Origin of the sequence: Affinundibacterium fentianense (genome assembly GCF_018139545.1) — a bacterium.
Lineage (GTDB): Bacteria > Pseudomonadota > Gammaproteobacteria > Burkholderiales > Burkholderiaceae_D > Undibacterium > Undibacterium fentianense.
Window position 1 is genome coordinate 230,686 of the sequence record NZ_JAGSPJ010000002.1, and the last position, 57,671, is coordinate 288,356.

The following is a 57,671-nucleotide window of genomic DNA, read 5'->3' on the forward strand; positions in this document are numbered from 1 at the left end:
CTTTACGGGCAAAGGTGGCGTCGGTAAAACATCGCTGGCTTGCGCGACAGCGATGCATTTTGCTGATCTTGGTAAACGAGTGCTATTAGTTAGTACCGATCCTGCATCGAATGTCGGACAAGTATTCGGTATCACGATAGGTAATCACATTACCGCCGTGAGTGCGGTGGCGAACTTATCCGCCTTAGAAATTGATCCGCAAGCGGCAGCACAAATCTACCGCGATAAAATCGTCAGTCCGGTACGTGGTGTATTGCCCGATGCGGTAGTCAATAGCATAGAAGAACAATTATCCGGCGCCTGCACCACCGAGATCGCCGCGTTTGATGAATTCACTGGCCTACTCACTAATCAAGCTGTGATCAGCCAATTTGATCACATCATTTTTGATACCGCGCCGACAGGTCATACCATACGCATGTTGCAATTGCCCGGTGCGTGGTCTGACTTTTTAGAAGAAGGCAAAGGCGATGCGTCGTGCTTAGGTCCCTTGGCTGGTTTAGAAAAACAACGCGAGCAATATCATGCTGCGGTGGAAGCCTTGGCTGATCCACAACGCACGCGCATGGTCTTAGTCGCTCGTGCGCAAACAGCTGCCTTGCGCGAAGCCGCCCGAACTCACGAAGAACTGGCTGCGATTGGCTTCCAACGTCAATATTTAGTCATCAACGGTGTGATGCCTGAAGCCGAAGCGGTACATGACAAATTAGCTGCCGCGATTGTGCAACGCGAGCAAAGCAGTTTGAATACTATGCCTGCTGTGTTGAAGGAGGCACCGTGTGATCAACTTCCTTTGCTTGGTTTTAATTTAGTTGGTTTGTCGGCCTTGCGTGCCTTGCTCAATCCATCGTCTGCAGTGTCGTCTTCCAAGCCGATTAGGGAAGCACCAACCTGTCCTGATTTGTCGAGCCTGATTGATGATTTAGCTGCACACGGACATGGCTTAATTATGACCATGGGCAAAGGTGGCGTTGGTAAAACCACGGTGGCGGCGGCACTCGCAGTCGAATTAGCGCGGCGCGGTCATGCAGTGCATTTAACCACCTCTGACCCCGCTGCCCATGTGTTAGCAGCGCTAGGTGGTGAGGTTGAAAACATGAGCGTCAGCCGCATTGATCCACATGCAGCAACAGAGGCATATCGTGCGCAAGTGATGGCGAGCAAAGGCAAACATTTGGATGACGCTGGGCGCGCTTTGCTGGAAGAAGATTTACGCTCACCGTGTACCGAAGAGATCGCCGTGTTCCAAGCGTTCTCGCGCGTAATCCGCGAAGCAGGTAAGAAGTTTGTCGTAATGGATACCGCGCCGACTGGACATACCCTGCTCCTACTTGACGCGACGGGTGCCTATCACCGCGAAATCGCGCGACAAATGGAAAGCACAGGCGTACGCTTCAATACCCCGATGATGCAGCTACAAGATCCACAGCAAACCAAAGTGATCATCGTGACACTGGCAGAAACGACCCCGGTATTGGAGGCGGCTGGCTTACAAAAAGATTTACAACGCGCAGGGATAGAACCATGGGCCTGGGTCATTAACAATAGCTTGGCACTAGCGCATCCAACTTCTGCTTTATTGCAAGAACGTGCGCAGAATGAATTAGCGCAAATTCAAACAGTGGCGGAACAACATGCCAAGCGTTGGGCGGTGATCGCTTTGCAAGAGCAAGAGCCAGTTGGGGTTGCGCGTTTGCAGGAGTTGTTGAGGAATGAAGGAGCTCGGTAGTAAGGCTTTTCTTCAAAATGTAGATTCCCTTCCCCCTGCAAAGCATAGATATCTACACAAATTCGGATTTGGTTAAAAGACACCTTCTCCCGCAAGCGGGAGAAGGCTGGGATGAGGGTGGTTCAAGTTAGCGAAATGCTTTTTTAAATGTCGCGTTCGGTATTTAGAACACATGTAGTCGTTATATTTTCTCGCTTGTCAGCCGCCCTCACCCCAACCCTCTCCCGCTTGCGGGAGAGGGAGCATTAGTCATCGTACAACTAGTACTCTTTGGCCTCGGTTTTCTCTTTTTCCATTACAAAAACCCATTTCAACAGTAAGGACTTATCGGTTATCATACGAGAAACAACTCAGCTATACGTGATCGCTCTGTAAACCATTAGATCACCTTCGACAAAGAATCGACACCGTTATGAATGCCACAACCATCAATCCTATACCCCTCCGCAGCAAGCCACGCAATCTTGCCAGCGCGGTGGTCGATCATTTGACGACGCGTATCAAGAGCGATGATTTAAAAGTGGGTGAAAAGCTGCCGACCGAATCCGAGATCATGCAAGTTTATAGCGTCAGTCGCACTGTTGTACGTGAAGCGATTTCGCAATTAAAGGCAGCGGGATTGGTCGAAACACGACACGGCATAGGCACCTTTGTACTCGCGCCTTCGCATCATCTAGGCTTACAGAATTCCTCCATTGTGACGGTACGCGACGTGCTCGCGGTTTTGGAAATTCGTATCAGCCTAGAGACCGAAGCAGCTTGGCATGCTGCATCACGTCGCACTGACGCACAAGTTGAAGAGATGCGAGCTGTGTTACAGCAGATGCGCACCACGGTGGAGTCCGGCGCGCATTCGGTTGATGCCGATGTGCGCTTTCATTTGTTGATTGCACAAGCGACTGGCAATCCTTACTTTGTCGAATTGCTAGGCCATTTAGGACATACCTTAATCCCGCGCGCACGTTTGAATACGGCGCAAATCAACCAAGACGATCCATCCGCTTATCTGGTACGTGTGCACCATGAGCATGAGGATATTTTTAATGCGATTTTGCGGAAAGATCCTGAAGCGGCGCGGGCGGCTATGCGGACGCATTTGAGTAATAGTCGGGAGCGGTTGAGGTTGGCGCAGGAGGTGATTGAGGGAGCTGTTTGAGAAGTTTTTCTTGCCTCGACGTTTGAAGTCTCATTCATTATGACTGTGACTCTATCAAGCGAGATCAGTTCTCAATGTGCATTGGCTAGGTGTGGCCCGACAGTCAATTCCCTTTTTGCTTCGAAAAAAAGCGATCTTAGCTTCACGCTATCGAATTTCATTTCTCCGCCTACTGAAGTGAGATTCGCCTTCATCCTTTCTCATCGTTTACAGGTCGGGGGTAGCCCGACAGCTACTTACTTTTCTTTGATTCGCCAAAGAAAAAGTAAGCAAAAGAAAGGCGACCGTAGACTCGCCCTTCGGGTGCTTACGCTACGCTCCAGCATAATTTGTGCATCACAAAAAATGGGAAAGTGTTGGAACTCGCCTTCGGCTCAAACAACAACACTTTCTTATCCATTTTCTGTGACGCACAAATTACATCGTCTTAAACGGGCGTAAGTCAAATTCAAAAACAACAGCAACACCAAAACAATCAATCTCAACGAGCGCATATTTTTCTACTGACGGCTCGGTGTCGTTGCTTTTGATTTTGACCTTCATCCACTTCTGACACTGCCAATTGTGCGAGACAGAAAATGGATAAAGAAAGCCTTGTTGTTTGAGCCGCAGGCGAGTTTCAAGGCTTTCCCATTTTTTGTCTTGCACAATTGGGAAGCCGAAGGCCAGTGGCAGCGTGGTCGCCTTTCTTTGCTTACTTTCTTTGGCGAAGCAAAGAAAGTGAGTGGCTGTCGGGCCAATCCCGACCTACTAAACGACGATCAACAAAGAGACTCAAATCAAAACACAAAAAGACATACCGATGCAGGTTTCACTCACCCAACATGCAAAAACCCATCCCCATCCCAGCCTTCCCCTTGAAGGGGAAGGAGTAACACCAATCACGCCACACATTCAAAGCACCCGCCGACAAATTCCCGCCCAATAAAGTATTTCACCAAAAGCAACTAAACCCCAAACAACACTAAAAAACCAAAAACCCTTTGCAAATTCCAATTTTAAGTTGTACGATGACGTATCACTTAAACGCAATCCCATGATTTTCTCTAATTCCACCCAATTTCCTGCCTTTATCACTGGAGACGCTATGCACCCACAAGACCTCAAAAAAATCCTCTCATCTGGACTCTTATCCTTCCCTATCACCGACTTCGACGAAAACGGTGATTTCCGTGCTGATACTTATGCTGAGCGTCTTGAATGGCTCGCGCCGTATGGCGCAAGTGCTTTGTTTGCGGCAGGTGGCACGGGGGAATTCTTCTCTTTGACACCGGGTGAATACAGCGATGTGATTCGTACTGCGGTCGAGACTTGCCGTGGCAAAGTACCGATTTTGGCAGGCGTTGGTGGCCCTACTCGCACTGCGATTGCCTTAGCGCAGGATGCGCAGCGTTTGGGCGCGCAAGGTTTGCTGTTGTTGCCGCATTATCTGACCGAAGCTAGCCAAGACGGTTTGATCGCGCATGTTGCCGAAGTGTGCCGTTCTGTGAGCATTGGTGTGGTGGTGTACAACCGTGCGAACTGCCGCTTGACGCCTGATTCACTCGAAAAATTGGCGGCGATGTGCCCGAACTTAATTGGTTTTAAAGACGGTGTTGGCGATATCGAACTCATGGTATCAATCTGGCGTCGCATGGGTGACCGCTTTAGTTATCTCGGTGGTTTGCCAACTGCGGAAATTTTTGCTGGTGCTTACAAAGCGATCGGCACGCCGGTGTACTCCTCTGCGGTGTTCAATTTCGTACCTAAATTGGCGATGGATTTTTATCACGCAACAGCTGCGGATGACTTTGCAACAACCAATCGTTTGATCGATGAATTCTTCTTACCTTACCTCGATATTCGCAACCGCAAAGCAGGTTATGCGGTCAGTATCGTCAAAGCGGGTGCGCGCCTAGTTGGTCATAGCGGTGGACCAGTACGTGCGCCATTAACTGACTTGACGGCAGAAGAAGATGACATGTTGTTAAAGTTGATTCGCGCTCAAGGTCCACAGTAAGCATAAAAGCAAGGGTAAAAATAGGCGCAAATGATGACGATTTCCATCAAGACCGGGCGTGCGCGCCCAGTTAAAATGAAATGTTCGCCTAATTAACATTTTATCTGAGTAGGACTTACGCAAAATTGCGCTGGCTAGACGTGGAGCCGAAGACAGTACCAGCTGTACGGCGAGGCGAACACAACGACGCCAGCGTCTGTTTTACGTAAGTCCTGATTAAGAATTAAGGAGTAATGCATGAAAATCACTGGAAGCATGGTCATAGGCCAGCAAACCATTTTCGGTAGCGCGGGGACGATCAAGGCGATCAACCCTGCCACCAATAGCGAATTCGAACCCGCATTTGGTTTGGCAACCAAGGATGATGTCGATCAAGCTTGTCAATTGGCAGCAGCCACATTCGACAGCTATCGTGAAACCACGCCAGAAAAACGAGCCAGCTTTTTAGAAAAAATCGCTGACAACATACTGGCATTAGGCAATACCCTGATCGAACGTGCACACCAAGAAACCGGTTTGCCTATAGCGCGTCTTGAAGGTGAACGTGGTCGCACCATGAATCAATTGCGTCTATTTGCGAAAGTAGTACGTGATGGCGCGTATCTATCTGCTACCCTTGATTCTGCGCTACCAGAACGCGTACCACCACGCCCTGACTTGCGTATGCGCAAAATCGGTTTAGGTCCAGTGGCAGTGTTCGGTGCAAGTAATTTCCCCTTAGCGTTTTCTGTAGCGGGTGGTGATACTGCATCAGCTTTAGCAGCGGGTTGCCCAGTTGTGGTCAAAGCCCATAGCGCACATCTTGGTACGTCTGAATTAGTCGGTAAAGCAATACAACAAGCGGCGAATGAATGCGGCTTGGCAGGTGTGTTCTCGATGTTGATTGGTGATGGTCGTCAAATTGGCCAAAGCTTGGTTGCGCACCCTGCGATTAAAGCCGTTGGTTTTACGGGTTCACGTCAAGGCGGTATGGCCTTGGTGCGTACCGCTGCGGCACGTGCAGAACCTATTCCTGTGTATGCAGAAATGAGCAGTATCAATCCGGTGTTCTTATTGCCAGATGCATTGAAAACCAAAGGCGCAGCGATCGCCCAAGGCTTTGCTGATTCCTTGACTATGGGTGCAGGACAATTCTGTACCAACCCTGGCATGCTGATCGCACTCGAAAGCCCAGAACTACAAAGCTTTATCGAAGCTGCGACTGCGGCCTTACAAGTCAAACCTGCAGCAACGATGCTGACTCCAGGCATACATCAAGCCTATAGTTCTGGCGTAGAACGCTTGAATCAAGTGGATGGCGTCGAGGTAGTGGCACAAGGTCTAGCAGCAAGCACACCTTGCGCAGCACAAGCAAATCTCGCAGTCTGCCTAGCCAAAGATTTCTTGAGTAATAGCGCTTTGCACGACGAAGTATTTGGCCCATCTTCGCTCTTGATTCGCTGCAAAGATTTGGCAGAGATGCAGGCAATCGCAGAACACATCGAAGGTCAATTGACAGCGACCGTCCACGCTACATCTACCGATTACGCGATCGCAAAATCCTTGTTGCCAAGCTTGGAACGCAAAGCCGGTCGTATCTTGTTTAACGGCTTTCCAACTGGTGTCGAAGTTTGTCACGCAATGGTGCATGGTGGTCCTTTCCCATCGACATCGGATAGCCGCTCAACATCGGTCGGTGCTACCGCGATTGATCGCTTTTTGCGTCCCGTCTGCTATCAAGAGTTCCCTGCGGATCTGTTGCCAACCAGTTTGCAAGACGCGAACCCATTTGCCATTCCACGTGTGATCAATGGTGAATTGACTGTGCCAGCGAAGTAAATCTTGATGGACAACGCTCTTCTCTCAATCGTGAGAGAAGAGCGATGAAAAATGTAAGGCGGGTGCAACCCGCGCCGCCGGTCGCTAAATTGTAGCCAAATCAAGCCAAAACAACGTTTTGGCGGCGCGGATTGCACTCGCCTCAGTATGCAAAATACACATTAACTGCAGTACCAAAAAAAAATAAAACCGGAGACAAATATGTCAACACATGCACCAGTCCATGCTACAGGCATAGGCAAATATCGATGGACCATCTGCGCCCTATTGTTCTTTGCCACTACCATCAATTATCTTGATCGTCAGGTATTGAGTTTACTGGCACCGGATTTGAGTAAAGAATTTGGCTGGACTAATAGTGATTACGCGAATATCACCGCAGCTTTCCAATTTGTGTATGCGATCTCAATGTTATTTGCAGGTCGATTTATCGATAAGATTGGTACTAAAAAAGCGTTTATCTTGGCGATTACCGTATGGTCGCTCGGTGCCATCATGCATGCGTATGCGATCTTCTTTGGCGAGGCAATCAACAGCATCGCCACCGCTTTAGGCTTGGCAGCAGTACCAGTCTCGATTGCAGGCTTTATGATTTCTCGTGCTGTATTAGCCATAGGTGAAGCTGGCAATTTTCCTGCAGCGATTAAAGCGACCGCTGAATACTTCCCTAAAAAAGAACGCTCTTTTGCGACTGGCATTTTTAACTCTGGCGCAAATATAGGCGCGGTGTTAGCACCGATCGCCGTACCGCTGATCGCTGCCGCATGGGGTTGGCAAGCAACCTTTATTATTGTCGGTGCGGTTGGTTTTATCTGGCTCGGTGCATGGATGGTTTTTTATGACAAACCAGAACAACAAAAGCGCTTGTCTGCAGAAGAACTGGCGTATATCAATCATGACCAAATTACAGATGGCGTCGTTGAACAAAGCGACAATGGCAAAAAATTCTCTTGGTTTCAATTACTCGCCTATCGTCAAACTTGGGCCTTCGCTTTTGGTAAATTTATGACCGATGGCGTTTGGTGGTTCTTCTTATTTTGGTTACCAAAATACTTAGCAGCGCAATACGGTATGAAGACCACCGAGTTCGTTGTTCCTTTGGCGGTGTTGTACAGTATGACCATGGTTGGCAGTATTGGCGGTGGATGGTTACCAACTTATTTTATTCATCGCGGTGATGCGCCCTATGATGGTCGGATGAAGGCAATGTTGATGATTGCGGTTTTACCTTTGGTGGTTTTGCTAGCACAACCTTTGGGCTACTTGAGTTTCTGGGTTCCGGTGATTTTAATAGGTATCGGCGCATCGGCACATCAAGCTTGGTCGGCGAATATCTTTACGACGGTTTCTGATATGTTCCCGAAAAAAGCAGTCGCATCGGTGGTCGGTATTGGTGGTATGGCGGGTGGTTTGGGTGGCGTCTTGATTACCAAACTCGGCGGCTGGTTATTTGACTACTATGGCAATCAAGGTCAATTACAGACTGGCTATACCGTGATGTTTGCGATCTGCGCACTCGCCTACTTAGTCGCTTGGAGTGTGATGAAAACCTTGGTTCCAAAATACAAAGTGATTAGCGATCTCTAATATGGTAAGCACACAAACCCCAGATATCATCCGCGTTACAGCACCACAAACGACGATTCGTTGTGGTGTGGGTGAGAGCCCGATCTGGGTCGCCAAAGAAGGGGCTTGGTATTGGGTTGACATCACTGCCAAAACTATTTGGCGCTTAGACGGCTCTAGCGGTGCGGTATCACGCTGGCAAACCGCAGAAATGATAGGCTGTCTGGCACCTCACAGCGATGCTGGTTTTATTGCAGGGATGGAGAGTGGCATCTTCCATCTCCACCTAAAGAGCGATGGCAACATCCAAGCCAAAAGATTAGCTGCACCCATCGCATCGGATGTTGGCATGCGCTTCAATGATGGGCGTTGCGACCGTCAAGGCCGTTTTTGGAGCGGCACCATGTTAATTGACATGTCAGAACCACGCGCCGCTGGTCATCTATATCGCTATAGCAAAGAACATGGCATCTCAGCACCGATCATCTCCAATCTCTTTGTGCAAAATGGACTAGCTTGGTCACCCGATGGTCGCACCATGTACTTATCGGATTCGCATCCGAATAGCCAACTGATTTGGACCTTCGATTACGACACCGATCACGGTGTGCCCCACAATCAACGCGTGTTTGTCGACATGAAGACGATGGCTGGTCGGCCTGATGGCGCAGCGATGGATGTCGATGGATGCTATTGGATTTGCGCGAATGATGCGGGCTTGATTTTACGCTTCACACCCGAAGGAAAACTGGATCGGCAAATCATCGTACCAATGAAAAAGCCAACCATGTGCTGCTTTGGTGGTGACAAACTCGATACCTTGATGGTCGCTTCGATCGCCGCAGGACAAGCACCCGAAGATCCATGGGCGGGTGCCACGATCCTACTTCAGCCTGGTGTGCAAGGTTATGCGGAAACTGCGTTTGCTGGATAGACCTTAGCTACATTAGCACGACCAGCGACATCATTCACCGCACCAAAGAACTCTACAAAGGAAAGTCATGAACTGCTTTGATAAAGCACTCTACTGCTTATTGTCGTCCGTCTTCTTGCTTGTCCAGCCAGTACATGCACAACATCACCAGCAAGCAGATTCCAAGCCGGTGTGGGAGCCAGATCTAGGGAATGGTCGCTACCGCAATCCAATTATCCACGCAGATTATTCTGACCCCGACGTAATACGTGTTGGCAAGCACTACTACATGACAGCCTCTAGCTTCAATAGCGCACCTGGACTACCACTATTGCAATCCGAGGATATGATCCATTGGCGCATCGTCGGCCATGCCCTACCAAATCTGATGCCCGCAGAGAACTTCCGCACACCACAACACGGCAAAGGAGTATGGGCACCTAGCTTGCGTTTTCATGATGGCAAATTTTGGATTTTTTATCCAGATCCTGATTTTGGTATTTATGTCATGACCGCCAAAGAATTTGCTGGGCCATGGAGTACACCGCATCTCTTAGTTGCAGGCAAAGGCTTAATCGATCCAACGCCGCTATGGGATGAAGATGGAAAGGCGTGGCTATTACACGCTTGGGCGAAGAGTCGTGCTGGTTTTAATAATCAACTGACTCTACGTGCAATGGCTCCGGATGCCAGCAAACTCTTAGACGACGAAGGCACACTCGTGGTCGATGGCAATCAACTACCTGGCTACAAAACCTTAGAAGGCCCGAAATTATACAAACGCAATGCTTGGTACTACATTTTTGCACCTGCCGGCGGCGTCGAATTTGGCTGGCAATCGGTGTTTCGTGCCAAGAATATCCTTGGCCCTTATGAAGAAAAAATCGTGTTAGCACAAGGTGATAGCAAAACAAATGGACCGCATCAAGGTGCATGGGTCACGGCAGAAGATGGCCGCGATTGGTTTTATCATTTTCAAGATAAACGTGCGTATGGTCGCATTGTGCATTTGCAACCGATGCAATGGAAAGATGATTGGCCAGTGATGGGAAAGATGCATCCAACAACTGGCATCGGCGAACCTGTCGATACCTGGGAAAAGCCGGTATTGGAATCACATTTAACTAACTTAGCAAATCCACCCAGCTCGGATGATTTTTCGAGTCCGACGCTAGGTTTGCAATGGCAATGGAATGCCAATTGGAACAGCGATTGGTATTCACTCACGGCAAATAGAAATCATCTACGTTTATACCCACAAGCACTGACCGCATCGGCATTGGCGTCTTCGCCCTTAATCGATTATCCAGCCATCCTTTTACAAAAACTCCCCGCACCAGCATTCAACGCTAGCGTCAAACTCAAACTCAATACCCACATCAATGGCGATCGTGCTGGATTAGTCTTGTACGGTTTGCACTATGCTTGGATAGGAGTAGAAAAACATCAAGACCATTATTTGCTGCAATACCGTACCTGCACTAGTGCAAACTTAAATCTACGCTGTCAGGAAAAAATTGTGCATTCAAAAATCATAAAGCGAGCCGAAATCCATTTAAAAATTGCGCTCAATTCAGCTGGCATGGCGCAGTTTTATTACAGCGAACAAGGCGAGCATTTTACCGCTTTCGATACCGAATTTAACGCTGCACCAGGACGTTGGGTAGGAGCGAAAGTTGGCTTATTCCATATGAGCACTAGCGATGTAGCAAGCTCCACGCTAGTTGACAACACGAACAGCAACCAAGCAAAGTCGACAAACAGATTTGCCGACTTTGCTGATTTTCGAATGCGCCCCAAAACAAATGATTGAGTGGCTCAATCCGATACTTGAAATGTGGTGCCCCCACTTTTTGGTCAGAAAAGCAAAGTATCTCGGCACTACGTTCACGTGCTAAGAGAGCCAAAGCTCTTTAATTGCCACCTAACTATCAATCGTTTGATCAAGCACCTTGCCGTTAATCCTTACATTCTTTAACTGTAAGCCTTTGACATTGTAAAGAAACATCGCTTGAGTCTGATTCACAGTTTGGCCAAAGTCACAGTTTTCTATCTGCACATTCGATACCGGCAACACCGCTGGCATCGGTTTTGCACCATTGTAGTCTGATGCCACTGGCCCCAAGATAACGATCGCTTGATAACATGAATATGATCCGGACTTTGCTGAGACATTGCCAACCTTGACGTTGGATAGATGAATATTTCGCACTTCTGGTGGACGGATCCTTACATTGTCGGCGACTGGCGCGTAATCACAATCGAATACGACGACAGCTCCGGCTGCACTCGCTACGGTTTTTGCCGCGAAGGGTGAGTTGGGTAAAAAGGCATAGTAGGATGGACTCAGTTGTACGCCATTTGGGATCGTCACATTGCGCACGTAAAAATGGCGTAAGAAACCACCACGATTCATATTCGTCTTTAAACGAATCGCAATATTCAAAGGATTTGTCGCCCAGTTTTTGTTTTCAAATAGAAGATTTTGCGCGTAGATATGCTGAATCCCCCCCGCCATCTCACTCCCTAAGGTAATCGCACCATGTCCACTTTGCATCGTGCAATTTTGAATCACGATATGCTGTGATGGACCGTACTGCGTGTCACGATTTTTACCCGCCTTGATCGCAATACAATCGTCGCCTGAATCAAAGGTGCACGATTCAACCAAGACATATTCACAGGCTTCGGGATCAAAGCCATCACTGTTCGGACCATGGCTATTCGCCAGCACTTTTTCTAATTTTAAATCGCGGCAATTGACAGGGTGATGTACCCAAAATGGCGAGTCCTTAGCTTGGTAGCCTCGCAGCAAGACCTTGTCACAACCGATCAATTGAATTAAAGGCGGGCGGAGAAAATGTCCTTGACCAAACACACGTTTAGGTAAGGGAATACCGGCCTCTGACAATGCAGGCAAATACGCTGCGTCCGCGCGCCAGCGCTCACCTTCTCCTTGAATTAATTTGGCTTGCGATTCTGAAATTGGAATCAATTCCGATAAGGCTCTCGCATTCAAACTATTCACCGCATTTTCAGACATCTTTCCCGCTTTCGCATTGGGAATCGTACCTTGTCCTATCGAATTGATCGTCCTTTGTTTCCCTTTCCAAGTCCACCAACAATCGCCATCATCATTAAAAGCAACACCGCCCTGACCATCTAGTACACTGGTCCAATCTTCCCCCGTCAAGGCAATATTGGTTTGACCAAAGGCGTACACCATAGGAGAGTAATTCAAGCAATCATTACTTTGCCAACGTGAAATAACTAAACGACCGCGCTCACCACAATCGACGTTGCCATATTTAGCGTAATCAGCCGGTTGATGGCTAAAATAAATATGCGCGCCAGCTTGTAAATGCACATGTACATTCGACAATAATACTATCGGCCCAGCACAATACCAATTACCTTTGGGAACCACCACACGACCGCCACCAGCCTGGTGACAAGCTTGAATCGCGGCAGCAATCGCCTGGTAGCAATCATCCGCATCAGCAACTGGGCTAGCAAGTTCGCCCTGCTCCTCAAAGGACTTCCAAGCTAGGACTTGGCGCAATGCACAAGTCTTCGCACCGAACTGCGTGATCAAAAAATCTTCATCACGAAACATAAGTTTGTTTTGAAAACGATCAACGATCGCCTGTGCTGCTTGCCAAGGCGCTTTCATCCATCCCTCTTGGGTCGTCGGTGACGCCAATGCCTGTTGGGAGGATGTTCCAGCCAAGACAGTCCTACTGAGTGCCGCACCACTGACTGCCATTCCCGTCCGAGAGACCTGACGCAAGAATTGACGACGACCTGCATGGGATTGACTATCATTTTTTAGCATGTCTACCATGACAGACTTCTTTTTATTGTGCATTATTTTCTCACTTCGCCATTGGGCTCTAAATGGATATTATTAAACTCACCCAAGAAAGTCGCTGCAGCACCAGGCGCCAAACTATCCAAATTCTGATAGCCCAAATCTTGAATTGGCTGTATGCCTGCTTCTAGAAGGTTCGTCCAATAATCGAACACCGAAAATTGCGCAGGCCGAAACGCCAAGCTGCCTTTTTTATTCCAATCTGCCCATGGATGTTGCGGATGAATATGCTGGCCGATTTGCGAATTTAGAATGACAGTCTTGCCGACGGTTTCCAGTACCTTTTTTGAGATACTACCCACCGGTGCTTGATAGGCATCGACATCGGCCAATGTGCAACGATACGATGCAAGATTAATCGTCGCGTAGGGAGTACATTTTTGTGTATGAAACCACTGGCGCCCTAGGTAGAATTTGCCTGCCAAAGCATTTGCGCTACCGTCATGCGTAAAATTGACTTCATTAAACACAAAGCCATAAGGCGTGCGCACATTGGTATTCGGCGCAGTGACATACGAAGTTGAACGATCGCCTAACGACTTGATTTCAGAACGATAAAAATAAGCGGTCGTATCGCCGAAAATAAAATCGACATTACCTTCAACATAAGATCGATGAAAAAAGCTACGCGCCGTGTGGGCAATCGCGCTCGATCTTAAAAACAATGTATCTTGGAATCCCAAGACACGGACGTTTTCGAATTGCACTTTATCGGCGCCCTCGACCATCAGCGCAACCGCTTGATGCTGCACTACCACCACAGGTGCGGTGCCAGCGGTCGCACCACAAATGGTGTTCGGACATTCCGCGCTGGCATCGACTTGATCTTTGTTGTACGTATTTTGAAAAGTGATGTTTTTTGCTTGGAATCCATGACCACGTATCCACGCAATGGCTGAACCACTAGTACCAATCACAGGGCGGTCTTTAAGCGATGCATACATCTCTTGAATACTAGGATCGACTTGTGCAAACTGCGCACCAAAACGATGGATGTATGCAGTCCCTAGCAACGCAGCATGCGCGCTCGCTGCAATCTTGGTTTTTTGCGCATCACTCTCATTCGAATACAAGGTAATTGGCACTGCGGTCGCCGGCACGTACATCAATTCACGATAAGTACCTGGTTTCACCAAAATATATAAACGCGCCTTTGTCGATTGCGCTGCAAGCAATTGCCGCCCATCTAATACCGCTTGATTGATCGCTGCTTGTACTGTGTTAAATTGCGTCTTGCCATCAGCAAGCGCGTTCGCATCCACTACATAATCAACCGGTAACTTCGCTCCCGTCACCAGCGCATCTGACAAAGGATTCCACGGATCGATAAGGGGCTTATGGGCTGGCCCAGTGCTACGTAAGACATTCTCAATCGAATACGCTTGCGCCTGCTGGCTACTTAATTGTGGGCGAAAATTGAATGGCGTATGCACAGGAAAATCCGCAAAGCGATTAGCGCACGCAGAACTCGATGGAGTGTCCCAAACCAGATTTTCCGCTTGCTCTCCAACCGTGATGTTCTCTTGCGCTATCTGTAGATGAGCAAACTGAATCAACTGTGGTGAATTGGCTGCGGCGCTGCTTTGCGCAAAAGCGACCGACATCGGATGGGTTCGATCATAGGCACGCAAAACAATACGACCGGGCGTCAAACTATGTACGCGCTCAAACACAATATCCTTATATGTCGGAATCTTGTCGCCGACTGCAGCTTGATCATAACGCGTATCTAAATCAATCGGGCGCTTGCTATTACGTATGCAAATATCTTCATAGCGTACTTGTTCGACCACGCCACCGCGCGACGCATCACTCTTGATACGTAAGCCCGATGTGGTGCCATCTAGACTCAAATTTCTCACCAAAATACGTCGTACACCGCTATTGGTTTCGCTACCGATCGACATGCCATGACCACTGTAGAAGTGACTATTCAAGATAGAGACATGTTCGGTCGCACCACTATTCCCGCCTTTAATCGCGATATTGTCGTCACCAGTACGAATATAACTATGCGCAATCGTGATATTGCGTGAAGAGATAGGATCAATACCATCCGTATTGCGTGCATCTGCTGGCGTATCAATCTTGATGCCCCACGCGGTGAAGCCATCGGATTGGCTTACTGTCACGTGAAAATTGGGGGAATTACGCAAGCGTATGCGATAAAACGTAATGTCTTGCGATTTCTTAATTTCAATCAGGCGCGGAATATTGTGCTCATTTTTTTCCCGTTGTGCACGACGCGCCATTTGCCACCAAGTTTCGCTCTTGCCTTGCACTAATTGGCCACCTTGTCCGTCGATGACGCCATCGCCATAGATACCGCTCCCTTTAGCATTCTCTATGGTGATAAATGGATTACAAGTACGTCCTTTCTCTGCGTTGACGCCACATGTCTTTCCTCCTTTATCGTACAAATTTGCATCGGTGCTCGCATATAAAGTCGCGTCCCGATCAATGATTAAGCCGACGCCACTGGGAATCTGTAAGGGTCCCGATTGAAAACTGTCTTTCTCATTATTTGCGGCAAGCTGTACTGCTTGGCCGACTGGACAGGCATCTAATGCCGCTTGAATTCTTAGGGAATCTAATTGGCGCAATCCCTCAGCATAGGTTTGGGTTGCTGTCAGCACGGTGCAAACCTTAGGGAAATGTGGCTCGCGTACTTGTCGAGTATCTTGGGCATTGGTGATGGGTATAGACAATATACTCGCCATTCCCAACATCAGAGCTAGAGACATTTTGATTCGCTCTATTTGTATCGTTTTTTGTTTTATGGATTGCATCATTTTGTGGATTCTCCAGCTGGCTTCAAGAATGCGCGGATACTTGGAACATGCTCTCGCAATAGACGCTCTACCATCGTTGCAAAGTAAGCTGCACCTTTCACGCCAACATGGGTGCGATCGAAAGCAGACTTGGCTGCGCCTTGGGGCTCTAATTTATTCGGATCGATCACAGTGCTATTGTCCACTTTCGGCGGTGGTGGCGCGACGGCTAAGGTATCGGCCTCTGCCTCACCCATAGCTTGGACTGCGGCATGGCTCTCTGCATTCAGCGGTAATAGTGGTGTTTGCGTCTGCACTGCAATTTTTTCGACGGCATCCGCCCAGGGTTTCAAATTATTTTCCAAAACACCGTCGCGAAAACTACGCCGTGTCAATGGTGTGACTAAAACAGGCACGCCACCCGCTTGTTTTACCTCCTCCACATAACGCGTCATATTGACGGGAAATTCGCTGACGAGATCAGTCGAACGTCCTGGTTTTCCGGGTTGATCGTTATGACCAAATTGAATCAAGATATAGACAGGCATTCCCTCTTGCGAAGATTGGGCCAACAAATCTTGCACGCGATTCCACAGACCTTCTGCACGAAAGCTCGCTGAGCTGCGTCCTCCACGTGCCAAATTAATACAATCCACATTAGGATTAAATCGCCCGCACAAGGCGTCGCCGTAGCCACTTTTTGTCGCCATCGTTGAGTCACCCACGAGTATCACGCGCAACGCTGGATGCGTGACAGGTGTCACTGATTGCGCAGCGGCCAAATTGCTCGCCACCAATAGAATGGCGTATAGATTCCTTTTAAAAATAGTCCTGAAATTGTAGGTGAGATAGCGTGGTGTCATTTTTATTTCATCTTCACGATTGACGATAATGAATTCAAAAGGCGTGTTCACAACGCATGATACGTTGTCGACTTCGAACAAAAAGAAAAGCCCAGTATCAGCATGATCAACTTGATCAATTCGAATACTGGGCTGCACAGGTCCAAACTTAAAGTTGCGACGAGTTTAGAACGTATAGGTCACGCGCGTGTTGAAAGCACGACCTAATGGGCTCGCTGCACTGCTCAAATACCCGTTATAGCCACTGTGATTGGTGACGGGTGGATTCACATCGAACAAATTGTTCACACCGACCACAATGCTAAAGTTTTTAAAGCCCTTGTAACTCATCGTGAAGTTATACATCGTGTACGCTTCGATATCGCGGTAGTATTGGGCTGCAACGAGATTTTGATCGTGATAGCCTGTGTTGTAGTTTTGTGTTAATTGCGCGGTCCAATCTCCCTTTGCCCATGACAAAGCAAGATTATGTTTCCAACGGAAAGTAATAATCGGCAAACTACTTGTTGTGCCATTGCTCGCCAGACCAAAACGTCCGATATTCGAAACAAATTCGCCACCCTTTTCCAACTGATTATCGAATTGGGTCAAATAGGTTCCATTCAATTGCAATTTGAATGTTCCTAAGTCAGATTTGGGGAAGGTATAGTTTGTCGCTACGTCAACGCCTGCCGCCTTTTGCCCACCCAGATTCATCGTTGTATTCTTAATGTATAACAATTTTCCTGTCGCATCACGTACGAAGAAGTCCGCATAACGAGTCGGATTTAAGAAGTAAGCTTGCTCCGGCAAATTCGCCAACATATCGTCCATGTTCACACGCCAGTAGTCGAATGACATGGTCAAATTTTTCATTGGCTCCAACACCACACCTAAGGTGCCACCAACCGACGTTTCTGGAACCAGCTCTGCATTGCTACCTGTTTGTTTTGGCAATTTCACGTTACATACCGTCGCTGCCACCAAGCCCGGCAATGGCTTACCTGTGTTGGCGATGGCTGGCGTCGCACTTGGACATTGCAAAGGATCATCCCATGCGGATGCTGTCGTGGTTGTTGCGCCCGGTAAGCGATAACCATAACGATCAAACAAGGTCGGTGCACGGAAGCCGGTGTTCGCCGAGCCGCGGAACATAATGGTTGAATTCGGTTGATAGCGGAAACTTGCTTTCGGATTAATCGTATTGCCAAAATCACTGAAATGATCGTCGCGCACTGCAAGATTCACATTCAATTGTTTGGTCACTGGAATATCCAATTCAGCAAATAGAGCGGCGACATTCCTCGCTCCTTGACCTCGTGATGGTGTCGAAGCTGCATACGTCGCTGCAAGTCCGACATCTGTCTTCACGTCTTCCGTGGTATCGCGATGAAAGTCAGCGCCCAAAGCTAAACCCATCGATCCTGCAGACAGCTGCATAATCGGCTTGTTCAGCGTCAGTTCTAAGCCTGTATATGTACTCTGCGAGACACGCAATTTTTGGCCATTCAGAGAAATGCTGTCGAGATAGGCTTTCCCTGTTGCATCTTGTAATCCGAACGGATTCAAAGCGCCGCTCGTGATACCTGCCAATAACTTAGGACCATCCAACGCACCTGAATTCAAGTAACCTACGCGGTCACTTATGCCGATCACCAAACCCGCTTTATAGTCCCACCCACCAATCACACCCTCATCAGTGAAATTCAATCGTTGATTAGTTTGTACATCACGCGTTTCATAGATGCCCGCATCCGCCACACTCCATGTAACTAGTAAAGGTGCGCCCGTTACGCCTGTAACGGCTGGCACACCGCCTGTTCCACCGGGATACCATTTGCTAGTTGCGGGCAACAAAGCCGTCACACCATTTGCCGCCAAGCTCGTCGTTGGAATTTTGGTTCCATAGATACTGGCTTCACCCCTTGAGTAATCAACCGAAAACAAATGATCATCACTGATTTTCTTCGTCGCCTTGGCGAAGAAGGTCAATTGCTCACGACCATAAATCGCTGTGTTGTATTCCGCATTATTGATAACACAGGTATTCTTTCCACCTTGTATTGAATAGGGCGCCAAACATCCGCTTGCATAGTAAGGATTCGCTGCAGCGAAACTTTTATTGCTGGGTATCGTGAAATTCGCGGGGCTAGCAAAACCACCACTTGCCAGTGATGGAGCGCGCCCGATACTGGTCAACAGCTCAGTGGAAGTCAGTTCAGCCCGATCCGATGCGGCTAAACGGCTACGACGCAAACCATCTAGGGTCGCATAGACGTTCCAACCATCCTTTTGCAAATCACCGGCACCGATGGTCATACTAAGGCGTTTTTCGTCACCACCGCCGTCACGTTGCGGATCAAGTATTTGTCCCGTGATCGAAGCACCGCGATATTCACGCTTGGTAATGAAGTTGACGACGCCACCAATCGCATCCGAACCATAAATTGATGAGGCGCCATCGTTCAAAATTTCCACACGCGCAATCGCACTCATCGGTATCACGTCCAAATTGGCATAACCATCCGCAATCGCCTCGTTCGCGAGACGGCGGCCATTCAAGAGCACCAAGGTGCGATTGACGCCCAAACCACGCAAATTAATATTGGTTCCAGATCCCGCATTGGATGGTGCCAGAGAATTGGATTGTGGCAAGGCCATCATCAGGTCCGCTAAGGTGGTCATGCCACGCTTTTCAAAGTCTTCACCAGAAACGCTGGTGATCGGCAAGGACGCCTCGCTCGCTAACCGTTTAATTGAAGATCCGGTAACCTCCACGCGCAATGGCTCCTGCGCCGACGCTTGCTGCATCAATCCCATCACAGCGATGGTGATAGCGGACAAGGCCAAGTGTTTAACGGGGGATTTTTTTATCATTTTATGACTAACTTGCATCATTTTGTCTCCTACTATTTTTAAAATGGAAGCCCAATGTCAATGCTGACGCCTAGACATTGAGACCGTAGCCGGAATACCTCGCGTATCCCTTGCCGTCGCGACGAAAGGCAGCCAATTGGCGCACTAGGGTCTGACCGGTCAGATTGATTCAAACTCTTTTTCTCATTGTTCCGTGCATTGACTTTCCCGTCCTTCTGCATCGCACGCAACATGCGTATCGCTATCCTCTTGAAAATGTTCGGGTCACTCGCTCTAAATGCGCACGCATCGCACGCCGCGCCTCTGCTGGATCGTGCGCCACGATCGCAGCTAAAATTTGTCGATGGTCGCCCAATGTTTGCTGCCTCAATTCTTCGGTTTGAAAGTGTTCCTTAAGCCGATGCCACAAACTGCCACGCTGATTCCACAAATACTCCAAAGTACCGACCAAGGCACTATTCCCTGTGGCTCGTGCTATCGCTAAATGAAACTCACGATCCGCATGCTCATTGCTGGCTGGATTGTGATGGTGCTTCTCCATCTCCAACACCGCCGTCAAAATCGCATCAATCGCACTATCAGTTGCCACTCTGGCAGCAATCGCAGCGATTTCAGTTTCAATCAAACGACGTGCCGATAGAACTTCAAATGGCCCTGGCCCAACTTCTGGAATACTCTCCCCTGGTCGTTCTGCACACAAATAAACGCCAGAGCCACCACGCACTTCCAAAATACCCCCCAACTCCAAAGCCAGCACCGCCTCACGTAACGAAGCACGACTTACTTGCAAACGTGCAGCAAGTTCACGCTCAGACGGCAAACGCGCACCCGCACTCAGCCCTTCTTCGACAATTAAAGCTTGAATACGATTAGCGACGATCCGGTAAAGACGCGGCTCCTGCTCGGCAATCAGATTGGTTCTTTTTAGCATGCTCGGTTTCTGCTTTACTCTGACTCGGTTCTATCAAAATGCAAACGTCTCAAATCAAACGCACACACAACAAGCGTAGTTGCACCAACCCTATACACACCAATCAAACCGCTCTCGCAAGGTGGATGCACTGCGCTATCGATTTCACCGTCAGTTGTCGCGTTTTCGCTGCATCTGGTAAGACCATTCTAATGTGGTTAGACCAATTTTGCAATGTGGACTAGCCAAATATTTTTTTTGGTGGCATACTCACCACATCAAGAAAGCTCCAAAGAGAATCGAAAAAGATATTGCAGAGCGCAAATCTCTTTCCTTAAGTCCCTCAGTTGTAACGAGACTCAATAAGAAGCGGCAAGATCGTGTATCCGCACATTCAAGTCGACAAGAGGATTAAAAGCGCAAGAATCAAGTGTATGAACGTCCATTGCTTTGGTCTGACCAATAATAAAATGACGAAACGCAGATTGCTTGCAAAGCGTGATTAAGGCAAAAAAATAAAAGTAAAAGACTGGAAGAGAGGAAAAGATGGCTGCAGATATAACGACTCCGCTATTCATACGCATGCATGAAAAGGATAACGTCGCCATCGTCGTCAATGACGGTGGCTTGCCCGCAGGCACCCAATTTGAAAATGGCTTAACACTGTTGGATGCAGTCCCACAAGGGCATAAGGTTGCACTCACTCCCATATCGAAAGATCAAGCGATTATTCGCTACAACGTCACGATCGGTTATGCACTATCTGATATTGCTGCGGGCAGTTGGATACAAGAATCTTTGGTACAGCTGCCGCCCGCACGTGAACTCCAAAACCTACCAATCGCCACGCGCTCTGCACCAGCCATGCCGCCTTTAGAAGGTTATACATTTCAAGGCTTCCGAAATGCAGATGGCAGTGTCGGAACGCGTAACATTTTGGCGATTACCACGACAGTCCAATGCGTTGCTGGGGTAGTCGAGTTTGCGGTGAAACGTATTAAAGAAGAACTACTTCCAAAGTATCCTAACGTCGATGATGTCGTGGGTCTAGAACATAGCTATGGCTGCGGCGTGGCGATTGATGCCCCCAATGCGATGATCCCGATTCGTACGGTCCGAAATTTGAGCTTAAACCCTAATTTTGGCGGACAGACGATGGTCGTGAGTTTAGGCTGTGAAAAATTGCAGCCAACTCGCTTATTTCCAAAACCAACAATACCAATTCAAATCGAATCAACAACGTCAACAACGGCCATCGCGGAACCAGATGTGGTTTGCTTGCAGGACAGTAACCATATCGGTTTTGACAGCATGATCACAAGCATCATGCAAACTGCGGAAAAACATCTCACCCAACTCAATCGACGCCAACGTGAAACTTGTCCTGCGTCCGACCTTGTCGTTGGTGTGCAGTGTGGCGGCAGTGATGCGTTCTCCGGCGTGACGGCAAACCCGGCAGTAGGTTTCGCAACGGATTTATTAGTGCGTGCAGGTGCAACGGTCATGTTCTCGGAAGTGACAGAAGTCAGAGATGGCATTGACCAATTAACCTCACGTGCTGCGACGCCAGCCATCGCGCAAGCAATGATTCAAGAAATGGCGTGGTACGACCAATATTTGAAGCGCGGTGGAGTCGATCGCAGTGCCAATACAACACCAGGAAATAAAAAGGGCGGCCTAAGCAACATTGTGGAAAAGGCCATGGGCTCTATCGTCAAATCGGGTAGTGCGCCGATTACTGGCGTCTTATCCCCGGGCGAGAAGTTGACACAAAAAGGCTTGATTTACGCGGCAACACCGGCAAGCGATTTCATTTGTGGCACCTTGCAAATGGCTGCCGGAATGAACCTCCATATTTTCACGACAGGCCGTGGCACGCCTTATGGCCTTGCCGCTGTACCCGTCGTCAAAGTTGCAACGCGTAACGATCTTGCTCGACGTTGGCATGATCTAATGGATATCAATGCTGGACGCATTGCTAGCGGCGAAGCGACGATAGAAGAATTAGGCTGGGAACTCTTTCACTTTTTATTAGAAGTCGCAAGCGGTAAAAAGACATGGGCAGAATATTGGAAATTGCAGAACGCATTAGTGCTATTCAACCCTGCGCCTATTACTTGATAAAAAAATGACTTGATCTAAACGATCCCTGTTGTGATTGGTTTGACTGTGACCTCATGATGAAGTACGCGTCCGTTAAACCAACGCCAAATGTGATCCCCATAAAATGACAATTTTTAAATCTGCGAGACTTACTATGACCACTCCATCCAAACCATTCAATCGCCTATTGCTTACAGGTGCTGCAGGCGGACTCGGAAAGATTCTACGTGAGCGGATTAAGCCTTGGGCCAATATCATCCGCGTCAGTGATATCGCTGAGATGGATGCTGCGGGAGACAACGAAGAAGTGATACGCTGCGATTTGTCTGACAAAAGCGCCGTCTTTGCATTAATGGAAGGCGTTGATGCGGTACTCCACTTTGGTGGTATTTCAACCGAAAACACCTTCGAAGCGATCATGTCGGCGAATATTCAAGGGACCTACAATCTCTACGAAGCGATCCATAAACATGGCGTCAAGCGCGTTGTTTTTGCGAGTTCCAACCATACTGTTGGTTATTACAAAACGACAGACTACATCGATGCAAATAGTCCGCGCCGGCCAGACAGTATGTACGGTATTAGCAAATGTTTTGGCGAGGATTTGTCGCGCTACTACTATGACCACTGTGGAATTGAAACAGTCTGCTTGCGAATTGGCTCATCATTTCCAGAGCCCATTAACAAACGTATGATGGTGACTTACTTCAGCTACGATGACTTAGTCGAAATGTTGCGTTGTAGCCTGTTCGCGCCGAGAGTTGGTCATACGATTGCTTTTGGCATGTCTAACAACCCTGCCGCTTGGTGGGACAATCGCTATGCAAGCCATTTAGGTTACCAAGCGAAAGATAGTTCAACACAATTTGCAGACAAATTTCCCGACACTGCGGACTATCCTGCAAAAGACGATATTACGACCATTTATCAAGGTGGCGGATTCTTACTGAAGACACCGCAGTACAAGTAAAAATCTCTTCGTCAAATTCATCAGCTCCCCCGCCAGCAGTCAGCCTCCCCACAGATCAATCTAGGCTGCTGGCAAATTCCCTCGCATGAAGTCACAAACAGACTCGCATCACTAACGAATTCATACGATTCGCATCATCAATCTTTTTCGCGCTACGCACGCTGTCGCGTTTGAAAAACACACTTCAAATCAACACAGTTTTTCCTCAGAGTATGGAATCACATTTTTTATTTGGTATTCGCGAGCAAAACCCTGATTGTCTATTCCTCGTCATCCTTTCTCAAACTTCGTGCGAAGTAAGACACGGTCGCCCTCTTCACTTCATATAAATCAGCACAGATCTTTTTCCTATAGAGCGAATAGTGATATTTCAAAAATCACTTCTAATAGATTCACGTCTGCGACGATAAAAAGCAGGCGACTGGTGCCGATTTAGGCGGCAATACCAGCTGATTTTTCACATCACCATTTCAATCAAAAAAAGGGACACATTTATGAAATTTCCATTGAAGACCATGGTCTTGGGCATTGCCATGTTGAGCGCGTCGCCAATCTTTGCGCAAAATTTGACTAGTGGGCGCACGCAATTCGACGCAACAGCTGTCGCCAAAGCTACCGCTGCTCGCGAGCCAAGTGGACTGCGCAGCGCGGCCTTTTTAGGTCTACGTACATTGATTAACGACTTAGCTAAAGACTTAAAAGCTGGCAGCCTACCGAGTGGATTTCCGTTCGATGTGAATGATCTTTCTGAATTAAAAACCGCTGAATTGGGATTGGGATTCGAAGTCTATTCCGCTCATCCACAAACACTACTGGCCGGTGGTCGTCCCTTCGAACAAATGGTCATGGGAACAGGCGTGTGGAATTTTGTCGTTCTCGTCGACAAGCACCCAGTCGCATTGTTGGAAATGGAAAAATTCAATGGCAAATGGCAAGTCAATGGCGCAGGTGCATCCAAGTTAGCACAGGACGTCATGGCATCAACACAAAATCATGCTGGTCGGAACGCTTTCCGTTTCATCCGCATTTATCAAGCTACTGCCGATTTTCTTGAAGTCAAAGACCTAGAAGGCAAAGCAAAATTTGCGCCGCTCATCGCAGCACGTCAATCGCTACGCATGACAAACGCGATTGCTGCCGATGCCAGCCTAGCGGGCGGTCAAGATATTTTGCCATCGCTGCAAGAAGCGGTGCGTGGTCACTTAGATCGCTTTGGCAAATAATTTCACCAACCAAAACTTAAACAAATTTGATGGATCACTTTCATTCATCACGGAGACCAAACATGAAGAATATAAAACGTCACTTACAACTATTGACAGCGATCAGTGCTTTCGCCCTGAGTCAATTTGCCGCTGCCCAAACCTATAACTTAAATGTTCCACTCAAAGTACAAGAGCATAGCCAATGGTGTTGGGCCGGCACCAGCCAAATGGTATTGAATTTTTTTGGCAAAACCCCATCCCAATGTGCGGAAGTCAATTACGCTAAGGGCATCAACTATGCCTGCGGTAACACGACCTTCAACTGGAATAGCAATGCAAACCAACCGAATACAACCAATTCTATTGCCTATATTTTGAATGGATGGGGCGTCAGTTCTTCTGTCGTCGGCGTGCTTTCTCAAGCGAATTCGACATCAAGAATTAACGCGAATCGTCCCTACATCATCTTGTGGCAATGGACTGGTGGCGGTGGCCATTTTGTCGTTGTGAAAGGCTACACCAACAATGGTGCGAGCTTGTATATCAATGATCCATGGCCAGGAAATGGCGCCTACGTCAGAACATATGCAAGCACCAAGTCCGCATCGGATCGCTATTGGTATAACACGGCAGTCACCAACTAAACTGATTTTCCAATTCAGAAAACAAAATCGATGCGGTAAAAAAAATGGCAAGTCCGGATCGCGGGACTTGCCATTTTGTTTGAATTTCACCTATTCAATTCGGCTGCTTGACTCTCACAGGTGATTCGGACTGGCGAATGAAGTATCCAAATTAGTTGCTGAATTAGTGCGTCAATTGGCAGTCTCATTGTTAGTTTTTTTCCTGATGTCTAATGCCAAATCAATCTCAGTTAATAAGGCTTTGTGCTGAATTTTAAGCACTCCATCTCTCGCTTTTTTAAAATATGACATCGATAATGCATTATCTTCCGTGATTTTCGCCAAACGCAATAGACATTCCGCAATTTCTCCTCGATGGCCAGATTGTTCCGCGCGCTTAAGCTGAATCTTCAAATAATTTTCTCTTTCTAATTTTGAGCTTGAAAGTTTTTCAAGTTGTGCCGGTAAACCTTCTGTTTGCGGCTCAAATTCCTCCAACACATCGATGATTAACAATTGAGTGAGCACAGAGTGACTTCCCGTTCCCAATTCTCGCCCAATAAAAATACTTAAAAAAAACCACTCTAGCACGGTCGATACATAAGGCGTTGGCAAAACCCCTTTTCTGATACCACGTAAAAGATTATTTCCAATGTTAAATGACAAGGCATCAAGCAAACTGCTATCACCGTGCATCAAGAATACATCGCTAAAGGCAAGCATAAGTGCAGACAAAGTTTCCGACAAAAGGAGTCTTTGCTGGCCGGGGTCAGCAGTAGATTGCAAAAATTTCTGCCCTGAATTGAGTGCTTGAATATTGAACCAGAGTGGAGGTGTGTATTTAATTGATTCGGGAAGTTGATCCAAGATTTCTTCGGATGCTTGATAACGACCTTGATCATAAAGAATTTTCGCCTCACATAAACGACCACGCACAAGAATATTGTCTGGTATTTGACCTTCATTTTTTGCGGAATTCAGACATCGAAGAGCTGAACGCGCTTTACTATAAAGCGACTTACGCTCAAATATATGGGCGCGACAAATATTCACCACAAGCTGTGCCCAATCTGGCAATTTTTTTGCAGCACGGTCAGCAGAATCAAGAAATAAAAACGGGTCACAATTCACCCCTAAATAGGAATTATTCAAGCATAAGTTCGCTTGAGTAAGATTCTCTACCCAAGGAATCCATTGAGGGCTCAATAAGGTCTCTAAATTGTCCGAATCCAATTTCTTTGGTTTAGACAAACCCGAAAGCGGATTCTCAACCTGCAAACGTACAATCCTTGGCAATTGGATTTCTTTTGGTGAGACACTCAAACGAAATGGACCACAGGTTTTGGTACGATAATCAATAATAAACATTCGATCACCTTCTAACTTGTCCACATAGCGAGCGACCTGACGCGGATTGATGCAAGGAAAATAAGTCTGAATTCCTTTGAAGTCTAAGGCAGATGGATAAGCGTCAACCAACACATTCAGAAACTCAATCAAGCCAGTGCTACGCGTATGACATTGCTTGGTTTTGTACTGAATCAACATAAATGGCTTCTCATTTTGAAAAAATACTACTGTCATAAGTGTCATATATGACAAATACGAAGATAGCATAATAAACTTAACCTGATAACAAATTTATTACCCACTCAGTTACGTTAATGTAGTGCAATGAAGACGAGCACTCGCGCAAACCTGACTGAAATAAATTGAAGCAATAAAAATATCGAAACACAGAGTCTTAATCACGGTTTTCGAATACTGGAATTTTCAATAATGCTCTTGCTGAGTGTTATTGAGATCAGTTCAATCAAAATCCGTGCTATCGATAAATCGCCTTTTGTGATTTGGCCAACCCAAGTAAAAGAATGTGAAAAATAAAATGCAATCACGAGAAAAATTAAAAGACATAGTCCGATCAAAGCAACAAGTGACTAGCGTAGTGAATGGTGCAATTTTCTGTGGGACATTGCTCATGCTTGTACCTGCAAATGCACAAGTCAAAAACACTTTCGCAGAAGCTCCCTCCTCAAATTCGCTTGAGAACCTAAACGCAAATCAGTTCATTGCGAATCAACTCGGCTATCACTATCAACTTAGCGGTACGACAAATCTCTCGATTGCAGCGCAAAGCGACAATCGATTTGGTACTGGCGCAAATATTCAGGCTAACTATAGCGGTGAAGACATTGCCTTAAGTGGTCTTTATAGAAAACTACAACATGCTCATTACAGCCTAATGGGCGCATCAGCAAAAATTGGTTTTATGAACGTGACAGGCACTTATAGTACCGGTGCGCAATCAGCAAAAAAAGTGACTAATCACGACGACGCGAATGGCAATATTCAAGGTGACAAGAAAACCATAGCATTAACGTTCGCTGAGTTCGGCATTCTCAAGAATCTTGGTTTTAAATTCAGCCAAGCAAAAACCGATAGCAGGATCCTAAAAACCTCACAGGAAGTCATCACAGAGGTCAGCACCACAGATCTATCACAAATGATAGAAACACTGACCAAAACTTATCAACACAATATGACCGTGGATTGGACTGGTGGCAGAGCAAGAGATATTTCTTTGATCGGCGGATTGCTGTTTACACCGAACCACTATCTCGAGTTTTCGCTTGGCAGTCAACGTATCGATGCTGTCGATGCCAATACAAAATCCTCCATCGGTGGTCTGGGTTACTCCTATCTCCTGTCAAATGATGTGAAGCTTAAATTAGGCGCAACGTCGTCACATCAAAATCGCAGTATATTTTTCGAATATGCGCAAAGATTTGCAGATACGAGTGGCCAAGTTATCCTAGGTATGAAGCGCAATACCTATAGCAATAACATAGCGCCTAACACGATGTTTTACGCAGGTTTTTCTTGGACTTTCGACACCGTTAATCGCACATTTACGTCATTGACATCATCCATACATAACAACCCAAGTACCAATTTGCTCACCGCAATGAACTCCGGGCTGGTTGATCCGCAGGCGCTTGGACATATCAGAACAACACAAACAAAAAATCTCCTTAGTCAAAACGCAACATATACACCGAAGGCAATCACGGCGACGGTATCAAAACTCACAGTCCTACCTGATGGTCGCATTCAACTTACGTTCAATGCACCAGCGGCGAGTTCCATGTCGCCTACATCAATCGCAGAAATAAAAAATCCACCACCAGCGAATCAGAGTGTCACCTACACCGTAGACATTCGCAATGCAGACAACACAACGGAGAGCCACGTCGTCCCGACGGGCATGCTCACTTGGACATCTCCTCGAGCCTACAGTGCTGGCACCTACAGCATAGTTTTGAAAACCACTAATACGGTCAATGGAAAAGTTGCTTCCAGCATGAGCGACGTTCTTTCAGCCACAATATTGGGCGATCAAGCGGCACAGGTACAAGAGTTGAATATTATTAGCCTGAATTACCTTGATGCAATTATCAGTTATGGCGTTGTGGATTTAGATGGCGTACGCAATCAATCTTGGTCTGCCACGACAGCCAATGGTCAAGTCCTGAACATCGTCAATGACGAGAACAAAAAACAATTGACCATTACCGGGGCAACGCCAGGTAGTACGGTAACGGTAAAACACCAATTTGAGACCGCGATAAGGAAAGCTGACGGAACATTAAATTGGGTAGCAGGTGAGAAAAACACGCTTATTACGCTCAAACTCGCTAGTGATCATCCGACACAAATGGCGCTCGAGGTGAATGGAGTTACGTCTAACAGTGCTGTGGCGACATGCAATTTGACGGATGCTGATGGCATACAAAATGCCCTATGCAGCATCAAGGATGGTAACAACGTTTTGATAACGCAGTGGAATCCTAGTCAAAACAATCAAACAATCACCAATTTGCTTCCGCTAACGACCTATCAACTTTACGTGTCGGGTCAATCGGTAAAAATCAATCCAGACAACACCAAGACTTTTGCCGTAGCTGAAAAAAATCTAAGCTTTACCACCTTGGTTACACCGGACGCGCAGGCGCCCGTGATTACCCTCAATGGCGCAAGCACAATTAATGTCGTACAAGGACAACCCTACACAGAGTCAGGTGCAAGCTGCGTTGATAATAAGGATGCCACTTGTACTGTAGTGATTACTGGAAATGTCAATACAACAGTGGCCGCAGACTATACTCTCACCTATACAGCGACAGACTCCGCTGGAAATGTGAGCGTCAAAACAAGAACGGTAAAAGTAGTTGCGGCGATAGATACTCCAGCTCAAGTCACTCTTCCGTCTACAACGATCACGAAAACAAGCATTACCTTCTCAGGAGGATCAGTATTTGATATTGATGCAGCAGAAGGATTCAACTACAACATCCGGTATATCGTAAAAGATATGAGCGGACATATCGTGTCAAGCATGGCACTCAATCCAGGAACCAAATACCAATATATCATGCGATACAATGCGTGGAACAAGGTCACTAACTCCATCATCACTGGAATTGGCACAAGTCCAATCTTATTCACTACACAGGCAGATGAACCAACATTTTGTGAGCTATATCCAACCCACCCAAACTGCCAATAACTATCCCTGTTGGGGTAAATGGGCTCGCAATCAATGCGGATAGTGGTGATGGCATCGGCAAAAGAGTGAGCCCTAGATATTTTTCTGATGAATTCCCCAACTCCAATATTTGCAAAAGTGCGGCGATAAAAGAACAATGGAGGCGGCCAAAGACAATGCATAGAAATAAGCAATCTTCGTCGCCTTCGTTAAAAATAGTAAATTACCAACAGACTAATTATTTTCAACTAAATTTGAGGATGCCATTCGATGGGTATTTCATGGAATCGGAAAGAGCTTGATCGCAAGAAACTCTGTGCCAGCCAAGTGTATGAAACTGATAAAGCTTTCGACTCCAAAGCAAAAAAAAACAAACAAACGTTAACCTCACTTTTCAGTGGTTATTTTTTGTCGACATTGTCTGAATCAACAACATAGTGACGCTTGGGAGAAAGCACTGACACCAAGGAGGGTAAGCATCAGTCCTTGCTAGGTGAAAAGCCAATCTAAAAGGCGAAGAAAACATGTGCAAACTGTCGAGATAAAATTTGTTGTAACACAAAAAAATATCCACCGTTTTCCTTCGCTGTCAGACTGGGTATATCAGAGCAATCAGCGATGTGATGTTGAAGAAAATGATGCGTCTATTTTTTCCATTACGGCATCGCTACGCGAGAAGTATCGCAATAACACACCGTCTGCAATTGAGGGTGACGATACCAGCCCATCTTGCTTACATTGCCGAACAGATATGAGTCAAAAAAAATCGATGCGGTAAAAAAAATGGCAAGCCCGGATCACGGGACTTGCCATTTTGTTTGGACTTTACCTGTTCAATTCGACTGCTTGACTCTCACAGGTGATTCGGACTGGCGAATGAAGTATCCAAATTAGTCACCTAGCAGCCAGTCGTAACCAAAGTAAAAGTGGGACTCGCCGTCGCAGAGGCTGGCTCTGCGTACTTCACATAGCATGTCAATCCTTTTCCCGTTCCTGCAACGCTAACGGGAATTGCCGCAATCTCAGTCGTACTGGTTAAGGGTGAGTTCGCTGTCGCCGCGCTTCCTGCAGGAATGATCGTATAGTCGCTCGTGTTCAAACCTGCTGCCAAAGCTAAGTTGCTATCTGCTTTCGGATAACCAGAGGCAAAGGCGGTCGAAAATGTCACAACTGTGCCCTCCATCGTTACCGTAGTAGGGACCGGCGAGGTGACCAAATATTTACCTTTTGCCATCGATGCAACCGAAGTTAATGCTCCTTTCGCTGCTTTCAAAGACGCGATACGTGCATCGCCGCCAAGATCCGCAAATTTGGGCAGCGCAGTTGCTGCTAATATGCCCAAAATGACGATGACCACGATGAGCTCGATTAAAGTAAAACCTCTAGACTGACTGTAGTTAATACGATCATTCATACTATCTTCCTAAAAAAAGGAGAATCCCACACTGTAGATTGCTCTTAACCGACCTCGATTAGCAGCCTGTGGATGTGACGGCAAATGTCGGACTGCCCGTGGTCGTGGTCGGCTCTGTGTACTTGACATAGCAGGTCAATCCAGCGGGAGAACCCGACACACTCGCGGGTATCAATGCAATTTCAGTGGCGGTGGTGGCGGGTGAATTTGCGGTCGCAGCACTGCCCGATGCAACCAAGGTGTAATCACTCGAGCCTAATCCGGCTGCTTGCGCCAAGCCTGAATCTGCTTTCGGATATCCCGAAGCAACCACCGTCGCAAACGTAACTGTTGCGCCTTCAAACGTAACCGTCGTCGGCGCTGGTGAAGTCAGCAAATATTTCCCTTTGGCCATAGCAGAAACAGAACTTAAAGCCCCTTTGGCTGCTTGTAAAGAGGCGATCCGTGCATCACCACCAAGATTCGCGAACTTTGGCAATGCGGTCGCAGCCAAAATACCCAGAATCACAATCACCACAATCAATTCGATTAAGGTAAAACCATTCGATTTCGTCAGTTTCATAACCATTCCTGTATCTAGATAGGTGCAAATAATTAAAAATAATTAGGTCTCATTTGGGTAGACCTGCGGCAACTTTCAGTATCGCTGAACTCCTCTGGCTTGACAAGTCTGATTGACGAAAAAGCCCTTCAAAACAAAGTCTAGATGGGCCTCAAGAGGCGTCCCAATGTTGCCAACGTCAATTTACAAATGAATACTCAAACCGACATCCAGGCAACACCTATGGCGGACTTGATTAAATAAACCCTTGCGTCGATTGAATTGCAATCATGCTTACCCATCGTTCCATTCACCGATGCAACAGTGTGGATTTGCTTAATGTTGCCGGTCGAGGCAACGCCGACAGCTTGCCACAAAAAAAAGAGATGAAACGCGCAAATGCTTCAAAGGCTAGCTTTGAGGAATTGATGCCTCCGCGTAGAGACGCTGCCAATAGTGGTCTGCCATTCGCGTAACATGTTCACGCGAACGCGTGCCAATGACGATGATATTTTTTGCCAATCCCGACGACGCAAGAGCATGCCGCAAACATATCGACGAATCACCGAAAAAAGCTAACTCATCATAGACTTTGGCGCGAGGAGAAACAGGATCACTTTTTAAATTCTCCGGTCGATCGCGCACTGATTCAAGCGCAAACACCATGCAAGCACCCACTGTCGCACTTTGCTTGGTATGTCCATGACAACCTGGAAAACTGAGATCCATCATTTTTTGGATGAATTTTTTTCGAGATACCATCCAATTTGGATGGGTAGTTTGGCGTGGAGTCACACTCTCAGAAATAAGCCACTGACGATCAAAAACCACGACTTCTTCGGAAAACAAAGACATAAAAACATCATTTCATTCAAGCATTCATTACACAACAGCGGCATTTTCGGTGCCATTTTCGGCGTCATTATCGGCGTCACTATCGGCGTCACTAGTTGCGCTGTTTCAGCGCCCTTGCGCCTCATTCACCAGCCATTGATGAAACGCAAGGAAAGCTGGGTTCTCTTTCATATCAGCGGCATAGATCAAGTAGTAATCGAGTCGCAGCGGTGTCTCGACATTAAAAGGACGCACCAAGCGACCCGCTGCAATATCGTATTCCACCAACAACGCCTGCCCGAGCGCCACGCCTTGTCCATCAATCGCAGCTTGCAGCGCCATCAAAGCAAGCGTGAACAAAGGTCCTTTTCGGCTATGCACATCTTTATCCGTCACCCCCAAAGTGGCAAACCATGAATGCCAACTGGGATAATCTGGATCATTCATTGCACTGACTTCGTGTAATAAAGTTTGCCTACCTAGATCTGAAGGTTGCGACATCGCTTTTGCGACAGCAGGACTACACACAGGGAACACTTCCGTCGCAATAAATGGCTCGATCCGAAAATCGGCAAACTGAGTACGGCGAAAATCAATAGAGATATCGCAATCACGGTAACTTCGATCCACTTCCGACACGATCTCGACCCGGACGTGTGGATGACGATTTAAAAAGCGATAGAGGCGCGGAACTAACCACTTGGATCCAAATGAAGGCGGGACACCCACGCGCAACAGCACATTGTTATCATTTAGCAGTGCATCGGTTGCCTGTTGAAAAATCTTAAAACCTTCGCGGATGCGAGGCAAATAACGTTCGCCCGCTTCAGTGAGTTTCAACACATTATTACTGCGTTGAAATAGGTCTAAACCCAAAAAATCTTCCAACAACTTAATCTGATGGCTAACCGCAGCGTTCGTCACATGTAATTCTTCCGCAGCACGCGTAAAGTTCAGTCGCCGCGCGGCAACTTCAAAAACTTTTAATGCGTTTAATGGCGGAAGACGTTTCGACATAGTAGCCTCATTGAAAAACGATACCATATCAGAACTTCATTTAATAAAATTTAATGAATGCTTGAAATTTAATTGTTGTTCTGAAGCAGGCTTAATCGGGAGAAATAATGCTAAGATTTTGCCCATAAGCAAAAAGAAAAACCAAACATAAACCCTCCTCTACGCCGCACCACGTCTCATTAGTTATCAAAAACATCAATTACTAAAAATTTTCTCATTTATTTTTTCTTAATGACATCTCAAATATTCCTCGCTTGCCCACCTCGCATTGCCCCGTTAAGCTCACAAACATCAATTCGAGCGTGATGATGATGAATTTTGTGCGTGCCTATTCCTCCAAACAAGAACGCCAATCAACGATTCTCGGCTCGGCTAACAGGTGCTGTTCGTGTTTGCTCCAAACATTTCAAACAACGCCCTCCCATTTCATTTAGGTCTTATTAGACATGACTTACATTATTACGATTGATACCGGCACTACCAATACCCGTGTGACTCTTTGGCTTGATGGCAAAGTGGCAGCGCATCAAGCTTGTGAAGTCGGTGTACGTGACACAGCCATCACGGGTAACCGAGAAAAACTCCAAAAGGGTGTACGCGATACGATACAAAAGACCTTAGCGACAGCCAAGGTCGATGCCGAGCAAATCGATCTGGTAATCGGTTCCGGCATGATTAGTTCAAATGTAGGCTTATTTGAATTACCACATGTACCTGCACCGGCTGGCTTGCAACAACTGGCGCGTGGCATGGTCTCTGTCACCATTCCCGAAGTATTTACCAAGCCCATCTGGTTTGTACCTGGCGTGAAGAATGTTGTTGAAAATATTGGCTTACATAACTGCGAAGCCATGGATATGATGCGAGGCGAAGAAGTTGAAGTGATGAGCGTGATCGAACAACTCGCCATTACTGGCCCAGCCATGATGGTGATGCCCGGCTCGCACTCCAAGTTTGTTTGCATCGACGAGAAAAATCGCATTACTGGTTGCGTCACGACGCTTGCCGGCGAATTAATGTATGTGATTACCCACAATACTATCTTGGCACAATCTCTCGATGCCCAATTCGCCCACTCGATCAATGAGGAAATGCTTCTGGCTGGCGCGCAATCCGCTCAGACCATAGGACTGGGACGTACCTGTTTTAACGTTCGCACACTCGACCAATTCACGATTTATGAACGGAATGATCGAGCAAATTTCTTGCTCGGTGCAATCCTCGGTGCCGACTTATTGACACTCAAAAACAGCACTGCAATCAAAATGATGCCCGGCACACCCGTCGTCATTTGTGGCAAACCTATCATGAAAGAAGCACTCGCCATTTTGATTCAAAACGACGATTATTTTTCAGGAAAAATCACGGTGGTCGCAGACGAAACGCAAGCGCACCTTGCGGGACAGGGAGCGATCTTGGTTGCAACTGCTCGCGGCCTAGTTAAGTGAATGAAGTAAATTAGGAAAAATACCCATACGTTGTTCTCACGTGAAACAAGTATGCTCCGCTGCTGCAAAACCCAAATTAATCCATCTCTCTATCTTTTTTCGCCAATCAACCTCCATCAACAATCATGACTAACGACATTCAACGCTTTGGCAATATTCCTTCTGGTGCTGGCGGTCAACGCCTGCCCTTTTCTCCTGCAGTTAGGGCGGGCGATTTTGTATTCTGCTCAGGTCAAGTGGCGATGAAAGAAAATGGGGAGATCGAAACAGGTGGCATCGAATCGCAAACCCGTCGCACCATGGAAAACGTCAAGAAAGTATTAGCGTTGGCTGGCTGTGAATTAAGCGACGTAGTTAAAGTCTGTGTCTGGCTCGACGACACGCGCGATTTCTGGACTTTCAATCGTATCTACACCGAATATTTTGGCGAACATCCACCAGCCCGCTCATGCGTGCAATCTGCAATGATGGTGGATTGCAAAGTCGAGATCGAGGTCACGGCGTATAAACCCGTTTAGTCTTCAAAAACCACCGAGCCGACCACAAGCCTAGCCAACTCAAAAAGTCGCACCGTGCTCGCACCCTAGTATTTTAGAGGAAGTCATGACGCAATCCCCCTATCGTTCGCTCTATACCTATGCCTGGGACATCGCAGATGTCGGCGTTACACAATTTGTCGATGAAGTGATCGCAATGGGCATCACCGACATTAGTTTGGCAACGGCCTATCACGCAGGCAAATTTATACGTCCCCATGCGAAGAATCCACCACGGGTGATTTTCCCTGAAGATGGCGTCACGTACTTTAATCCTGACTTAACTTCTTATGGTGACATAACGCCGTTAGCGCATAGCGACGCAACAATACGTGAAGTATTGCCTGCATTACTCAAGGATGGCAGAGTCCGCGTCCATGGCTGGACTGTACTACTTCACAATACGCGCCTTGGCACGACATTTCCGCAATACACAGTCAAAAATGCGTTTGGCGACCCTTACGTCTACAGTCTCTGCCCTATGCAAGACGCGGTGTTCGACTACGCGGTCAATTTAAGTCGCGATTTGTGTGAACAACATCGCATACATAGCATTATCTTGGAAACACCAGGATGGCAACCATACGGGCATGGTTATCATCACGAATTTGCTCAAGTGGCAAGCAATGCATGGTTAGACAATATGTTGGGAATGTGTTTCTGCAATGCCTGCAAACAAGCCGCAAAAAACAAACATATCGAAATCGACGCGTTACAGCAAAGAGTCCAAGCGACAATAAGCAATTACCTCTCACTTCCTGCTAACGCGCAAGGTGATCAAGCAGCGTCCTGGACGCAATCGGATTTATTAAGCGATGCCGATCTATTTGCGTTCATCAGTTTACGACAAGATCGTGTGACACAATTAGTGACTGCAATTAAAGCAGCGATTCCCGCTGCATGTCAGTTAGCCGTGATCCCAACCGTGCAACGCCCAACCTCGGCATGTTGGACCGAGGGAAGTGATTTACGCGCACTCGCCGAAGTTGCCGACTACATCGAAATTCCTTTTTATGAACCGAATGCGCATCGCGTGATTGCCGATGCATGGGAATGTCTGCGTCAGATCGCACACCCCAACAAAGTACGTGCGATTCTCCGACCTGGCTTCCCTGATCTGAATCATGGTGCAGATTTGCACGCTGCGATCAGAGGTATCCAAGCCCAAGGTGTACAGGATTTCGCTTTCTATAATTATGGGCTACTCCCGCAGTACCAACTCGACCATTTAAGCGACACACTCAAGGAGATAGAGTAAATGGCGCGAAATATTTTAATCACAGGCGCATGCGGCGGTATTGGTCGCGCTCTGTGCCAAGCGTTTATCAATGCGGGTGACCACGTCTACGCGCAAGATCGTGAGCCTACACAATTGCAAGAATTGGTCTCACATCTAGGCGATCAGCAATGCACCCCAGTACTTGCCGATATCACTGACTTCGATGCACTAAAACAGGCATTGCAATCGGCCGTCTCAAGGCAAGGAGAGGTACATGTCCTGGTTGCCAACGCTGGCGCCGCACAAGCGCTGACTTTGCGCAGTACGACGGAAGAAAGCTGGAAAAAAGATATGGATCTCAACCTGAATGGGACATTCCATACCGTTGAAGCTGTTCGACCCGCGATGCAAAAAGCAAGAAAAGGTAACATCGTCATTATTGGTAGCGTCAACGGCATGACTTCATTTGGACATCCTGCGTACAGTGTGGCAAAAGCAGGCTTAATCAGCTACACCAAGGCACTTGCAATGGAATTTGGTCAGTTTGGCATTCGAACAAACATGGTTTGCCCCGGCACAGTCAAAACCCAAGCCTGGCAGGCAAGAGTGAAAAAAAATCCACAAGTGTTTGAAGATTTAAAGAAATGGTACCCGATACGAGATTTTGCAACACCCGAAGACATCGCCGACGCCGTCATGTTTTTAGCCTCTGATGCCGCTCGAGTCATCACAGGTGTCGTGCTTCCCGTCGATGGAGGGCTGATGGCAGGAAACCAAGTATTTGCTCGAGAATTAACTCAAGAAGAAATCTAGACTGAGCGAAGCTGAAAAAATATAAATCAAGAAAACAGCGATGCAGAGACATCCGCTTCGATAAACCCAAAGAGACATTCTCAAACAACCGAGAACCATTGATAAAAACGGAAAAACCATGACCATCAACGCACCAGCATCGCAATCCAAAAAGCAAGTCGTCGTCGCCATGTTCTTCATCGCTCTCCTGTTCTTCATTCTAGGATTCGTCACATGGCTCAATGGATCACTCATTCCTTTTCTTAAAATCGTCTGTAATCTAAATGATTTCCAAGCCCTATGGGTGACTTTTGCTTTTTATATTGCTTACACTGTAATGGCATTGCCCTCCGCAGCGGTACTCAGCCGGATTGGCTACAAGCATGGCATGACAGCCAGTCTCGGTGTGATGGCAGTTGGTGCACTGATGTTTATTCCTGCCGCAAAAACGAGTTATTACGGCTTATTCTTGCTCGCTTTGTTCACACTCGCGACAGGCATGACCTTGATGCAAACGGCGATCAATCCCTATATTGTTTGTATCGGATCGCGCGAAAGTGCTGCAATGCGTATCAGTATTATGGGTTTATTCAACAAGGGTGCTGGGATTGTTGTGCCGATGGTTTTTTTTGCTTTGATCTTATCGGGTATCGATCAATCGTCCACTTCCAGCGCAACTTTGGCAGCCATGGATCAAGTTGCGCGTGAGACTTTACGTGCAGATTTGGCGTCACGTCTCGTCACCCCTTACATCACCATGGCGATCGGACTCGTTCTTTTTATGCTAATCATTCACTTCTCATCTTTGCCCGATTTAGATTTGCAAGATGAAACAGAAAGTAACACAACGCGCTTTGGTGTTTTGCAATTTCCACAGTTGGTCCTAGGTGCGGTAACGTTATTTGCCTATGTCGGTGTCGAAGTCATCGCTGGCGATACCATTGGACTATATGGACAACATTTGGGTGTACAGCACTTTATCAAACTCACTTCCTACACCATGGGATTTATGGTCTTAGGCTACTTGGTCGGCGTCATTGCTATACCTAAATTGCTCTCGCAAAAAAGTGCGCTGATTTTGTCGGCTGTTTGTGGATTACTTTTTTCTCTCGGTGTTATGAATAGCTCGTCCACTGATAGTGGAATCGCGCAAGCATTAATAGGTTGGGCAGGCGTCCCGATGGTACCCAATTCCGTCATGTTCCTAGCGATGTTAGGATTTGCGAATGCCTTGGTCTGGCCGGCAGTCTGGCCTCTTGCACTCGAAGGCTTGGGAAAGTACACAGCGGCTGGCTCTGCCTTATTGATCATGGGCATATCAGGCGGAGCGATCTTGCCAATGGTGTATGGCCATTTCTCTGATACGAGCGGAGCGCAAAGCGCGTACTGGGTGATGCTGCCTTGTTATGCCATGATCTTGTTCTATGCCTTAAAAGGCCACAAAATCACAAGTTGGAAGTCATAAACAAATCCACAGCATGGCGGATCCGTTCCGCCATCTAAAATGGCATATGTAGTCGCTTGCGAAGCCATTTCCTGCGCATGGCCGAATCCCAAAAATCAACTCGCATTCCCGCATCACCCTAAATGCAAAATTAATTTAAAAAGTATCATGCTTAATCTCCGCATCCTAGAACAACAAATTCTATTGCCAGGTACCAAAGGCTTGGCTTTGACCCAGCCTCTACAGCAACAAAATATTGGCGAACAACGCTGGAATGTACTCAATGCCGATACCAGTTTTCCGGTAGCGGTGCTGAAACATTCTGCGTTACAGCACAATTTGCAATGGATGAAAAATTTCTGCGAGACCATGCATGTCGTGCTCGCGCCGCATGGCAAGACGACGATGTCACCGCAACTGTTTGATCTACAGTTAAAAAACGGTGCGTGGGGAATTACCTTAGCAACCGTGAATCAAACCTTAATTGCCCATCGCTATGGCGTCAAACGCATCTTATTAGCCAATCAGTTGATCAATCGGAGTGATACCCAAGCCGTTCTAGCACTTCTGAAAAACGACCCTGAGTTTGATTTTTTTGCGCTGACTGATTCACTCGAAGGTGTGCACCGCTTGGAACTCGAAGTTCAACGATCTGGATTAGAGCGTCCACTTCCCTTGTTGGTTGAACTAGGGTTCCCAGGTGGACGTACAGGCTGTCGAAGCCAAACTGACGCTTTATCCATCGCTCGCGCAATTAAGCAAAGTCCTTACTTAACGCTGGCCGGCATTGAAGGCTATGAAGGCCTAATTGTAGGCAAACACCGAGAACAAGATTTAATCGCCGTGAAGTCGTTCATCAATGACCTAATCGCCTTAACCCAGCAAGCTGATCAAGAGGGTTTGTTCGGAGCGAAAGAAATTTTACTTTCCGCAGGGGGATCAGCCTATTTTGATTTAGTAGGACGAGGTTTTGAGCAGATAACACAACTTTCGCGCCCAACGACGGCAATCTTACGTAGTGGTTGCTATGTCACTCACGACCATGGTTTTTATAAGCATTTATTAGACGACATGCAAGCGCGCGAAAGCGCAGTCGAAGTGGATAATTTACGTCCTGCCTTAGAAGTCTGGAGCATGGTTCAATCACGTCCCGAACCCGACTTAGCGATTTTGACGATGGGCAAACGCGATGCTTCGTATGATATTGATTTACCGCTCCCATTTCAGACCCATAGACCCGGTAGTTCATCCATGCCAACTAAATTACCAGGTGGCTGCAAAATTGAAAAAATGAATGATCAACATGCCTATCTGCGGCTACCAAAAGACAGCGATATTTGCCAAACTTTACAAGTTGGCGACTTGGTTGCGTGTGGCATTTCTCATCCTTGCACCACATTTGATAAATGGCCACTCATCCTCGTGGTAGATGACCGATATCAAGTCGAATCGGCTATCAATACTTTTTTCTAATAATCTAATAAGTAAGCTATCTCGAAGAATCGACCATGCAAACGCAAACCTACCAACTCGTCATACGCAACGCAGATCTGATCGACGGAAGTGGTACCGCGCCTTATCGAGCGGACATTGCGATCTCACATCAACAAATCGTTGCGATAGCGCCAGCCTTAAGTTTGCAAGCTGATCACATGCTTGACGCCACGGGTTTAGTTGTCGCGCCCGGCTTTATCGATGTTCACACCCACGATGATCGGGAAGTCATCGATGCGCCAACTATGTTGCCAAAGCTAACCCAAGGAGTCACCACGGTCATCGCGGGAAATTGTGGAATTAGTTTGGCACCATGGCTTGCCAACCAAGCGCCTCCCGCGCCTCTAAGTCTAATTGGTACTCAAAAAGACTACCGCTATGCAAGTGTTCAAGACTATAAAAAAGCGGTGCAACGGGCACAACCGGCTGTCAATGTTGGTGTACTAATCGGACACTCGACTCTTCGGGTCAATGCAGTAAAAGATTTGGGGCGTCGGGCAAACGACGATGAAATCAAAGTCATGCAGGACTTGTTGGCCGAAGGTATGCACGCTGGGGCATTAGGTTTTAGCTCTGGCCTTTTCTATCAACCCAGCAAGGCAGCCGATAATGCAGAAGTCATTGCGTTGGCGAAAGTCAGCGCAGCTGCAGGGGGTGTTTACACGTCGCATATTCGAGATGAATACAATGGTGTACTCGACGCTCTCAACGAAGCATGCGATGCCGGAAAAGAAGCGCAGCTGCCCGTAATTCTTTCACATCACAAATGTGCGGGCCCCGCAAATTGGGGCCGCACCAGCGAAACGTTAGCGCTACTCAACGAACGTCGTAAAACACAAGCGATTGGACTGGATGCCTATCCCTATACTGCTGGCTCTACCGTGCTCGATCCTGACTATGTGGATGGTCTGATCCGCATCATGATTAGTTTTTCATTGCCTCACCCCGAAATGCAGGGACGGGATCTTGCCGATATTGCGAAAGAATGGGGGCTTGATCAAAAGGAAGCTGCCCGCCAATTACTCCCAGCTGGAGCGGTTTATTTTCAAATGCGCGAAGACGATGTAGAGCGTGTACTAAGCTACCCGCACACCATGATAGGATCAGATGGCCTGCCGCATGACAGTCATCCTCACCCCCGTCTCTGGGGTGCATTTCCGCGCGTGCTCGGCCATTACAGTCGGGAGAAAAAACTATTCACGCTAGCTGAAGCTGTGCGACGAATGACTACCCTTTCCGCGGATCACTTTGGCCTCAAACGACGTGGGAGGATCGCACTGAATTGTTGGGCGGATTTAGTCGTATTTGATCCCGAGACAATCTCTGACCGGGCCACCTTCGCGTCCCCCAAATTAGCAGCGACGGGAATCCATTGGGTTCTGGTAAATGGTACGGTGGCATTGGCGAATGGCACGCCCACTACCAACCGCTCGGGTCGTTTTTTAGATCGTAAAACTGAACGTTATGCAGATCAAAATTGAACAGAGTAGATTGAGCTGCGCCCTCCCTCTTTCAGCATCACAACACAGTCCGCCCATTGCTTTGTTACTAGCCGATGCGCCAGCTTATTGCCCATCGATGAAAAATTCATGGCTGATGGAATGACGCACCACGAATTTCTACCATCAATTCTCTCTCCATCGACTTAAAGATCTTGGCGAAACACTCATCGTCCAGTCTCGCGACCAAATGTTCTTGCGATGCAATATGCGTATCCAAGCAAAAAAAGAAGTAAGAAATTCACATTTTTTAACACTCATACCTGCAAAAACGACAAAATTCCTTTTTTGCACTCAGGCTATTTTGACCTATCCTTGACACATAGCAACAAGTTGCCTATAAACTCAAGCTACTCTTGAATAAAGTGCAAAAAACAAGCCTACCAATCTCGTCAAAATCAAGATCAAAAAAGGATTTACTATGCAGAGCTTACAAGCGCGTCTCAACCTGCTGGTTCGGGTAGTCATTGCGACACTAACGGTCGTTGGATTGACAGGTTTGTATGGTACTTTCAAACAATCACAAGTGGGCGCAGCAAACATCACTGCCTCTAAAGTGCTCCGAGCGCAAATGCAAGCAGATATGATGCACGACGCGATACGTGGCGACGTCCTGAACAGTTTACGTTTGGCGGCAGAACAAAATGTCAAAAAAGACGACAGAGAGGCGATTGAAAATGACTTCAAAGAGCATTTGAAGAATTTTCAAGATCAAATCCTCGTTGTAGAAAATCATGGAACGGACAAAGTCAAATCTAAATTAGCATCGATTAAGAACGATCTGTTTGCTTATCAACAAAGCGCTGAACATGTTTTACAAACCGGATTTAATTCTGAATCAGAACGCAAGCAGGCATGGGATAAATTCGCCCTTGCATTTGACACGCTTGAGAAGAGTATGGCTACGATTGGCGACGCGATTGAAAACGATTTCGCTAGTTCTGAACAGAATAGCAAAACCGAATCACGAAATTCATTAATTTTTAATTTTTTGATTCTGCTTGGTGGAGGACTAGGTCTAATTTATCTCACGAGAAAATTAAAGCGAGATATTTTTACCGAATTGGGCGGAGAACCCACAGTCGCAGCCACAGCGGTTCGCGCTGTCACTGAGGGCAATCTTTCACATCAGATCGAACTGCATCAAAATGACCAACACAGCTTATTAGCCTCGCTGAATGGTTTGACCCTTCGATTGCGTGAAGTCATTTCACGTATCCGTCAATTGACCCAAGATCAGGTTGCCGGCAACCTCACGTCACGTATTTCAAGCAAAGACTTACCTGGCGAGTTTGCGACTCTTTGCAATGAAATTAACCACTTGGTCGAACTTCAAAATCGCGATGTGGAGGAAATTACCAATCTGATTGGTGAATATGGGGAAAACAAATTCGACCACACAATGAGTCCCCAATCTGGTCAAAAATTGGTGCGACAAGAACGTATGGAAATCGTCAGAAAGCGCTTGCAGGCGAATCTACAAGAGGCAGAGGTGAATGCGAGAATCAAAGTCGCGCTTGATTCTGTCTCAGTTCCAGTTCGCATCGCCGATCAAGAAGGAAAAATCACCTATATCAATCATGCTTTGCAAGAGACTTTAAGCAAGAATGAAGCAGCATTCAGGAAACAGATTCCTGGCTTTAGTGCCGATAAGGTCGTCGGCAATAGCATAGGGATTTTTTACAGCGACCCAGCGCCAGCGATCGAGCGCCTACGCCAATTAAACACAACTATCCGAACACGCTTACAACTTGGCGGACGTGAATACGATGTGATCACGAATCCCACCTATTCGAACACCGGAGAGAAAATTGGAACAGTAGGTCAATGGATTGATATGACTGAACAACTAGCGATTGAAAAGGAAATCGCACATATTGTCGATGCGGCTGTCGCTGGTGATTTCTCGCAAACTATTCAAGTGGCAAATAAAACTGGTTTCTATCTACAATTAGCGGAAGGAATGAATCAATTGATGCAAACCAGTGCAGCGGGACTGAACGATTTGGCCCGCGTTCTCAGTGCAATGGCGAATGGAGATTTAACGCAAAAAATTACCGCTGACTATGCCGGTACATTCGGCCAATTGAAGGAAGATAGCAATGCAACGAGCGAAAAACTTGCGACGATCATTAATGACGTACGATCCGCAGCCGACGCTTTAACCGCTGCATCTGAGCAAATCAGCGCGACGGCTCAAAGTTTGTCCCAAGCAGCAACAGAGCAAGCGTCAGGCGTAGAAGAAGTAAGTGCTTCAGTGGTTCAAATGTCGGCTTCAGTCAATCAAAATACAGACAATGCAAAAATTACTGATGGGATTGCCTCAAGCAGCGCGAAACAAGCCCAAGAAACTGGTCACGCCGTGATGCAAACGATACAAGCAATGCGTGATATTGCAGGTAAAATTACTATCATTGACGATATTGCCTATCAGACCAATATGTTGGCACTGAATGCGGCAATCGAAGCTGCTAGGGCTGGCGTGCACGGTAAAGGTTTCGCGGTGGTTGCAGCGGAAGTCCGTAAATTAGCAGAACGCAGTCAAATTGCAGCACGCGAGATAGGTGAATTAGCCGAGGGTAGTGTCGAGGTATCTGAGCAAGCAGGACAGTTACTTCGTGAGATGATGCCATCCATCGCAAAGACCTCTGATTTAGTCACAGAAATCACGGCGGCGTCAGAGGAGCAAGCAAGTGGTTTAAGTCAAATTAGCCACTCGATGGAATACCTCAATCAAGTCACAGGACAAAACGCGTCAGCAGCAGAACAACTGGCGGCGACATCAGAAGAGATGTCTGGACAGGCAGAGCAACTTCAGGATCTGATGCATTTTTTCTCGACGCATAGTAAGTAATAATCGAACCAATAAAACATCAGGACAACAAGCCTGCACGGAGATCAATATGAGTGAGCTGCCATCTAGCGCTGATCAGAAATATCATCTGCGCGTGCTAGTGATTGATGACGATACGATGCAGCTCGACTATCTATCGATCTTATTGCGCTCTGTCGGGATACAAGACATTATCTGTGCAGAAGACGCGAATCTTGCAGTGACCCATTTAGACTCGCTTGAGAAGCCGATACACTTGATCATTTGCGATCTTGTTATGCCGACCATGGACGGTTTCGACTTCTTATGGGAACTGGCAAAACGCGCCTCTCAAATCCCCTTAATTATTGTCTCAGCACAAGCGCAAGAAGTACGCCACAGCGCCGCATTAGTAGCTCAACTCAAGTCATTAAATCTGATAGGCGAGCTCGAAAAACCGATTGATCGTGATCAGTTTTTCGCCCTCATTCAGACCCAAATTGGATAATCTGCTAGAACTTTATTGGTTCAAACAAGTCAGCCATGTTTCTACTTTTGGTCGAATCGCTCTTTCCACTGCAACGCCTTTTGTGAAACTACCTAACTCGCCTTGACGTGCCAAAATGCCGATATAAGATTTATTTCTATCCCAAAATGGATAGGCACCATATGCACCAGGACTTGAAATGCGGCTAGCAGGAGCACAACTAAAACTCGAATTCTGGCATTCATGCCACATTCCCAATCCGTAATGCCAGACTTCACCCAATGCCGTTGCAGGAGAGTAAGTGAGTTTTGTGCTTGCTGTGCGATCGACCAGCAACTGTGCCATCGAATTGGAATTTAATAATTTTCCTTTTTTTAGAGCGACCAAGAATTCAAGATATTCTTCACCGGTCCAATGCATTCCGCCTGCCAATCTCGGATTACTGCTCGAGGGTAAATCATAACTAGCTGTCTTGAAGAGACCCGTCTGTTGTTGAAATTCCTTGAACAATTCCTGCCAAGAATTCACGCCACGCGCTTTAACAGCCATTAATCCAGCAACTTGCAAATGCGTACTCGCGTAATAAAATTCCGTGCCAGGGATAAGCGTATTATTCGCATTCACGACAGCGATATTATTCACGCAAGATTCGAAGTTTGAGAAACCAGCATTCAAACACAATGGCTCTTCTGTCAGCCCTGAGGTGAAGCTAAGTAGATTTGCCAAGCTCATCGTACTGAGTGGTACCGTACTTGGAATGGGCCAATTCGCAATCTTATCTTGTGGTTTATCCTCTAATTTCAAATACCCCTGTTCGACCAGTCTTAGAATAATCAGTGCGCTCACCATCTTGGAAGTGGATGCGGACTCATAGGGGGTGCGCATCGTCGATGCACCGCGTTGGAACCAATAACGCCGCCCATCTTCTCGCTCTATGCCGAATGAAAAATCGGTATCCGTCTGTAGCTGCGCCAACTGGGTATTCATTTCTGATTCTAGTTTCGAAACTGAACAAGTGTCTGTTCCTGTGTTGGAATTGGATGTGGAGCCGCCAGACGAAGCAGATCCAGACGTCGCATTGGCACCCGAAACGGGGCTTACTGAGCCACCTGCACCACCGCAGGCGGTGGCAAGAAAACTCAATATGAGCATGCCACAACGAGACAACCAAGTCTTTTTTTTGTTTCTTACTTTATTACTTGTTACAGGTTCAAAATTGCGATTCATGGGCTGCGCCTCGGTAGCATTCATTGGGATTGATGTAAACAAGAATAGGCGAACTAGACTCTGATTTATCCTGCTTTTACAAACAATTACAGCCGATAAACATTCCTTACGTTTAGTTGGAATTACATACAATGAAGGCGAAATAGTGAGCCTTCCCTGTGGTTTCTTTATAACAAGCAATACAAACTGATGCAATCAGGTATAGAAAGCTCTAGAATCTGAGCAACAGGTCTAAGCGATCCCACAGCGATTTATTGTTTGCTCAAAACAGGAACTTCTATGTCTATCAAAAAAGTCGTACAACTCAGTAGCCTTACTTTCGCACTCGTCTCAGGAGCGATAATCTTCGCACCAGATGTCTATGCTACCCAAACTCGAGCGACGCAAGACAACGCATCCCAAGCCAAAAAAAAGCTTGATCAGCTTGCTGAAGCGTTTTACGAATCCAGAACACAATTCGACCCTTTGCTATTTGCGACCATCAATGGAGACAATCGTTATGACAATCAATTGGGTATTAGCATCAATCCGCAGCAACGTGCCCGCCAATTCGCACTTATGCACAAGATGCAAGCGCAAATCAAAACCATCAAGCGCGATCAACTTGGTGAAAAAGATCAATTAAATTATGACCTTTTAGCCTACGAAATCGATAGTGCATTACATTTCGAACATTTCCCCGAGCACTTGCTACCGTTAAATCAAATGGACAATGTACCAAGTACACTTGCAAATTTTGCGAGTGGTGACGGCTCGCAAGCACTCACCACGGTGCCACAGTACTACGCCTATTTAGCGCGACTCAATAAACTCAATCTTTGGATCGACCAAGCGATCAAAAACATGCGCGAAGGAATACGCCTAGGTATCGTTCAACCAAAAGCAATTACTTTAGCCATGTTGCCGCAGTTTAAAACCTTGCCGAATGCAAATCCAGAGGCGAGCATTTTTTATACACCGATCAAGAATCTACCCGCAAGTTTTTCCGCTGCCGACAAACAGAAACTCAGCCAACTGTATATACAAGTTATCAGCGCCAAGTTAACCCCTTCACTCCAAAGGCTTGTGCATTTCCTCGAAACAGACTATCTCAAAGCTGGTCGGGAAACGAGCGGTTATGGCGCATTGCCAAATGGCGCCGCTTGGTATCAAATGCGAATCAAAGACCATACGACGACCGATCTCACACCGGACCAAATCCACAATCTCGGTTTGCAAGAAGTCGCCCGCATCCAAGAAAAATGGGCAGAGCTAGGTCCCAAATTAGGTTATACAGGACCAGCAATTGATTTACCGCAATGGGTCAGTACCCAAGAAAAGTTCAAATCATTTAATTCCGACACAGAAATTCTCGATGCCTATCGCGAGATTGACAAAAAAGTACAAGCGAAGTTGCCAAGCTTGTTTAGTTTGCTACCAAAAGGAAAATTGGAATTGCAGCTTGAACCGGAATTAAGTCGCGCCACTGCATCTGACCACTACACCCCTCCTTCCGCAGATGGCTCTCATCCCGGTGTATTTTGGCCAGTAGTCAATGACCCCAAAAAATATAGTCGTATCGGCATGGTGACTTTATTTCTGCATGAGGGACAACCTGGGCACCATTTGCATGCAGCATTGCTGAAAGAAATTAAGCTTCCCAAATACCGCAAATTTAATACAGAAAATCTGAACAGTGCGGCTTTTACCGAGGGCTGGGCACTTTATTCCGAAACTCTTGGGCATGAACTAGGTTTCTACGACAATCCCGAATCCTATTTTGGCCATCTCAATGATGAGTTGATGCGCGCGGTCAGACTTGTGGTTGATACTGGGCTCCACGCTAAAACTTGGACACGGGAGGAAGCCATTCAATACATGCAAAAAAATCTGGGCTACAACGAAGCGCACGCAAAGAATCAAATTGAACGCTATATGGTTTTACCAGGGCAAGCACTAAGTTATAAGATTGGCGCTCGTAAGATATTAGAATTACGCGCCCGCGCTGAGAAAGCTTTGGGTTCTCAATTCAGCCTAGCAAAATTCCATGAGATTGTAATAGGTGATGGGACATTACCGATGCCAATCTTAGAATCACAAGTCGACAAATGGATCGCCAAAGGCAAATAAACAAGCGATGCAAAACGACGGAGTAAAGTTTTCCCGACTTTGGCTCCGTCGTAAATAGCAACCTCCGCAAGCATATTTTTCTCGCTCAGATTGACACGGTAAGTTGCAGTCGACTCTGTTAAAAGAGGAATCTGAGTCAAAAGCGTTGCATGCGCTGTCGAGTTGGTTGTCGTGGCATAACAGCGAAGAATAGGGTCCGAAAATGTTGCGAATTCTCAGCTTCTTTATGATCTTCTGTACGATGATCGACTTTGTAAAATCAGAGGAGCTGAAAGTCGCGTTTGCTGGTGATCGCCCACCATACTGTTTTCAAAAAGATGGACTGATTCAAGGTATTGAAATTGACCTACTACGCGCCGCGATGGCGCAGTTTGGACACACGATTAAAATCGTCATCGTCCCCAAGGTACGCCTGCAAAAGGCACTAGAAGAACGTGAAGTTGATGCTGCAGCAACAGTACAAAATAACCAAAATAACGGCTTTTACTTTTCCAATACGTATCTCGAATTTCAAAATGTCGCCATCAGTCGCGTTCGCGATAAGGTGATCATCCGAACCATTGCAGATTTAAACAACTATCCATTTGTGACATGGCAAGAAGCTTGGAAGAATCTCGGAGCAGAATTTGCCACGAACTATCAGCCGGATAAGAACGGTCGTCATCCTTCCAACTATTTCGAAGCGAATAGCCAATTAAGCCAAAACAAGATGTTTTGGGCAGGACGTGTTCGCGTCATCATTATCGACAAAACTATTTTTGAACACCATCGTCGCCTACTCGGAACAGATTTTGACACCAGCATTCCCATTGTCATTCATCCGATTTTTAAAGAGAAAACACGCTACTCCGTCGCGTTCCGTGAGCGTACATATCGAAATCAATTTGATGAAGGAATGAAAAACTTAAAGGGAAATCTTACTTATCAAAAAATAATTGAGGCATACAAATAATCGCAGCTTGCCACTCAAAGATCGCAAAGTAACGTCGACCATGTTATCTAACTGATCAATACTCTATCAATTGATCTAGGCTCATTTGTTTTCAATAAACCCTTATCAAATCACTCACGCCTCATCCAAATAGGATAATCAAGTTGAAAGAGAATCGCATTTCAACCTGCCAAACCTGCCGTTTATCCCAAACTGTTTGCTTTATATTGATCCGACTTGCACACTACACAGGTCTCAATTGGTCGCTGCACACAAGTGCTCGTCCACATTGTTTCAACCTCCCTTTTTCGTCATCTCAACACGTTTGAGATGACGTTTTTTTCTTTTCGGGAGGCAAACATAACACTACTAACGCTTTTGACGCAAAAAGCGCACCAACATATCACCGAAATCGGCAATATTTTTCGTTGAAATAATATCCATTGTATCTTTGGGCGTGTGCCACTCTGACAAATTAGTCCAGTCGATGACATGCACAATTGGCAGACCTAATTGTGCGAACGGTAAATGATCATCTTCGATAGCGATATTCGCAGCGTAGATTTTCGTCGTGGTTTTTTGCCCCAATAATTTTTGTGACAATTGTGGATGCGAACCTGTTGTGATGAACAGATTTTGATTCTTATGGCCGATCATATCGAGAATGATGACTGCCTTAACTGGAATGTTCTGGTACACGATCCCCTCAAAACTCTTTGACAAGCTTGCGGCAAATGCCCTCGAACCATGAATATTGTCTTGAATTCCCAAAAGCTTTTCGCCATCACTCCACTCAGGCAATGTCGCTTCTTCTCCGTCAAAGAACGCCAATGCAATCGTGCAATCCAAAAATCGTCCTGTCTCCTGCGTCATTTTCTTTTCTTGTTGACGAATTTGCCCTATCACTCTTGCCAATTCTTGCATTGCGACTGTCGAGGATCCACCATCATTGGCACCGACAAACTTAAAATCCTTATAAATTTTTGTATCATAATGGCCTCCTATGACGAGCAAACAACGTTCGTTGCCTTTCGAGAGAGCAATGATGTTTTCCCCTTCTACTTCTTTAATCGGTGAGCCTGACTTATCTTTACCGCCAAGTTTTTCATGCGATAAATTAGGGATTTTTGTTTTAAATTTTTGCGATTGCACTACCCAACCCTGCTTCGCTAAATCGACTTTGACTTCTTGGGCAAACTTTTTCTGCTCTGCACTCGCCATCGGATGTGGTGCACGTGTGAAGCGCTTCATCGCCGCATCAAGATTGTCCGTATTAAATTCAAGACCGTTTTTCGCGCTAGGATTCGGCGCAGCATAGAGCAATCCCGAAGCAATAGGACTGAGCACAGAACACACTGCAAACCATAGAGGAATTAAAGCCTTCATTGCGTCTACTCCCGAATTAAATTAAATGTTGTCCAAAGGCGTCTAAGGACACCGATTGTCATTAAAAATTTGAAATATTGAGGTACCTAGCGAATGAATCACGTCGTGAACTGTAATCGGTATAAATTTGCATAGGCCGCATCTTTTGCAAGTAGTTCTGCGTGACTTCCTACTTCAACAATCTTTCCATCGACTAAGACCACAATTCGGTCTGCACGTTCAATTGTTGACAAACGATGTGCAATGACCAAGGTCGTGCGACCTTGCATCAATTCATCTAAGGCCGCTTGTACAGCGCGTTCTGACTCACTATCGAGTGCGGAAGTAGCTTCGTCCAAAATCAAGATGGGCGCATCTTTATAAATCGCTCGCGCGATCGCGAGACGCTGACGCTGCCCCCCCGACAAGCGCATCCCATTATCGCCAATCATCGTATGCAGCCCTTCCGGCATTTCATTCACTACGTCTTGCAAATGCGCCGCGCTGATTGCATTTGCGATGCGCTCCGCATTCGGCGCGTTATCACCATAGGCAATATTCGCGGCCAAAGTATCATCAAATAAAACGACGTTCTGACTGACCATCGCAATCTGTTCTCGCAAACTTTTAAGTGAAATCTCTTCAATTGCGACGCCATCTAGCAAAAGTGCACCGCTATCAGCTTCATAGAATCGCGGTACGAGATTGACTAATGACGTCTTACCACCACCCGACATACCAACCAATGCTATCGTCTCGCCAGCCTGCACCTGCAAATTAATATTCTGTAGCGCGGCTTGGTCTTGCCCCGGATAACGAAAAATAAGATTTTTAAATTCGAGCTGTCCTTTAGCCCGCCCTTCGATTTTTTGACCAGCTTCTGTCTCAGGAATGGTGTCAACCATGCTGTACACAGATTCAGCCGCGGCCATCCCGCGTTGCAGAGGACCATTCAAATCCGCCAGACGTTTAAGCGGTGTCAATAACATCATCATCGCGGTAATGAAGGTGACAAAATCACCGACAGTGGTTGCGTCCTGGCGTGCTTGTGCTAACGCTAACATGATCACGATAGCCACTGCCACTGAAGCCAAAATTTGTGTCAACGGTGTCGTAAATGAGACCGCTACCGTGCTTTTCATCGAATAGCTGCCAAGTTTCTTATTCTTCGCTTCAAAGCGTTCCTGTTCATAACGCTGCCCCCCAAAGATACGTATCACCTGATGGGCTCTCGTTGTTTCCTCAATTACCTGTGTTAGTTCACCACTCACTTCTAATGATTGATGATTGAGCCGCCGCAAGCGCTTGCTAACACCACGAACTAGTAAAGTCATTCCCGGAATCAAAATGATCGTGACTAGAGTCAATTTCCAATTCAACCAAATGAGATATCCCATCAACACCGCGACCGTCAAAGAATCTCGAAACAAAGTCGTGATGGATACCTTGACCATTTCGACAATTTGCTGCGCTTCAAACATAATCGTATTAATAATGCGCCCACTCGACTCCGTATGATAAAACCCAACCGGAACATGCAATAATTTATCAAATACTTTTGCCCGCAATTCATTCAATAAATTGACCGATATACGACCCATCAAATAACTGGTCGTGAAAGTACAAACACCGCGAACAACAAAAATTCCAATCAACGCCGCCGGCACATACCAAAGTGGGAAATCGATGACCTCTGTTGCGGGACCGTTCGCCGAACTCTTACCAAAACCATGGTCAAGTAGTTTGCCTAAACCCCATGGCAATGCGACCTCGGTCAAAGCCGTGCCACACATAGTCAACACAGTCAAAGTCAAATACGCTCGATACTGCGTAATCGACGCCCACAAACGTTTTAAGATCGATTTATTTAATTTAGCCATGACTTCTTCATCATCGAATATCCTTGCCGACACCCGCTAATGGAATAGCGAGCAAAATCAACATCGCGAAAGCAAAAACGCCGTCGCGCAAAATTGCATTAAAACAAGCGGCAAACATCATCCCAATGCTCAGCATGGACAAAAGCATTGCCCGTTGACGATGTTCGCCATGCATCATTTGACGCGCAATGCGAAGTTGCATCAACCAAATTCCAAGCAATGCAAGCAAACCACCCAAGCCCAATTCAAACCAATACAGTAAATAGTCGTTATGTGGCGTAGTCATCTTTTCGCTAATTTTTCCTAGCGCTTTTTGTTGATACATAGGAAGCCAATTGCCGATTCCATGTCCTAGCCATGGACTCTCACTCACCATTTGCCAAGTATTCAAATAGAGTTCCAAGCGCATGCCGTCTTCGCTTACTTGCTGAGTCTGACCAAAATCACGTACTTGATGTACTGTGCAAATTCCACGGTTGATGAGAACTTGGACACCCCGCATTCTATAGACATCCTGCATTTCCTTTGCCAAGCAAGTTACCGGCGCTGGCATTTGTGCGACGCGAGATATGAAAAAAATGGCCACCAAAAAAAGTCCGCCGATCGCGAGCAATTGCCACCAGCGGAAACTAAAATTGCGAAAAACCAGCAATCCACTCAATAAAACAAACAATAAGCTCGCGGTCCGTGACTTAGTGCACAACACCAGGGCGATCACAACATAAGCGAAACTCAGGAAGCGCAAAAGTTTGAAATTTTGATGCACCCGCCATTCATGCAACATCCATCCCGCAGCGATCGCCAACAACAAACCCAATAAAATGGATTTATTGCCTTCATACAGAACGTAACTTTTGAACAGCTTGATGTCAGGTAGTACACCAAAACTATTCAGATAAAATAAGCTAGCGGCGATCACCGCTCCAATGAAAAAATAGCGAACTGCAGATGCCTGCCAATTGCCACTCCCGACACTCAGCATTGGAAATAAAAACCAATAAGTTTGATAGTGAAGCCAAGCTGTAGCAAATTCACCGTTTGGATGGGGATGAATCAGACCAATCACTATGGAGATGACGCTCAATGCCACAACTGGCCACAACAAAATTGACGACTTGATCCGTGCGAATTTCTCCGACCATTCTCCCGAACAACACCACGCCAATAGAAAGGTCAACAAGCCAGCGTACATCAATCCAACCTGAAAGAACAAGGTCAGCGGTAAATAACTCAAAATCTGTGCTGGCAAACGCTGCCGCCAGGTTGGCTCTTGCACATTCGGTATCGGATGCATACTAGTCAATTAGTTGTACTCAATTTTTACATGCCCAGGGCTCAACCAATCACCCAGCTTTTTACGTAACTGATCATCCGGATTCACTCGCCAGGCATCCGACAAATACAATTCAGCCGCAGCCATTTGATTTGCATAATCAATCAATACTGGGCATCCTTCCTGATTCAAATGTGCTTGTAAGATTTCGGCTAACTTCCGCGTATCCGCATTCGCATCGAGCTTAATACGCAGCCCCTGCGAAAACTGTACGCGTGCCCGGCCAATATCCATCACTTTTTCTGCGGTAATCCGTAGACCTCCATTAAAGCGATCTTCTGACACTTTTCCCATCACCGCGAGAAACTCATCTTCTTTGAAAATCCCTTTAAACTCCTCCGCCATTTCACCATACACCGTCACTTCCACAACGGCCGTCCCATCGTCCAAAGTAACGATCAATAGACGGCCGCGCTGCGTCATTTGTGTGCGTAATCCGGCAATCACGCCACCGATCAAACGCAAGTCGCGTGAAGGTTCAACTTTTGCCAACGTTGTTTTTATAAACTGTCGCACTTCCGGAGCATAAGCATCAAACAGGTGCCCGGATAAATAGAAGCCAAGCGCTTGCTTTTCTTCGAGTAACCGCTGGCGATCACTCCAATGTTCTGCCTTCACATACTCAGGTGGCGGAATCATGTCATCGTCATCACCAAATAAGCTGACTTGATTTGCTGAAGCTTCGGCTTGCTCAGCAACTTCCAAAGCAAAATCGACAGTCGCCAGCAACACAGCTCTATCCTGTTTTAAACAATCCATCGCTCCCGCTCGAATTAAAGATTCAATCGTGCGGCGATTGACTTGACGTTTGTCGACGCGTTTGCAGAAATCGAATAGGTCAGTAAATGCCCCACCCTCGTTCCGAGCGTTGACGATGCTCTCGATCGCATTTTGTCCTGATCCCTTTACTGCACCAAGTCCATAACGAATTTGCGTTGCCTTTTTCCCTGCCTCGCCAACTGGCATAAAACGATAATCAGACTGATTGATATCAGGGGCAAGCATTTTCAACTTACAAACATCAATGGCATCCTCAACCAGAATTTTCACTTTGTCTGTATCGTCCATCGCCAGCGACATATTGGCTGCCATAAACGCGGCGGGATGGTGGGCTTTCAAGTACGCAGTGTGGTAGGACAAAAGCGCGTAAGCCGCGGCATGGGATTTATTAAAACCATAGCCCGCGAATTTTTCCATCAAGTCGAAAATTTCATCGGCTTTTTCTTGTGGCAGACCATCTTTGGCTGCACCATCGCGGAAAATTTGGCGATGTTCCGCCATCTCCTCGGCTTTCTTTTTACCCATCGCACGACGCAATAAATCCGCACCGCCTAGTGAGTAACCACCAACCACCTGCGCCATCTGCATAACCTGTTCCTGATACACCATAATGCCGTAGGTTTCGGACAAAATGCCTTCCGTACGCGGATCGGGATAATCAAATTTCTCACCGTGCTTACGCTTACAGAAGTCAGGAATCAAATCCATAGGTCCCGGACGATACAATGCCACCAGCGCAATAATGTCTTCAAAACGATCAGGGCGCGCGTCTTTCAACATGCCTTGCATGCCGCGACTTTCCAGCTGGAAGACAGCGACGGTTTTTGCTTTAGTGAGAAGTTCGTACGATGCTCTGTCGTCTAAGGGCAATTTAGATAAATCAAAATCCGCCATCGCTGGATCAAGCATTTTGATGTAGCGCACAGCACGATCTAAAATGGTTAAGGTGGTCAAACCCAAAAAGTCGAACTTCACCAAACCGACGGCTTCGACGTCATCTTTATCATATTGCGAGACCACGCCAGAATCACCGCCCTGCGTGTACAGAGGACAGAAGTCGGTAAGTTTGCCTGGCGCAATTAACACACCACCCGCATGCATACCTATGTTGCGGGTAATACCCTCCACTTGCTGCGCTAAGTCGAGCAAAGTTTTCACTTCTTCTTCGTTTTCAAGACGCTCAGCCAATAATGGTTCTTCGACGATTGCTTCGGCAATCGTGACTTGCTTCCCTGGTTTAAACGGAATCAGTTTTGACACGCCATCACAAAACATATAGCCAAAATCGAGCACACGACCTACGTCTCGAATCGCGCCTTTGGCAGCCATGGTTCCAAAGGTCGCAATCTGCGACACCGCCTCTTTACCGTAGCGATCTTTCACGTATTGAATCACGCGATCGCGACCTTCCTGACAGAAGTCAATATCAAAGTCGGGCATGGAGACGCGTTCTGGATTCAAGAAACGTTCGAACAGCAAATTGTATTGTAGTGGATCGAGATCCGTAATCAGAAGGGCGTATGCGACCAGAGACCCTGCGCCCGATCCACGACCAGGCCCAACGGGAACCCCATTATTCTTTGCCCATTGAATAAAGTCAGCAACGATCAGAAAGTACCCTGGAAAACCCATTTTAACAATCGTATCTGTCTCAAACTTTAGACGAGCTTCGTAGCGCTCACGATTTTGTTCACGCTTCAACGGGTCTGGGAATAGATTTTGCAGTCGGAATTCCAATCCCTTTTTTGCTTCATGAACCAAGAAGTCATTTAAAGTCATGCCTTCAGGGGTCGGAAAATCAGGTAATTTAGGTTTTCCCAACTCCAATTTGAGATTACATCGCTTGGCAATTTCAACGGAATTAACTAAGGCTCCAGGGTAATCCGCGAACAAATTTTGCATCTCTTCGCGTGATTTAAAACATTGTTGGTCATTAAATTTGCGAACCCGACGTCCATTCGCGAGCATCTCGCCTTCGGCAATACATGTACGTGCCTCATGCGCAGTAAAATCATCCTTATTAATAAACTGAATTGGATGCGTGGCAACGACTGGAAGACCAAGTTTTGCAGCCAACTTAACGGCATGCTTAATATGATTCTCCATATTCGGTTGACCAGCCCGTTGAATCTCAATATAGAAATGATTTGGGAAAATTCGCGCCCAGCGTTGCGCATTGCGCTCTGCCATTTCCATATTTCCATTATCGATCGCAATTCCAACGTCGCCAAAATGTGCTCCCGACAGAGCAATAAGACCTTGCTCTTGGTCATTTTCAAAAATCTCTTGCAGCCATTCAAATCGAATTTCTGCGCGTCCTCGGTGTTGATTTTCGAGCCAAGCCCGTGCCAGTAATTCACACAAGCGCAAATATCCATGGTGCGATTTGACCAGCAAAAGTAAGCGTGACGCTTTATCCCTATCGGCATCGTTGCTAATCCAAACATCGCAGCCAGCGATCGGTTTCACGCCTTTACCACGCGCCGTTTTATAAAACTTAACAAGTCCGAACAAATTACTAAGATCGGTCAAAGCAAGCGCGGCCTGTTTGTCTTTGACGGCAGCCTTGACCACATCATCAATGCGTACTAACCCATCGACAATCGAATA

The 57,671-nt window shown here is 46.7% G+C and carries 38 protein-coding genes (2 of these 38 only partly in view); 23 read left to right on the forward strand and 15 right to left on the reverse strand.

Features of this window, described 5'->3' with window-relative positions; translation table 11 throughout:
• The 7 genes from arsA to KDM90_RS05895 form a co-directional block, all read left to right on the forward strand.
• Window positions 1–1,729: the 3' portion of an arsenical pump-driving ATPase gene (gene arsA, locus KDM90_RS05865; protein WP_212674668.1), read on the forward strand. Its footprint begins 35 nt before the window's first position; only the last 1,729 of its 1,764 coding nucleotides appear in the window; its start codon lies beyond the left edge, outside the window; its stop codon occupies window positions 1,727–1,729.
• Window positions 1,730–2,141: 412 nt separating this feature from the next.
• A complete protein-coding gene (locus KDM90_RS05870) occupies window positions 2,142–2,885 on the forward strand; it encodes a FadR/GntR family transcriptional regulator (protein WP_212674669.1) in 744 nt (247 codons plus the stop codon).
• Window positions 2,886–3,972: 1,087 nt separating this feature from the next.
• Complete coding sequence (gene kdgD / locus KDM90_RS05875) at window positions 3,973–4,884, forward strand: 5-dehydro-4-deoxyglucarate dehydratase (RefSeq protein WP_212674670.1); 912 nt, start codon at window positions 3,973–3,975, stop codon at window positions 4,882–4,884.
• 237 nt (window positions 4,885–5,121) lie between these two features.
• Window positions 5,122–6,702, forward strand: coding sequence for an aldehyde dehydrogenase (NADP(+)) (locus KDM90_RS05880; protein WP_212674671.1), 1,581 nt, complete (start codon window positions 5,122–5,124; stop codon window positions 6,700–6,702).
• A gap of 201 nt (window positions 6,703–6,903) precedes the next feature.
• On the forward strand, window positions 6,904–8,289 hold the full coding sequence (locus KDM90_RS05885; protein ID WP_212674672.1) for an MFS transporter: 1,386 nt from the start codon (window positions 6,904–6,906) through the stop codon (window positions 8,287–8,289).
• A gap of 1 nt (window position 8,290) precedes the next feature.
• Entirely contained in the window at window positions 8,291–9,202 is a 912-nt protein-coding gene (locus KDM90_RS05890; protein ID WP_212674673.1) for an SMP-30/gluconolactonase/LRE family protein, read from the forward strand.
• 67 nt (window positions 9,203–9,269) lie between these two features.
• Window positions 9,270–10,994 (forward strand): glycoside hydrolase family 43 protein, encoded by a 1,725-nt coding sequence (locus KDM90_RS05895; protein WP_212674674.1) that lies wholly within the window; start codon window positions 9,270–9,272, stop codon window positions 10,992–10,994.
• 111 nt (window positions 10,995–11,105) lie between these two features.
• Here the strand turns inward: KDM90_RS05895 and KDM90_RS05900 are convergent, their stop codons facing one another.
• From KDM90_RS05900 to KDM90_RS05920, 5 genes are all read right to left on the reverse strand, one after another.
• The gene (locus KDM90_RS05900; RefSeq protein ID WP_230409635.1) at window positions 11,106–13,025 is read right to left on the reverse strand and encodes a glycoside hydrolase family 28 protein; all 1,920 of its coding nucleotides are present in this window, start codon (window positions 13,023–13,025) and stop codon (window positions 11,106–11,108) included.
• A 23-nt stretch (window positions 13,026–13,048) separates the two neighbouring features.
• Window positions 13,049–15,796: a pectinesterase family protein gene (locus KDM90_RS05905; RefSeq protein WP_212674675.1), complete on the reverse strand. Its 2,748-nt coding sequence runs from the start codon at window positions 15,794–15,796 to the stop codon at window positions 13,049–13,051.
• A 44-nt stretch (window positions 15,797–15,840) separates the two neighbouring features.
• Complete coding sequence (locus tag KDM90_RS05910) at window positions 15,841–16,737, reverse strand: rhamnogalacturonan acetylesterase (protein WP_329605299.1); 897 nt, start codon at window positions 16,735–16,737, stop codon at window positions 15,841–15,843.
• 114 nt (window positions 16,738–16,851) lie between these two features.
• Window positions 16,852–19,563, reverse strand: coding sequence for a TonB-dependent receptor plug domain-containing protein (locus KDM90_RS05915; RefSeq protein WP_212674676.1), 2,712 nt, complete (start codon window positions 19,561–19,563; stop codon window positions 16,852–16,854).
• A 220-nt stretch (window positions 19,564–19,783) separates the two neighbouring features.
• Window positions 19,784–20,473: a FadR/GntR family transcriptional regulator gene (locus KDM90_RS05920; RefSeq protein WP_212674677.1), complete on the reverse strand. Its 690-nt coding sequence runs from the start codon at window positions 20,471–20,473 to the stop codon at window positions 19,784–19,786.
• A 525-nt stretch (window positions 20,474–20,998) separates the two neighbouring features.
• On the opposite strand from KDM90_RS05920, the gene garD reads away from it, so the two are divergent.
• The 4 genes from garD (at window position 20,999) to KDM90_RS05940 (ending at window position 25,374) form a co-directional block, all read left to right on the forward strand.
• Window positions 20,999–22,573 (forward strand): galactarate dehydratase, encoded by a 1,575-nt coding sequence (gene garD / locus KDM90_RS05925; protein WP_212674678.1) that lies wholly within the window; start codon window positions 20,999–21,001, stop codon window positions 22,571–22,573.
• A 136-nt stretch (window positions 22,574–22,709) separates the two neighbouring features.
• Window positions 22,710–23,525: an NAD-dependent epimerase/dehydratase family protein gene (locus KDM90_RS05930; RefSeq protein ID WP_212674679.1), complete on the forward strand. Its 816-nt coding sequence runs from the start codon at window positions 22,710–22,712 to the stop codon at window positions 23,523–23,525.
• Window positions 23,526–24,019: 494 nt separating this feature from the next.
• Complete coding sequence (locus tag KDM90_RS05935; protein WP_212674680.1) at window positions 24,020–24,748, forward strand: hypothetical protein; 729 nt, start codon at window positions 24,020–24,022, stop codon at window positions 24,746–24,748.
• Window positions 24,749–24,810: 62 nt separating this feature from the next.
• A complete protein-coding gene (locus KDM90_RS05940) occupies window positions 24,811–25,374 on the forward strand; it encodes a papain-like cysteine protease family protein (RefSeq protein ID WP_212674681.1) in 564 nt (187 codons plus the stop codon).
• A gap of 171 nt (window positions 25,375–25,545) precedes the next feature.
• On the opposite strand, the gene KDM90_RS05945 is transcribed toward KDM90_RS05940, so the two are convergent.
• Window positions 25,546–26,937, reverse strand: a complete 1,392-nt coding sequence (locus KDM90_RS05945; RefSeq protein WP_212674682.1) for a hypothetical protein — start codon at window positions 26,935–26,937, stop codon at window positions 25,546–25,548.
• A 301-nt stretch (window positions 26,938–27,238) separates the two neighbouring features.
• Between KDM90_RS05945 and KDM90_RS05950 the strand changes: the two genes are divergently transcribed.
• On the forward strand, window positions 27,239–29,920 hold the full coding sequence (locus tag KDM90_RS05950) for a DUF5011 domain-containing protein (RefSeq protein WP_212674683.1): 2,682 nt from the start codon (window positions 27,239–27,241) through the stop codon (window positions 29,918–29,920).
• Between the two features lie 877 nt (window positions 29,921–30,797).
• Here KDM90_RS05950 and KDM90_RS18245 read toward each other — a convergent pair.
• The 4 genes from KDM90_RS18245 to gcvA form a co-directional block, all read right to left on the reverse strand.
• Complete coding sequence (locus KDM90_RS18245; RefSeq protein ID WP_212674684.1) at window positions 30,798–31,313, reverse strand: type II secretion system protein; 516 nt, start codon at window positions 31,311–31,313, stop codon at window positions 30,798–30,800.
• A 58-nt stretch (window positions 31,314–31,371) separates the two neighbouring features.
• Window positions 31,372–31,875 carry a type II secretion system protein gene (locus KDM90_RS18250; RefSeq protein ID WP_329605300.1) on the reverse strand — a complete coding sequence of 168 codons (504 nt, stop codon included), beginning with the start codon at window positions 31,873–31,875 and terminating at the stop codon, window positions 31,372–31,374.
• Between the two features lie 390 nt (window positions 31,876–32,265).
• Window positions 32,266–32,709: a hypothetical protein gene (locus tag KDM90_RS05965; protein WP_212674685.1), complete on the reverse strand. Its 444-nt coding sequence runs from the start codon at window positions 32,707–32,709 to the stop codon at window positions 32,266–32,268.
• Between the two features lie 105 nt (window positions 32,710–32,814).
• Window positions 32,815–33,705 carry a transcriptional regulator GcvA gene (gene gcvA / locus KDM90_RS05970; protein WP_212674686.1) on the reverse strand — a complete coding sequence of 297 codons (891 nt, stop codon included), beginning with the start codon at window positions 33,703–33,705 and terminating at the stop codon, window positions 32,815–32,817.
• Between the two features lie 446 nt (window positions 33,706–34,151).
• Between gcvA and KDM90_RS05975 the strand changes: the two genes are divergently transcribed.
• From KDM90_RS05975 to KDM90_RS06015, 9 genes are all read left to right on the forward strand, one after another.
• Complete coding sequence (locus KDM90_RS05975) at window positions 34,152–35,153, forward strand: 2-dehydro-3-deoxygalactonokinase (protein ID WP_212674687.1); 1,002 nt, start codon at window positions 34,152–34,154, stop codon at window positions 35,151–35,153.
• A gap of 125 nt (window positions 35,154–35,278) precedes the next feature.
• Complete coding sequence (locus KDM90_RS05980; protein WP_212674688.1) at window positions 35,279–35,671, forward strand: RidA family protein; 393 nt, start codon at window positions 35,279–35,281, stop codon at window positions 35,669–35,671.
• A gap of 85 nt (window positions 35,672–35,756) precedes the next feature.
• Window positions 35,757–36,947, forward strand: a complete 1,191-nt coding sequence (locus tag KDM90_RS05985; protein WP_212674689.1) for a hypothetical protein — start codon at window positions 35,757–35,759, stop codon at window positions 36,945–36,947.
• On the forward strand, window positions 36,948–37,721 hold the full coding sequence (locus KDM90_RS05990; protein ID WP_212674690.1) for an SDR family oxidoreductase: 774 nt from the start codon (window positions 36,948–36,950) through the stop codon (window positions 37,719–37,721).
• A 118-nt stretch (window positions 37,722–37,839) separates the two neighbouring features.
• On the forward strand, window positions 37,840–39,165 hold the full coding sequence (locus KDM90_RS05995; protein WP_212674691.1) for a sugar MFS transporter: 1,326 nt from the start codon (window positions 37,840–37,842) through the stop codon (window positions 39,163–39,165).
• A 147-nt stretch (window positions 39,166–39,312) separates the two neighbouring features.
• Complete coding sequence (locus KDM90_RS06000; RefSeq protein WP_212674692.1) at window positions 39,313–40,617, forward strand: amino acid deaminase; 1,305 nt, start codon at window positions 39,313–39,315, stop codon at window positions 40,615–40,617.
• A 35-nt stretch (window positions 40,618–40,652) separates the two neighbouring features.
• Window positions 40,653–42,119 carry an N-acyl-D-amino-acid deacylase family protein gene (locus KDM90_RS06005; RefSeq protein ID WP_212674693.1) on the forward strand — a complete coding sequence of 489 codons (1,467 nt, stop codon included), beginning with the start codon at window positions 40,653–40,655 and terminating at the stop codon, window positions 42,117–42,119.
• 439 nt (window positions 42,120–42,558) lie between these two features.
• Window positions 42,559–44,991 (forward strand): HAMP domain-containing methyl-accepting chemotaxis protein, encoded by a 2,433-nt coding sequence (locus KDM90_RS17865; RefSeq protein WP_230409636.1) that lies wholly within the window; start codon window positions 42,559–42,561, stop codon window positions 44,989–44,991.
• A gap of 49 nt (window positions 44,992–45,040) precedes the next feature.
• A complete protein-coding gene (locus tag KDM90_RS06015; protein WP_212674694.1) occupies window positions 45,041–45,457 on the forward strand; it encodes a response regulator in 417 nt (138 codons plus the stop codon).
• 12 nt (window positions 45,458–45,469) lie between these two features.
• Here the strand turns inward: KDM90_RS06015 and KDM90_RS06020 are convergent, their stop codons facing one another.
• The gene (locus KDM90_RS06020; RefSeq protein WP_212674695.1) at window positions 45,470–46,663 is read right to left on the reverse strand and encodes a serine hydrolase; all 1,194 of its coding nucleotides are present in this window, start codon (window positions 46,661–46,663) and stop codon (window positions 45,470–45,472) included.
• A 279-nt stretch (window positions 46,664–46,942) separates the two neighbouring features.
• On the opposite strand from KDM90_RS06020, the gene KDM90_RS06025 reads away from it, so the two are divergent.
• Together KDM90_RS06025 and KDM90_RS06030 are read left to right on the forward strand one after the other, a co-directional pair.
• Complete coding sequence (locus KDM90_RS06025; RefSeq protein ID WP_212674696.1) at window positions 46,943–48,772, forward strand: DUF885 domain-containing protein; 1,830 nt, start codon at window positions 46,943–46,945, stop codon at window positions 48,770–48,772.
• Between the two features lie 202 nt (window positions 48,773–48,974).
• A complete protein-coding gene (locus KDM90_RS06030; RefSeq protein WP_212674697.1) occupies window positions 48,975–49,724 on the forward strand; it encodes a substrate-binding periplasmic protein in 750 nt (249 codons plus the stop codon).
• Window positions 49,725–50,072: 348 nt separating this feature from the next.
• Here the strand turns inward: KDM90_RS06030 and KDM90_RS06035 are convergent, their stop codons facing one another.
• The 4 genes from KDM90_RS06035 to dnaE all read right to left on the reverse strand — a co-directional run.
• Window positions 50,073–51,089 carry a M28 family peptidase gene (locus KDM90_RS06035; RefSeq protein ID WP_212674698.1) on the reverse strand — a complete coding sequence of 339 codons (1,017 nt, stop codon included), beginning with the start codon at window positions 51,087–51,089 and terminating at the stop codon, window positions 50,073–50,075.
• A 98-nt stretch (window positions 51,090–51,187) separates the two neighbouring features.
• On the reverse strand, window positions 51,188–52,948 hold the full coding sequence (gene msbA, locus KDM90_RS06040; protein ID WP_212674699.1) for a lipid A export permease/ATP-binding protein MsbA: 1,761 nt from the start codon (window positions 52,946–52,948) through the stop codon (window positions 51,188–51,190).
• Between the two features lie 10 nt (window positions 52,949–52,958).
• Window positions 52,959–54,242: an O-antigen ligase family protein gene (locus KDM90_RS06045; protein WP_212674700.1), complete on the reverse strand. Its 1,284-nt coding sequence runs from the start codon at window positions 54,240–54,242 to the stop codon at window positions 52,959–52,961.
• Between the two features lie 9 nt (window positions 54,243–54,251).
• On the reverse strand, window positions 54,252–57,671 hold the 3' portion of the coding sequence (dnaE, locus tag KDM90_RS06050; protein WP_230409674.1) for a DNA polymerase III subunit alpha. 12 nt of this gene lie beyond the right edge of the window; 3,420 of the gene's 3,432 nt are visible here — the last part of the coding sequence; the start codon falls outside the window, past its right edge — the gene reads right to left on this strand; it ends in the stop codon at window positions 54,252–54,254.

Excerpts from the sequence above, each read along its gene's own strand:
- KDM90_RS05870 (WP_212674669.1), top strand. The coding sequence starts at position 2,142 with ATGAATGCCACAACCATCAATCCTATACCCCTCCGCAGCAAGCCACGC.
- kdgD (WP_212674670.1), top strand. The coding sequence starts at position 3,973 with ATGCACCCACAAGACCTCAAAAAAATCCTCTCATCTGGACTCTTATCC.
- KDM90_RS05880 (WP_212674671.1), top strand. The coding sequence starts at position 5,122 with ATGAAAATCACTGGAAGCATGGTCATAGGCCAGCAAACCATTTTCGGT.
- KDM90_RS05885 (WP_212674672.1), top strand. The coding sequence starts at position 6,904 with ATGTCAACACATGCACCAGTCCATGCTACAGGCATAGGCAAATATCGA.
- KDM90_RS05890 (WP_212674673.1), top strand. The coding sequence starts at position 8,291 with ATGGTAAGCACACAAACCCCAGATATCATCCGCGTTACAGCACCACAA.
- KDM90_RS05895 (WP_212674674.1), top strand. The coding sequence starts at position 9,270 with ATGAACTGCTTTGATAAAGCACTCTACTGCTTATTGTCGTCCGTCTTC.
- KDM90_RS05900 (WP_230409635.1), bottom strand. The coding sequence starts at position 13,025 with ATGGTAGACATGCTAAAAAATGATAGTCAATCCCATGCAGGTCGTCGT.
- KDM90_RS05905 (WP_212674675.1), bottom strand. The coding sequence starts at position 15,796 with ATGTCTCTAGCTCTGATGTTGGGAATGGCGAGTATATTGTCTATACCC.
- KDM90_RS05915 (WP_212674676.1), bottom strand. The coding sequence starts at position 19,563 with ATGATGCAAGTTAGTCATAAAATGATAAAAAAATCCCCCGTTAAACAC.
- KDM90_RS05920 (WP_212674677.1), bottom strand. The coding sequence starts at position 20,473 with ATGCTAAAAAGAACCAATCTGATTGCCGAGCAGGAGCCGCGTCTTTAC.
- garD (WP_212674678.1), top strand. The coding sequence starts at position 20,999 with ATGGCTGCAGATATAACGACTCCGCTATTCATACGCATGCATGAAAAG.
- KDM90_RS05930 (WP_212674679.1), top strand. The coding sequence starts at position 22,710 with ATGACCACTCCATCCAAACCATTCAATCGCCTATTGCTTACAGGTGCT.
- KDM90_RS05935 (WP_212674680.1), top strand. The coding sequence starts at position 24,020 with ATGAAATTTCCATTGAAGACCATGGTCTTGGGCATTGCCATGTTGAGC.
- KDM90_RS05940 (WP_212674681.1), top strand. The coding sequence starts at position 24,811 with ATGAAGAATATAAAACGTCACTTACAACTATTGACAGCGATCAGTGCT.
- KDM90_RS05945 (WP_212674682.1), bottom strand. The coding sequence starts at position 26,937 with ATGACAGTAGTATTTTTTCAAAATGAGAAGCCATTTATGTTGATTCAG.
- KDM90_RS05950 (WP_212674683.1), top strand. The coding sequence starts at position 27,239 with ATGCAATCACGAGAAAAATTAAAAGACATAGTCCGATCAAAGCAACAA.
- KDM90_RS18245 (WP_212674684.1), bottom strand. The coding sequence starts at position 31,313 with ATGAATGATCGTATTAACTACAGTCAGTCTAGAGGTTTTACTTTAATC.
- KDM90_RS18250 (WP_329605300.1), bottom strand. The coding sequence starts at position 31,875 with ATGAAACTGACGAAATCGAATGGTTTTACCTTAATCGAATTGATTGTG.
- KDM90_RS05965 (WP_212674685.1), bottom strand. The coding sequence starts at position 32,709 with ATGTCTTTGTTTTCCGAAGAAGTCGTGGTTTTTGATCGTCAGTGGCTT.
- gcvA (WP_212674686.1), bottom strand. The coding sequence starts at position 33,705 with ATGTCGAAACGTCTTCCGCCATTAAACGCATTAAAAGTTTTTGAAGTT.
- KDM90_RS05975 (WP_212674687.1), top strand. The coding sequence starts at position 34,152 with ATGACTTACATTATTACGATTGATACCGGCACTACCAATACCCGTGTG.
- KDM90_RS05980 (WP_212674688.1), top strand. The coding sequence starts at position 35,279 with ATGACTAACGACATTCAACGCTTTGGCAATATTCCTTCTGGTGCTGGC.
- KDM90_RS05985 (WP_212674689.1), top strand. The coding sequence starts at position 35,757 with ATGACGCAATCCCCCTATCGTTCGCTCTATACCTATGCCTGGGACATC.
- KDM90_RS05990 (WP_212674690.1), top strand. The coding sequence starts at position 36,948 with ATGGCGCGAAATATTTTAATCACAGGCGCATGCGGCGGTATTGGTCGC.
- KDM90_RS05995 (WP_212674691.1), top strand. The coding sequence starts at position 37,840 with ATGACCATCAACGCACCAGCATCGCAATCCAAAAAGCAAGTCGTCGTC.
- KDM90_RS06000 (WP_212674692.1), top strand. The coding sequence starts at position 39,313 with ATGCTTAATCTCCGCATCCTAGAACAACAAATTCTATTGCCAGGTACC.
- KDM90_RS06005 (WP_212674693.1), top strand. The coding sequence starts at position 40,653 with ATGCAAACGCAAACCTACCAACTCGTCATACGCAACGCAGATCTGATC.
- KDM90_RS17865 (WP_230409636.1), top strand. The coding sequence starts at position 42,559 with ATGCAGAGCTTACAAGCGCGTCTCAACCTGCTGGTTCGGGTAGTCATT.
- KDM90_RS06015 (WP_212674694.1), top strand. The coding sequence starts at position 45,041 with ATGAGTGAGCTGCCATCTAGCGCTGATCAGAAATATCATCTGCGCGTG.
- KDM90_RS06020 (WP_212674695.1), bottom strand. The coding sequence starts at position 46,663 with ATGAATCGCAATTTTGAACCTGTAACAAGTAATAAAGTAAGAAACAAA.
- KDM90_RS06025 (WP_212674696.1), top strand. The coding sequence starts at position 46,943 with ATGTCTATCAAAAAAGTCGTACAACTCAGTAGCCTTACTTTCGCACTC.
- KDM90_RS06030 (WP_212674697.1), top strand. The coding sequence starts at position 48,975 with ATGTTGCGAATTCTCAGCTTCTTTATGATCTTCTGTACGATGATCGAC.
- KDM90_RS06035 (WP_212674698.1), bottom strand. The coding sequence starts at position 51,089 with ATGAAGGCTTTAATTCCTCTATGGTTTGCAGTGTGTTCTGTGCTCAGT.
- msbA (WP_212674699.1), bottom strand. The coding sequence starts at position 52,948 with ATGGCTAAATTAAATAAATCGATCTTAAAACGTTTGTGGGCGTCGATT.
- KDM90_RS06045 (WP_212674700.1), bottom strand. The coding sequence starts at position 54,242 with ATGCATCCGATACCGAATGTGCAAGAGCCAACCTGGCGGCAGCGTTTG.